Genomic DNA, 55,235 nt, shown 5'->3' with positions numbered 1-55,235 from the left:
CACCAACCTGATCACCATCGGCAGCACCAGCAGCACCGTGATCAGCCGGACCGCGTGCAGGGCCGCAACGGCGGCACCGACACCGAATTCAGCGCCTACCAGGCTCATGCCGCTGATGCCGCCAGGGGCGGCCCCCAGCAGGGTGATGATCGGATCGACACCCAGCAGCCGGCTGCTCCAGAGGCCCACCACCAGGCCTGTAGCCACCAGGGTGACGGTGATCAGGATCGCCGGCCGCCACAGGTTCCGCAGTTCCGTCAGCGCTGCGCTGGTGAGGCCGGTGCCGATCACGGTGCCGATCGCGATCTCCAGGCCCGTGCGGGTCCCAGGTGGCCAGTGGGCTGCATCCCAGCGCCCGCTCATGCTCACCAGGCCCGCGCCGAGCAGGGCGCCCGCCAGGGGCGCCGCTGGAATTCCCGTCCGCAGGGCGAGCAAGCCACCACCCAGACCGGCCAGGAGGTAGATCGCAAGAGTGGCCAGGCTGGACATGCCCGCAGGAGACGCCAGGACGACTCAGTCTGGGAGATGGCTTGAGCGTTGGGCTGTTGTGTGTTGTGATCGGCCTTATTGGCTCGATGGCCATGGCCCCTGAATCGGTGTCGTTCCGCATCACCCGCACGGCCGAAGATCTCGCCCAGACGGTGGCGGCCTTGTCGCACCGGCTGGTGCATCTGGAGCAACGGCTTGGCCTGCTGGAGATGGCGCTGGAGGACGACCAGCAGCCGCAGTCCGATCAACTCCAGGCGCTCTCCAATGTGGAGGTGCTGCTGCGGGACTGCCGCCAGCTGCTTGAGACCTCAGCCCCTATGTCGGCACCGGTGGCGCTCAAGCCTGATCTGCCGCAGGAGCTGGATATGGCCGCCTGAGCCAAATTCCTGGCAATTGGTACCACTCAAGCTGGCGGTAGCCTGGCCCTGAGTGGCAGAATGAAAAGAAAAACAACCATGGCCAGCGCCTATCCGGCCTGCCCCCTGCCCCGTAACGGGGGGGCGATGGCACCCCAGCCTTCCATCCACCGTCCTGGCTACATCGAAGGTGGCCACCAGCTTGAGAAGCTGGAATTCGCCCTTGCGATCGCCATCAGCCGTGGTGACATCACTCGGGCCGACCAGCTGCGCTTACAGATCGATGCCCTCGGTGATCTGGGTGAAGAGCCAGGCACCTGATCACCCGAGATCGCCCCAACCTGTTTGCAGTCCTCTCCCTTTTAAGTCAACTTCTCGATCAACCGTTAACGTGGTGGAAGATTGATTTGTCGTTGTGCTTGCGGTTCAAACGCGATCTTCGATCGCCATGTCACAGGGATCAGAGCAACGAAGCCAGTTTCTCAGGGATGCGGCCAATCATGAATCCCATGCGGAAGCTGCTGCCCTGCGTGGTGATCTTGTCGAAGCGGCCCAGGCTGTACTGAAGTCTCTTGATTGCGAGCGACGTGCCGGCAGCATCGGACCTCAGATTCTCCAGGTGATCAAGCCCAGATCCTGAGAGGGTGGAGCTGGCGAATTTCCTTTTTGCTCAAGCGGGTGACCGGGCTCGAACCGGCGACGTTCAGCTTGGGAAGCTTCTCGATTGATTAGCCGAACTGCTTGCGCCTCCGTGAGTCTCATAAGCCCTCAGGCTTGGATGTGAGAAGGTCTGTGAGAAGGTTTCGTTCAGGCGCCTGCCATCGATAGCTGATCTGCAAGCAGCACGTAGCCCATGGCCCGATAGCCCCGCAGCCGTCGCTCCCACATCCGTTGCGTGATCGGATGGCCGAGATCAAGCCAATCGATGATGCGCACGCTTGACTTGCCGCTCTGTTGTCTATGCAGGCGGCCGGCGTATTGCTGCAGTGTGCCTTTCCAGGACACGGGCATCGCCAGCAGTAGAGCGTTGAGTGGCGGATGGTCGAATCCTTCTCCCACCAGACTGCCTGTGGCCAGCACGATGCGGGGTTCGTTCAGAGGCAACGCCTCCAGCGCGGCAAGGGTGGTGCTGCGCTTGCGTGCGCTCAGCCGCCCATGCAAAAGGAACAGGTTTGGTACCTCCCCAGCCAGAGCGGCGGCGATCGTCGTGATGTGATCGGTGCGCTCGCTCAGGAGCAACAGATTGCGGCCGTCACCCCAGCAGGCGAGAGCCTCGTCCACGATCCGCTCGGTGCGGCGTGGGTCCTCCGCTAATCGGCGCATCAGCTCTTGGATCGGCAGATCGGTTGGCAGCCCCTTGAGCTGATGGGTGCGGCTCACCAGCTCCAGGATCTGGGGCGCTCCGGCAGGCCGCTGGGCGGTGTGGCGAATGGGGCCGCACTGCATGAACAGGATCGGCTGCAGACCGTCGCGGCGCACCAGGGTGGCCGACAGCCCCAGCACGTAGCGGGCCTTCACCTGGCGCAGGATGGCCTCAAAGGACGCCGCCGCGATGTGGTGGCATTCGTCGACAATCATCTGCCCGTAGGTCTGCACCAAGGGATTCACCTCGCCCTTGCGCGCCAGCGACTGCATCACGGCGATGTCGAGCTGGCCGGTGGGCCTGTTCTTGCCGCCACCGATGCAACCGATCGCCTCGGGTAGGACGTCCAGGAAGGTTTGGAGCCGCTCCTGCCACTGGCGCATCAGCTCGGCGCGATGCACCAGCACCAGGGTGTTCACGCCCCGCCGAGCCAGGATCGCCGCTGCGACCACTGTTTTTCCAAAGGCCGTCGGTGCCTGCAACACGCCGATGTCATGGCGCAGCATCGCCTCCACGGCGGTCTCCTGGTCAGCGCGCAGCCGGCCTGTGAACGACAGCTCCAGCGGTGAGCCGTTCTGGCGCTCATCCACAAGTTCCCAGCCGATTCCCTGCTCCTGCAGAAGGGTCAACGCCGGCTCCCGGCAGCCCCGCGGCAGGGCGAGGTGCTGGTGAAAGTTCTCGGCGCAGCCGATCACCCGCGGTTTGTCCCATACCGACAGGCGCATCGCCTGGGCTTTGTAAAAGGCCGGGTTGGCGAAGGCGGCGAGGCGAATCAGGCGATTGAGCAGTGGCTGCGGCAGGCCCGAGCGCTCCACATAGAGGCGATCAGCCAGGGTGAGCGTGATGGAAGTGGGCAGCGGTCCCCTGAGCCGCGATAGCGGCACCGCTGACTTCCATGGAGTCGCCAGGTCCTCCTCGTCGATGAACGCCAGATCGAGGGGATGGGCACCGCCGGTGGCACTCTGGATCAAGGTCTGTAGCCCGGCCACCGACAGCCGCTGCTGGGTTGCCAGATAGGCCCACTGATCGGGATAGGGGTGCAGGTCGTCATTCACGAACATGCTGCAACCCCGCTGCCGGGCATCCTTTTGCAGCGGCAGGGCGATCAGGTTGCCGAAGCCGCCTTTCGGCAGGGTGTCCTGGTTGGGGAACAGCCGGTCGTAGGAGCTCAACTGCAGCTGACGCGTGGCGTTGCAGGTGTGGCTGATCAGGGCCGCCCCCAGCTGGCGAGCCTCCCGCGCCGATACGGCCTCCTCAAAGAACACCCACACGTGAGCACCTTCCCCAGAGCGGGAGATCTCCAGCGCTGCCGGCACCGCCAGCTCCCGGCACGAGCGCAGAAAGGCCCGGGCATCGTCACGCCAGTCCTGCTCGTCAAAGTCGACGGCCAGCAGGTGGCAATGGTCGTTCTCCAGCAGGGGGTAGAGGCCGATGGTGTGGTCTCCGGCCAGATGGCCGTAGATCGCTGCATCGCTGAGGGGCAGCAGCTCGCGGTGGTTGCAGTCGCGGCAGGAGATCCGTGGCTTCTCGCAGATGCCTGGGCGCCACTCATTGGCGCAGGCCGGTGCATAGCCTGAGCGCCCGCTGCTGTTGCTCTGCCAGCGCAGGGCGTAGACGTCGTCACGGCCTCGAAAGAGATGCCGGAAGAGTGCCACCTTCTCCTGCACCGAAACAGGGCCATTGGCATGGGGCTGGACCGAAACCGGTGGAGGTTCAGTTGAGCCAGGTCCGCTGGAGCGCCAGGCGACGCCGTGGGCTTCCAGCAGCGCAATCAGTCGGGCGTTCTCCCGTCGCAGTTGATCCAGCTCAGAGGACCTGAAGTGGGCCATGGGGTGGGGCCTCAGCGCTGGTCAGCCTGGCGGTAGACAGCATTGCGTTCCCGCTTGCCCACCGCCACAACCAGCACCAATACCTCGCGATCCTGCACCTCGTAGACCAGACGGAAACCGGCGGAGCGGAGCTTGATCTTGTAGCGATCACTGGAGCCCCGCAGCTTGCTGGCGGGAATTCGCGGGACAACCAGCCGCTCAGCGAGCTTCTTTTTGAATTGCGCGCGAATCACCTCGGTCAGCTGCCGCCATTCCCGAAGGGCTTCCGGGTGAAATGCCAGTTCAAAGGGCATCGAGGCTGACCCGCACTGGCTCCTGGCCGTCTGCCAGTCGGGCATCGGCAAGGCGTCCCAGCTCCAGGTCGTCCACCAGATCCATCAGTTCTTCGTAGGCCCTGGCCGGCACGCAGTAGAAGGCCGGCTCGTTGCGGTTCAGCACCGCCACGGCCATCCCCTCTCCGGCTGCCACGGTGGCCATGGGGTTTTTCTTGTGTTCCGAGATGCTCACGGCGGTCTCGGTGAGGACGCGGTGGACCATCTGGGGGACAGGAGAGCAATGTACCTCACTCTAGGTCTCCAGCCAGGTCTCTGGACAGGTCGCTAGACAGGTCTGGATCGGCTGGGTGGCGCCCGGCTGGTCTCCAGCACTGTTGGAAACCGTCCTGGGGAATTGTTTCCCTGTTATTGCAGAGTCAGGCGATCGGTCGTTGATGCTGAAGCGGCTTGCCCTGATCACCTCCGGACATGATGTTGGGCCGAATTCAGTTGGCAACCTCCGCCCAGCCGTGATTGCGGACGATCCACTGCTGGACGACCCATGAGTTCACCCCGCGCAGATGAATGCCTGTCTAATCAATGGCGCATTCGTGAGAGAAGCTCTGTGAGAAGGTCGATGCCACTCCTTGGCACTGCCAGTCATTGCCAGGCTCCGACTGGCGCACTGCCAGCTGATGGGAGAGAGCCCCCATGCTTGATCTTCGGTGATTTTCAGTCCTGGACTAAAGCGGGTGACCGGATTCGAACCGGCGACGTTCAGCTTGGGAAGCTGACATTCTACCACTGAATTACACCCGCATTTTTTCACCCTAGCAAATGGACTGCTGGGGTTTTGCCCAGCAGTCCGTCTGTCCGTCAGATCGTCAGTTCCCGGGCTGCAGCGGCCAGACCCGCCCCCACCGGCTGACGGGTGGCGCCCAGCTCCTGCAGGGTCGCTTCGATGGCGGCCACCACGGTGAGCACGTCGCGATCGCAGACGAAGCCCAGGTGGCCGATGCGAAACACCTTGCCCTTGAGGTGATCCTGGCCGCCTGCCAGCAGGATGTCGTAACGCTCCTTGATCCTCTTGCGCAGGACCTCGGCGTCGAGACCCTCTGGGGCTACCGCCGTGATCGCCGGGCTGCCATGGCCTTCAGCGGCGTAAAGGGGCAGGCCGATGGCGCGCATGGCCGCCTGGGTGGCCCGCTGCAGCCGGGCATGGCGGGCGAAAATGGCGTCCAGTCCTTCCTGCTCCATCATTCCCAGGGCGGCTTCCAGGGCGTAATAGAGCGTCACCGGAGGGGTGAAGGGATTGCTGTCGGCGGCGGCTGATTTCCGGTACTTGCCCAGATCCAGGTAGAACTTGGGCAGATCGGATCGCTTGTGCGCCTCCCAGGCCCGCTCGCTCATCGCCACAAAGGCCAGGCCCGGCGGCATCATGTATCCCTTCTGGGAGCCGGAGCCCACCACATCCAGGCCCCAGGCCTCCACCGGCACCGGGCAGGCTCCCAGGCTGGTAACGCAGTCAGCCACCACCAGTGCCTGGCCATGGGCATGGACATGCCGGGCGATCGTCTCGAGGTCGTTGATCACCCCAGTGGAGGTTTCCGAATGGGTGAGGATCACCGCGCGAATCGTCTTCTCGCTGTCGGCTTCGAGGGCCAGGCGGAAGGCCTCGGGATCCAGGGGCTGGCCCCAGTCGGCGCGGATCACCTCCACTTCCAGGCCGTAGGCCCTGGCCACCTTCACCCAGCGCTCGCCGAACTTGCCGTTGTCCCCGCAGAGAACCTTGTCGCCCCGGCTCAACACGTTGATGATGCCGGCCTCCATCGCGGCGGTGCCGCTGCCGGTGAGGGCCAGCACATCACCGCTCGTCTGGTGCAGCCACTTGAGCTGCGCCGTGGTGTGCTTCACGATCGCCTGGAATTCACCGCTGCGATGGCCGATCGGGTGGCGGCTCATGGCCAGCAGGACGGTCTCCGGCACTGGCGTTGGGCCGGGGATCATCAGGGTGAGCTTGTCCTGCATGGGGGGCGCTGGGGGGACGGGCGCGGCGGCCCAATCCATCACCTTAAAAAACCAAGGTCCCCCCACCCCGGCACAGCTCTCTGACCAACACCGCAGCCATGCCCGTGCCGACGACCAATGTGAAGCCCTTCACCCTGCCGGTCTGGGTGGCGGCCGCCGCCCGCGCGGCTCTGGAGGCGCTGCTGGAGGCCGAGGGCCTTGCGTTCGCAGCTGCTGCGCTAAGGGGCTCCGGGGAGGCCCAGCCGCTGGAGCTGCTGGAGCCGCCCGGCGTCGAGCTGGTGCCGGTGGAGGCTGCCGCTGCCCTCGGCCATGGCCAGGCCCTGGGCATGGCCCGCTGCGATCCGGGCGATGGCCTGGATCTCACCCGGGGCTTGTTGGTGTGGGTGCAGGCGAGCTGGTGGGATCCGGCGCAGGATGAAGAGCCATCCCAGCGCTTGCTCCTGGAGGCGGGGGAGGGGTTGGGGGTGCGCGCCGGCAGCCGGGATCTGTGCCTCTCCTCCTATGCCCGTCGGCTGCTGGAGGTCAACCTTCTGCCCCTGCTGCCAGCCGGCCGCGGCCTGCGCCTCCAGCTGGTCTTCCCCAGGGGGCGGGAGCTGGCAGGTCGCACCAGTAACGAAGCCTTCGGTGTGGTGGATGGTCTGGCCCTGATCGGCACCCAGGCCGTGGTGCAGCGCAGCGCCGCCCCTGATCGGCTCGATGAGTGCCTGGAGACCTTGCGCCAGTGGCCGCACTCGCCCCATCCCGGCGATCTCGTGCTGGTGATTGGCGAGAACGGGCTTGATCTGGCGCCCCGACTCGGTCTGCCTGCTGACCTGTTGCTCAAGGCCGGCAACTGGCTGGGGCCATTGATCGTGGCGGCGGCCGAAGCCGGAGTCGAGCGGCTGTTGCTCTTCGGCTATCACGGCAAGCTGATCAAGCTGGCGGGCGGGATCTTCCACACCCACCACCACCTCGCCGATGGTCGCGCCGAAGTGCTCACGGCCCTGGCGGCCCTCGAGGGGATGGGCGGCCCTGAGCTGGAGCGGCTGTTTGCGGCGCCCACGGTGGAGGCGGCTCTGGCGCGATTGCAGGAGCTTGATGCGCCGCTGGCGGGCAGGATCGAGGCGCGGCTGGCCCTGGCGATCGAGACCCGCAGCCAGGCTTACCTGGCTCGCTACGGCCGTTTCACCACCAGGATCGGAGCGGCGCTCTTCGATCGGCAACGGCAGCTGCGGGTGACGGGCCCCTGCGGAGCGGAGCTGCTGGAGGCTTTCAGGCACGACTTAGGGTGAGCCCAAAAGGCCCGGCAGGCCGTCATTCGGTCGTTATGTCCCACCCGTCCCCCTCGACCGAGCAGCCTGAGAGCTCACGCCAGCCGGCGATCGTCATCCTCGATTTCGGCTCCCAGTACTCCGAGTTGATTGCCCGTCGGGTGCGGGAAACAGAGGTGTATTCCCTGGTGTTGGGTTATGCCACCAGCGTGGAGGAGATCAGGCGCCTTGCCCCGAAGGGAATCATCCTCAGCGGCGGTCCCAGCTCGGTCTACGAGGAGGGGGCGCCCCTGTGCGATCCCGCCATCTGGAGCCTGGGGATCCCGGTGCTGGGGGTTTGCTATGGCATGCAGCTGATGGTGCAGCAGCTCGGTGGCCAGGTGGAGGCTGCCGGCCGGGGCGAGTACGGCAAGGCGCCCCTGTACGTGGATGACCCGATCGATCTGCTCACCAACGTGGAGCAAGGCTCGACGATGTGGATGAGCCACGGGGATTCGGTGCAGGCCCTGCCGCCTGGCTTCAGTCGCCTGGCTCATACCGACAACACGCCGGAAGCGGCGGTGGCTGATCACCAGCGGCGTCTGTACGGGGTGCAGTTCCACCCTGAAGTGGTGCATTCCCGCGGCGGAATGGCGATGATTCGCAACTTCGTTTATCACATCTGTGGCTGTGAACCTGATTGGACAACAGCGGCCTTCATTGATGAAGCGCTTGCCGATGTGCGGGAGCGGGTGGGGGACAAGCGGGTGCTGTTGGCGCTTTCGGGCGGGGTCGATTCCTCCACGCTGGCCTTCCTTTTGCACCGGGCCATTGGAGATCAGCTCACCTGCATGTTCATCGATCAGGGTTTCATGCGCAAGGGGGAACCGGAGTTCCTCACCGAGTTCTTCGACACCCAGTTTCATATTCGCGTTGAATACATCAACGCCCGTGATCGCTTTATTGCCAAGCTCGACGGCATCACCGATCCGGAGCGGAAGCGCAAGATCATCGGCGCTGAATTCATTCGTGTGTTCGAGGAGGAAAGCAAGCGGCTTGGGCCTTTCGATTATCTCGCCCAGGGCACTCTCTACCCCGATGTGATCGAATCGGCCGGCACCAATCTTGACCCCAAGACCGGCGAACGGGTCGCCGTGAAGATCAAAAGCCACCACAACGTTGGCGGGCTGCCCAAGGATCTGCAGTTCAAGCTGGTGGAGCCCCTGCGGCGCCTGTTCAAGGACGAGGTTCGCAAGGTGGGCCGCAGCCTCGGCCTGCCCGAGGAGATCGTGCGCCGCCATCCTTTCCCCGGGCCAGGCCTGGCGATCCGCATCCTCGGGGAGGTCAGCGCCGAGAAGCTCAATATCCTGCGCGACGCCGATCTGGTGGTGCGGGAAGAAGTCCAGGCGGCTGGGCTGTATCACGAGATCTGGCAGGCCTTTGCGGTGCTGCTGCCGGTGCGCAGCGTCGGTGTGATGGGCGACAAGCGCACCTATGCCTATCCGATCGTGCTGCGGTGCGTCTCCAGCGAAGACGGCATGACCGCCGACTGGTCCCGCCTGCCCTACGACCTGCTTGAGCGGATCTCCAACCGGATCGTCAATGAAGTGAAGGGGGTGAACCGAGTGGTGCTCGACATCACCAGCAAGCCCCCCGGCACGATCGAGTGGGAATAGGCCTGACCTTGGGCAGCAGTTTGAGTGTTGGCCGGGCGCTGGCCTCTCCGGTCGGCGTTCGATACCATCGGCTCCCAGCCTGTTTCCCTTGACCGCCGTCACCCAGCAGGATCCCCAGGTGCAGCGCCGCCTGCAGCAGGACAGCATCCTGCTGGGTGGAAAAACCATCTACCTCAATCCCTTTCTCTACTGGCGTCGCTTCGATGCCAACACCGACCGCTGGCTGCGGGAACCCGGTCAGCTGCCGGAGGAGCAGATTCAGGCCAACCGTGGCCGTTTCTATCCGGAAGTGCACTGGGAGGAACTCAGTGACGGTGAATGCCAGATCAAGGATGGCGCTGTGGAGATGTTCATCAAGAGCCTGGAGCTGATCAACACCTTCCATCCCGATCTCAGCGCCGGACATCTGCTGGAGGTGGAGCGCAAGATGGCGGTCACCAAGAAGCGGGCTTTCGAGCGCTGGGTTGAGAAATCGCTGCAGCGTCGCCATAAGCTGGAGCAGCGGGAACGGCGTCGGTTTGATCGTGAGCGTGCCCTGCGCGGCTGGGGCGAATGGTTCAGGCTTGACATGACCCGCCAGGCCCTGCTGCCTTTCACCGCCGCCGTCGCTCTGGCCGTTGTCGGCGGGTGGTGGCTGGGATCGCGCGAGTTCTGCCGAGCCGTGATTCTCGAGCCCGGGATCCAGCGCACCCCCTGAACCCGCTGACGCTCTCCTGGGAGTCAGACTGGGCGAACGGTCCGATGGTGCTTGCCAGCGGCGTTTGCTTCAGGAGTCCTGCCATGGCTGCCGATCCGTTTGATGCCCTGCGGCTCACCCTGATGGAAGACCTGCTTCCGGTGGGCATAGCTGTGGTCGATCGGGCCCGTCGGGGTGGACCTCGCCAGGTGGTGGAGGCTTTCACCGCCACGGATGATCCGCTGGCTCAGCTGCGTCAGGAGGGGGATGCGGCCGCCAAGGCCGTGCGCGCGAGTCTCGACCAGGTGCAACCAGGGCTGGGCAACCCCGTGGTGAAGGTGGAGGTGCGCGACGTGCCCGCCGACTCCCCCACTGATCTGAGCGTTCCGCCACCACCCTCACCCGGAGGGCCTGAGGAGCGGCGGGCATTGCAGGAGACTCTCTCGCGCATCTCCGGTTGCCTGGAGGAACTCGAGCGTCGCCTCGGGGCCTGAGGCAATGGCCACTGGATTCCAGCCCGGTTCACATCGGCAGTCGGGGATGAGCCATCAGCCGGCCTGGTTGCTGGCGGTGGTGCTGCTGGCGGCCTCGGCGATGGGGGCCCGCCTGGCCTGGCTGCAGCTGGCCCAAGGTGCTGAAAACCGCCTGCGGGCTGACCAGAACCGCATCCGCCTGGTGCCCCGTCACCCCGTCCGCGGTCGCCTGCTCGATCGCCATGGGGAGGTGCTGGCCACCAGCCGCCTCACCTACAACCTCTATCTGCAGCCTCGGCTGGTGCCGAAGGAACGCTGGCCGGCCCTGCGCGAGAAGCTGGCGACGCTGCTGGCGCTGCCGGTGAATCAGCTGGAGCAGAACCACAAGGAGGGGCTCCAGGGTGATGGCTATCGGATCGAGCTGGCCAGTTCTCTGAGCAGCGTTCAGGTGTTGCGCTTCCGGGAGCAGGCGGCCAATCTCGATGGCGCCGAGGTGGACGTCGACTACCTGCGCGCGTACCCCGGTGGCCCCCTGGCCGCCCACGTGCTGGGCTACACCAGTGGCATCACCGAGGAGGAATACGCCCGCCTGGCCGACAAGGGCTATCGAGTCCAGGATCGCATCGGGCGCACCGGGCTTGAGCAGGTCTACGAATCCCACCTGCGGGGCGAGTGGGGCGGCCAGCAACTGGAGGTGAATGCCGCAGGGCAGGTTCAGCGAGTGCTGGGCGACAAGCAGGCCCGCGCTGGCAAGGACCTGCGCCTGACCCTGGACCTGGAGCTGCAGCGCACCGCCGAGAAGGCCCTTGATGGGGTGGCCAAAGGGGCGATCGTGGCCATGGATCCCCGCACCGGCGCCATCCGCGCCATGGCGAGTCGCCCCAACTTTGATCCCAACATCTTCTCCACAGGCCCCACCACGGCCCAGTGGAACCACCTCAACCGCCCGCAGGCGCCCATGCTCAACCGGGCGATGCGGGCTTTTCCCCCCGCCAGCACCTTCAAGCTGATCAGTGTGATCGCCGGCCTCGAATCAGGCCGCTATGGCCCCACCTCCACCATTCCCACCTCTGGGTCCTTCTGCTACGACGGCCAGTGCTATGCCGACCACGGCAGCTTCGGCAGCATCGGTTTTCCCTTCGCCCTGGCGGTGAGCAGCAACAGCTTCTTCTACAGGTTGGGCCTGAAGGTGGGATCCGAGGAGCTGTTCAAGGCGGCGCGCCGCCTTGGCTACGGCAGCTACACCGGCATTGAGCTGCGGGATGAGGAGAGTCCGGGGCTGCTGGGGGACAAGGCCTGGAAGAAGAAGGTGCTGGGGGAGCCCTGGACCTCGGTCGACACGATCACCTCCTCGATCGGTCAGGGGGCGGTTTCGGTGACGCCGCTGCAGATGGCCCGCCTCTATGCGGCTGTGGCCAATGGCGGTTGGCTGGTCACGCCCCACCTGGTGGAGCGGGACACCCCCCGGACCTGGATCGGCCTCAAGCCCACCACCCTCCAGGTGCTGCGCCAGGGTCTACGCGAGGTGGTCACCAACGGCACGGCCACCATGCTCAACGATCCCAGGCTGCCAGCCGTGGCCGGCAAGACCGGCACGGCCGAAGACCCGCCGCGGCCAGATCATGCCTGGTTCGGCGGCTACGCCCCGGCTGACAAGCCCGATCTGGTGATCATTGCCTTCGGCGAGAACAGCGGTGGCTACGGCGGCACCATTGCCGTGCCGATGGTGAAGGCCCTGCTGGCCACCTGGTTCAAGCCTGTTCAGGCCGCCAGCTGAAGCTTGGCACCGGCCACATCGCGATAGAAGCAGCGCAGCTGGGCGGTGGCTCCGGCCCAGCCCCAGCGCTCGGCCTCATGGCGGGCCGCCTGCCGCAGCTGCTCGCGACGCTCGGGACTGGCCAGCAGCCGCAGGGTGGCGGCGGTGAGCGAGGCGTCGTCGTCGGGGTCGTACAGGCAGCCGTTGACCCCATCGGTGACGATGTCGGGGATGCCGCCCCGATTGGCGCCTACCACCGGGCAGCCCGCCGCCATCGCCTCCAGCAGCACAAGCCCCAGGGTTTCGGTGCTGGAAGGGAAGAGGAACGCATCGGCACTGGCATAGGCGCCGGCCAGCTCCTCGCCGCCCAGATAGCCCACGAAGGTGGTGGCGGTTCCCTCGAAGACCTTCTCCAGCTGGGCCCGGTGCGGACCGTCTCCCACCAGAGCCAGCCGCGCCTGGGGCAGGGCGTCGAGCACGGGCCGGATCCGCTCGATCTGCTTCTCGGCCGATAGCCGACCCACGTAGAGCAGCAGGCTGTCGCTCTCGGGGTGGTGGCCCATCAGGCGCCGCCGCATGGCGATCGAGCGCAGCTCGGGCCGGAACATCTCGGTGTCGACGCCACGCTGCCAGAGGGCGGTGTGCTGGATGCCCCGCTGGCTCAGCTCCTCCACCATCACCGAGGAAGTGCAGAGATTGAGCACCGCCTGGTTGTGGGCGGCCTTGAGCAGTTCCCAGAGCAAGGGCTCGAACACGCCCATGCCGTAGTGCTCGAGGTACTTGGGCAGGTGGGTGTGATAGCTGGCGACCAGGGGGATCTGGCGGGTTCGCGCCATCCAGATGCCCCCCAGGCCCAGCACCGCCGGATTGACCACATGCACCACATCCGGCTGGAACGCCTCCAGGGCCTCAGCCACGGCCGGACGGGGCAGGGCGAGCTTCAGCTCCGGGTAAAGCGGCAGGGGCAGGGCCGGTACGCCGATCACCCGGGCTCCCATGAACAGAGAGGGGGCGCCCTCCGGGCAGAACAGCAGCACCTCATCTCCGGCGCGCACCAGATGTTCCACGGTCTTGGTGAGACGCGTGACGATGCCGTCGACCTTGGGGAGAAAGGTTTCGGTGAACAGTGCGATCTTCACGGGCGCTGCCGTTTGGGCATGGTCCTCAGCTCAGACGACGGCCTTGAGGGCCGCCGCCTGGGTGGTGGTCCAGGAGGACACGCAGGGGATGCGGGAGCGGTCGCAGCGGTCGGCCCAGCGCCTGGCCACGTCGACCACTTCGCTCAGCAGGCCGTCCTCGAGGGTGGTGGGCTTGAGGCCCAGCTCGATCAGGCAGCGGTTGTCGACGATCAGATCATTCTCGATCGCCTCCTTGCGCGGGTTGGGCAGGTGGCTCACCTGGGCACCGGTTACGGCCGCCACCTTCTCAGCCAGATCCTTGACCTTGTGGCTCTCGGTCATCTGGTTGTAGATCCGCACCTTTTCCCCGGAGGCGGGGGGGTGGTCGATCGCCAGCTCCACGCACTTGACCGAATCACGGATGTGGATGAAGGCGCGGGTCTGGCCGCCTGTGCCGTGCACGGTGAGGGGATAGCCGATCGCGGCCTGCATCAGGAAGCGGTTGAGAACCGTGCCGTAATCGCCGTCGTAGTCGAAGCGGTTCACCAGGCGGGGGTCCCGGTCAGTGAGATCGGTGTTGGTGCCCCAGACGATGCCCTGGTGCAGGTCGGTGACACGGATGCCGTCGTTCTTGTTGTAGTAGTAAAAGAGCAACTGATCCAGCGTCTTGGTCATGTGATAGACGCTGCCAGGATCCGTGGGGTGCAGGATCTTCTCCCGGAAGCGGCTGCCGTCGGCCTGGGGTACTTCCACCGTGAGATAGCCCTCGGGGATCGTGGCGCCCCGATGGGAGCCATAGCCATAGACACCCATGGTGCCCAGGTGCACGATGTGGATGTCGAGGCCACTTTCAACGATGGCGCAGAGCAGGTTGTGGGTGCCGTTGACGTTGTTGTCGACCGTGTAGCGCTTGGTGGTGCTCGACTTCATCGAGTAGGGCGCTGCCCGCTGCTCGGCGAAATGGACCACGGCCTCCGGGCGCTCACTGCGCAGCAGCTCCAGAAGCAGGTGGTAATCCTGAGCGATGTCGAGGTGCACGAAGCGGATGGCGCGGCCGCCCGTGTCCTTCCAGGCACGCAGACGGTCGTGAACGGTGGCGATCGGGGTCAGGGATTCCACCCCCAGATCCACGTCGATCTTGCGCCGGCTGAGGTTGTCGACCATGACCACGTCGTGGCCGGCCTGGGCCATGTTCACGCAGCAGGGCCAGCCGCAGAAGCCGTCGCCGCCGAGAACGAGAACCTTCACGTCTGAACTCCTGCTGAACGAGCCGATGCTCCTGGGGGCAAGCTACTACAGGCGTTCCGCCCCCCCCCAGCAGGCGGCCGGGATCCAGGAGCTCAGCTGATCGCCACTGCCACCGCCAGCATCAGCAGCACCAGCATCACTCCTCCCAGCAGCAGCAAAATGGTCGATCGGCTGCGCCCTGTCCCCGTCTCGATCACCTTCATGCGGGGCTCCCTGGCGAAGGCATTGAGTTTGCCGCCGTCTTCCTCGGTGACCGACATGGCTGGGGGCGCAGGGGATGCGGCAAGTTACCCAGCGCAGGCCGGCTTGGCTCAGCCCTGAGAAGGACTGTTACGGGACCTAGGCCTGAGCGGCCGTGCCGATCCGGCCCTGCTGCGGTGAGCTGGCGCTGGCCTCGGAACGCATCGGCAGCCGCCCGGCCAGGTAAGCGCTGCGGCCCGCCTCGGTGGCCATGGCCATGGCTCGGGCCATGGCCGCCGGATCGCCCGCCATCGCGATGGCGCTGTTGATCAGCAGGGCGTCCGCTCCCATCTCCATCGCCTGGGCCGCTTCGCTGGGAACACCGATGCCGGCGTCCACCACCACAGGAACCCGGGCGCTCTCAATGATCAGGGCGATGTTGGCGGCGTTGCGGATCCCCTGGCCAGAGCCGATCGGAGAGCCCAGCGGCATCACCGTGGCGCAACCGGCCTCCTCCAACCGCCGCGCCAACATCGGATCGGCATTGATGTATGGGAGCACCACGAAGCCCTCCCGCACCAGGGCTTCAGCGGCATGGAGGGTGCCGATCGGATCCGGCAGCAGGTGGCGGCTGTCCGGAATCACCTCCAGCTTCACGAAGTTGTTGTCCTCCTGGCCGGCCAGGCGCGCCAGCTCCCGTCCGAGCCGCGCCACTCGCACCGCTTCCTCGGCGGTGGCGCATCCGGCGGTGTTGGGGAGCATCCAGTGGCGGCTCCAGTCGATCGCCTCGATCAGGCCCTCATGCCCAGCGGCCAGCGACTGCACCCGGCGCACCGCCACGGTGACGATCTCGCAGGAGCTGGCCGCCAGGCTGGCTTTCATCGCCGCCAGGCTCGGATACTTGCCGGTACCGGTCATCAGACGGCTGCGGAAGGGCCGTCCCGCGATCACCAGGCTGTCGCTGTCCATCGGGATGTCGTCGAGGCCCAGGCCATGCCGCGAAACTACCGCGAACGGTGGCCCTGGCGGCTGTTTTGTCCTGCCTGATGGCGCCTCGGCCCTTAGCCTGCGCTCACGTGCCCTGAACCGTTTCGATGCCGCTGCTTCTTCCGCTGTTGCTGGCTGCCGCCGACCCCCAGCTGGCCATGACTCCCCTGCCGGTGGGAAGTGTCGTGCCATTCGGCGCTCCGCCCACTGCGGCGGTGCAGGTCTTTGAGGCCGAGCTCGGGCCCGTGGAAACCTTCGATCCCAAGGGCCGGGCCGTCGATCTGGCCCGCGACCTGCCCAGGGTGTGGTCTGGCGTCTACCGCTCCTTCGCTGGCGGTGTTCCCCTGCCGGTGCAGCTGCGCCTGGCGGAGGCCATTCCCATGGGCCAGATGGTCGACCTGCGCGGTGAGATGCAGCTGGGAGAGACCACCGTGGCGGTGCAGGGCAACCTCAACGCCAAATCCGACCAGCTCGATCTGCTGCTGCTCTGCGACTGCGAGGTCGGCGGCATGGAATCGGGTGGGGAGATCAGCGGTGTGCAGGGGCTTGAGCTGGCGGGCTGGGTCGCGCCGCGGCTGACCAATCCTGGCGGTCGCTTCGATCTGCGCCCGGTTGCTCAGACGGCAGCCCCATCTGCAGCCAGTCCTTCCAGCGGAGCTCCTGTTCGAGGATTGTGGTGATCAGAGGCTGATCGCCTGGGCAAGGGAGAGGGCCTGGTGCCGATCCCGGGTCGCAATCTTCTGCACTCAGGCGCAAGTTCTCAGACGCAGTTCTCAGACGCAGTCTCGGGGGAGCACTAAGTGCCCGAGCCGGATTTGTTGCCAGAGTTCGTGGACCCGGCCTTTGGACCCATCCCCTTGGCAGGGCCGAGAGTTTCAGCCGGATCGGCAGGAAAACGACGGTCGAGCAGCTTCAGGCGCTTGCTCGTGGTCTTGTTGCTGGGATCGAGGGCGAGGGCCTGGGTATAAGCCTGGCGGGCCTCGACGGGCAAAGACTGACGCTCAAGGGCATAGCCCAGGTTGTTCAAGGCCACGGGATAATCCGCCTTGGCCTGGAGGGCTGACTTGTAGTGACGAATGGCCGCGGCATGGTTGCCTTGGGCGGCCAAGGCGAAGCCAAGTGCGTTCTGAATGAGAGCCCTCGCTTCTCCCGGCTCGCCATCCGAGCGCTTCAAGGCGAGTTTGAGCGTGTCGACCGCCTGGTCGTAGAGCCGTTTGCGCAGCTGCACAGAGGCCAGCTCGTAGAGCGTGGCGGAGTCCTTTGAGTCTGCTTTGACCTGGATCTCCAGCTTGGCCAGGCGAACTTCATCAGCCCGCACACGCCAGACCTGCAGACCTATCACCACGGCGGCCCCACCCAGCAGAACGATCAGGCCGATCAGGTAGGCCTGTGGAAGGAGAAGGTCCATCGGGCCTGCGGGTGTGGGCTAATGCGCGGAGTTGGTTCGGGGTCTGAGATCAGGCGCGGGCGGCGCCCACCACGTCGCTGAAGCTGGCTGGATCAGCCAGGGCGAGCTGGGCGAGCATTTTGCGGTTCAGCTGCACATCGGAGCGCTTGAGACCTCCGATCAGGCGGCTGTAGCTCAGTCCGTTCAGACGGGCGGCGGCGTTGATCCGGGCAATCCAGAGACGACGGAAGTCGCGCTTGCGGCGACGACGGTCGCGGTAGGCATTGCACAGGGCCTTCATCACCCGTTGATTCGCGGTGCGGAAGAGGCTGCCGTTGCCGCCCTGGAAACCGCGGGCGAGACGGAGAACCTTGTTGCGGCGTTTACGGGCGACATTGCCCCTCTTGACGCGAGCCATGAAAATCTCTCAGTTGAACAGTTGAATTCAGACGGTGTCGGCTTTTGGCCGGCCTCAGCCTGCGTAGGGGAGCATGCGGCTCACGTTGTCTGCGTCGCGCTCATCAACGACCGCCATGGTGCCGAGATAGCGCTTGCGTTTGGGGCTCTTGTGATCGAGCAGGTGGTTGTGAAAGGCGCGCCGACGCATGAACTTGCCACTGCCGGTCACCTTGAACCGCTTGGCAGCTGCTCGGCGGGTCTTGAGCTTCGGCATGTCAGGCGCCCGTTCACAAACAACCAAAGTACGACGTTGATGTCCCTTCCGCCAACTCCTCCAGGATCATCTGCTCGGTCGTACGGTTTTTCGATGCGATTCCCCGCCCCGCTCTCAGCTTGCAACCTGCCTCGTCTGGTGCCCTTCGCCATGGGCATCGGAGGCTCCCTGCTACTGGCCCCGGGCTGTCGTGCCATGCCTGCGGCTGCCCTGCACTGGCCCACCTCCCCTCGCCCTGCTATTGAGCGCACCGCGCCGGTGCTCTGGGTTGCCGTGGGTGCCCGGCTGGGGCCGGCTCCCGGCGTGGCTGCCGCCAAGGCGCCTCCGCTGCTGCTGAAGGCCGCCGCCGGCAGCCTCGAGCTGGAGGACGCAAGTGGTCGGAAACTCCAGGGCTCCAGCCTGAGTCTGCGTTGGCGGCAGCGGCCCCTGCAGGAGCCCCTGCTGCTGGAGCGCACCGTGCTGGGCCCCTTCCCCAGTTTCGAAACGGCGGATCAGGCGGCCGTGGCCTGGCGCCAGCTTGGAGTGGAGCCAGTGATCGCCCATCCGGCGGAGTGGGAGGTTTGGGCGCCTGCCCGCACGGCTGCCCCCGAGGGGTTCCAGGCCAGGGCCTGGACGCGGGAGGAGACAACCCGTCTGGAGCTGGAGGCCACGACGGCCGACGGCAGTGTGATGGCGCTGGAGGGCCCCCTGCGCCTGAAGGCACCCCAGGGCCTGAGCTGGGGCAAGGGTGTGTTCCAGGGACCGTTCCGATTGCAGGCCAACGCCTATGGCGGCTGGAGCCTGATCGAGCAGGTGCCCCTGGAGCGCTACCTGCTGGGGGTGGTTCCCCACGAGATCGGTGCCGGCTCCCCAGCGGCGGCCCTTGCGGTCCAGGCCGTCCTCGCCCGCACCTGGGCCCTGCGCAACAGCCATCGCTACGACGTCGACGGGTACCACCTCTGCTCAGACACCCAGTGCCAGGTGTATGCCGATCCACGCCAGGCCGGTGCCGCCGTGCGCCGTGCCGTGGAGGCCACCCGCGGGCAGGTGCTGAGCTGGCATGGGCAGCCCATCCACGCCGTTTACCACGCCAGCAACGGCGGTATCTCGGCCGGATTTGAGGAGGTCTGGAGCGGCCCGCCCCTGCCTTACCTCCAGGCCCGCCCCGATGGCCCGCCCGCCTTTGCCCAGCGCTTCGGGGTGCCGCTGCCCGACGCCTCCTTGCCGCAGCTGCTGCGTCAGGGGGGCGCCGCTTATGGAGCCGACCATCCGCTGTTTCGCTGGACCCGGCAGCTGGACAACACCCGCATCCGCCAGTCGTTGGAGAAGGGCCCCGGCGGCGTCGGAGAGCCCCGGGAGATCAAGGTGCTCGAGCGAGGTCCCAGCGGCCGGGTGCTGGCCCTCTCGCTGGTGGGCAGCAGCGGCCAGCGGGTGCTGCGCCGTGACGCGATCCGCCGAACTTTCCGTCAACTGCCGAGCACCCTGTTTGTGGTCAAGTCCGACGGGCCCGGCCGCTGGAGCTTCACGGGTGGTGGCTTCGGCCATGGCGCCGGCCTATCCCAGCAGGGGGCCATCGATCTGGGCGGTCGAGGCTGGAGCCAGAACAGGATCCTGGCGCACTACTACCCGGGCACCGAGCTGGTGACCCTCGAAGCCCTCAGTGGGGGCCTTTAGAGTTCGATTCGACGCGGACCAGCCACGCCGGCGCGGTTGCCATGACGGAGTTGCCATGACACCCACCGGTTCCAGCCCCAGGGGCCGTCGCGGCAAAGCTGCCATGTTTGTCGTGCTCTGCGGTTGGGCCGGGGTGGCGCCCCACTGGCTGGAGCCGCCCCGCAACCTTCTGCCTGCCGCCAGTCTCACCCTTCTGCTGGGCGCGTATTTGGTGCGCAACGTGCTCGGACAGCTCTGGCACCGCAACCGGGCGCAGAGCTCAGCCGCCGGGCCCGGCCTCGAGGCCGCCAGCGGCGACGGTTCCTGGCCGGGGCCCTGGCCAGCGGTGGATGTGGTGGTGGCGGCCCGCGATGAGCAGGCTGTGGTCGGCCGTCTGGTGGAGCGGGTCAGCCGTCTTAGATACCGCCATGGGGTTCTGCGCCTCTGGGTGGTCGACGACGGCAGTGAGGACCGCACTCCCGAGCTGCTGAAGGAGCTTGAGGCCAGCACGCCGATGCTGCGGGTGCTGCGGCGGCCACGCCATGCCGGTGGGGGCAAGTCGGGGGCCCTCAATGCCGTGCTTGAGCAGCTCGAAGGAAGCTGGATGTTGGTGCTCGACGCCGACGCCGGCCTGCAGGAGGACCTGCTCGAGCGGCTGATCCCCTTGGCGGAGCAGGGCGGTTGGTCGGCGATGCAGCTCCGTAAAGCTGTGGTGAATGCTGGCTGCAACCTGCTCACCCGCGCCCAGGCGATGGAAATGGCCCTCGATGCGGTGGTGCAGGAGGGCCGGCTGGCCGGCGGCGGGGTGGCGGAATTGCGGGGCAACGGCCAGTTGCTGCGCCGGGAGGCGATCACCCGGGCCGGCGGGTTCAACGAGGACACCGTCACTGATGACCTCGACCTCAGTTTTCGGCTGTTGCTGGCCGGTGAGCCCGTGGGCGTGCTCTGGGATCCCCCTGTGGAGGAAGAGGCGGTACTCACCGTTCCAGCCCTCTGGCGCCAACGTCAGCGCTGGGCGGAAGGCGGGCTGCAGCGCTTCTTTGACTACTGGCCAGGGCTGCTCTCGGAGCGCCTCAACCCTGCCCAGAAGTTCGACCTCACCAACTTCTTCCTGCTGCAGTACGTACTGCCGATGGTCTCGGTCGTCGACCTGCTCACCGCCTTGGTCACCCGCACCGCCCCCACGGTCTGGCCCTTGTCGATCGTGGCCCTGGGCCTGTCTGGAGCGGCCATCGTGGCTGGCTGCCGCCGCCCCAGTGAAGGCCCTGCCCTGCCGGCGATGAATCCCCTGGCGGCCGCGCTCGGGATTGCCTATCTCATGCACTGGTTCGTGGTCATCCCCTGGGTCACCCTGCGCATGGCCCTGCTGCCCAAGCGCCTGGTCTGGGCCAAGACCCAGCACCTCGGCAGCGAAGCTGGCACCGAAAGTAGCGCCGACGATCTCTCGCTCGCTATTGACCCCCTGGCTGATCAGCTGCCTGATCCCTCCACTCAGGTCTCCTGAGGAGTCCCGCCTCAGTCCTCCAGATTCACCACCTCGCCGTTGAAGAAATCGGCCAGGCGGCGCGCCTGGTCATCGAGCGGTTGGGGTTCAGGTCGATCAGCCGATAGGCCTGGCCCTGCCTTGATGGTCCCAGGCGATGGTGTCTGGGCTGTGGCAATCGCCTGGGAAGTCGCCGCTGGCGCGGACACTGAAGGACCTGGCAGTAAAGCTGGTGCTACCGGAGCTTCCACAGCGGGCCTGGCCACCACTGGTGGGACGGCAGTCGGGCTGGCGGGCTGGTCGGAGGCTTCCAGCAGCACCTGGCGGGGGGCGCCCAGGGCCTGGTGCAGCGCCGACTCCAGCAGGGGCAGGCGACTCTGCACCATGGCGATCCACTTGCCGCTGACCCGCACCACGGCCCGCTGCTGATCGAGGCGCAGCAGGGAGGCCTGCTGGGAGAGCAGCATGCGGGTGGAGGGCAGCTCCAGGCTGGAGAGGATCTGCTGCCAGATCTCTGTGAGATACTGGTGTTCCGGGCCTGGCGCTGGGGCCGACCGGGGCTCTGCTGGCGGTGGTTCGGCAGTTGTTGGCTTTGGCGTTGGTGTTGCCTTCGGCGCCTGAGGCAACGCCGCCGATGTTGCCGCGCTGGTTGCCGCTGACGCGGAGACAGGCCGCCCCTGGCCACCGCCCCCTGTCGACGCCGGCTCCGCCAGCAGCCCCAGCAGCAGCACCTCCAGCCAGAGCCTGGGTTGGGCGCTCTGGCGCAGCTGCTGTTCGCTGCCCTTGAGCTGGGCCTGCCAGCTGAGCAGCCGCGCCTTGCCGATGCGGTGGGCCTGCTCGGGCAACAGCGGCTGCAGCTGGGCGCTGACCGCTGTGAGCTCCAGCCGGTCCGGGGCCACCCCGGCCAGCACCAGATCCCGCAGCAGGCTGGCCAGACCCTGCAGCAGGGCTCCGGGCTCCCGCCCCCGCTCTAGCAGGCGCCGGCAGGTCTCGAGAATGCCCAGGGGATCGGCCTCTCCCATGGCGTTCACCAGCTCCAGCAGCTCCTGCTCAGGCACGGCGCCGAGCAGGTCCCACACCGCCGTCGCCTCGATCGGTGCCCTCAGCAGGCTGAGCTGATCAAGCAGACTTGCGGCATCGCGCAGGCCCCCCTGGGCGCGAAGTGCCACCACGTGCAGGGCCTCGGGGGTGATGCCGATCTCCTCCTCGCTGGCGATGAAGCGCAGGTGATCCTCCAGGGCCTGCAATGGAATGCGGCGGAAGTCGAAGCGCTGGCAGCGGGAGAGGATCGTGGGCAGCACCCGCTGGGGATCAGTGGTGGCCAGCACGAACACCACCCGCGGCGGTGGTTCCTCCAGGGTCTTGAGCAGCGCGTTGAAGGCGGCGGTCGAGAGCATGTGGCACTCATCGATCACGTAGACCTTCCAGCGGGCCTGCACCGGAGCGAAGCGGGAGCGCTCGATCAGTTCCCGGATGTTGTCGACGCCCGTGTTGGAGGCGGCATCGATCTCGATCACATCGAGGGCGTTACCGGCGGTGATCGAGCGGCAGAGCTCACAGGTGCCGCAGGGTTCAGGGGTGGGTCCGGCTGCCGTCAGGCAATTGAGCGATCGCGCCAGGATCCTGGCGCTGGAGGTCTTGCCTGTGCCCCGGGGCCCGCTGAACAGATAGGCCGGAGCGATCCGGTTCTGGAGCAGGGCACTGGTGAGGGTGGAGGCGATCGCCTCCTGTCCCACCAACTGGTCGAAGCGTTGGGGCCTGTACTTCTGAGGCAGGGGCAGATAGGCACGGGCCTGGGTCATGGAGGCTGCTCCCCGGACGGCCTGGGCCATGAGGCTACTCAGCGGGTTTCGGGGCCAGCAGGCGCTCCAGACGGTCCTCCATCTCCTCCACCTCCTCAAGCTGATCGGCCAGGTTCTGAGCCGCCAGGCGCAGCTTGGCGAAAGACTCCGATGCGCCGTCCCGGCCTTCCCCCCAGCGGGCCTCTGCCCGGGCCAGCTCCGCCTCCAGCTTCTGCTGCAGCTTCAGGCGCAGTCCATCGAGCTGCTCCAGGCTCTGAAGTGCCAGTGTCCGGCCCTTCTCCAGCTGCTCCCCATCCAGATTGAGCCCCTGCCGGAGCAGCAGGCGCACGCCGGTGATCAGGGCCGCCGGCACCAGCTGGCCCAGCATCAGGGCCCCGAGGCTGCCGGTGTGCAGCCAGCTGTCCACCTGGGCACTGCGGTGACGACCGGTCTTGCACCAGATCGCGAAGTGCTCGCAGTTGTTGAAGATCAGGTTGTAGCGCTGCTCCCCCAGCCGGCCCATGGCCCGGCGCAGGGTCGTGCCCGCCGGAGAGATCTCGGTGGGGTCGTAGCCGACCACCGCCACTGCTTCACCACGGCTGAAGTCCTCGAGGGGTGAGCGCAGAATCGCCCGACCCTCCAGGTAATGGGCCACGCTGCCATCCCCCAGGTCGATGCCGTGGTGGTTGAACAGCCCGTGCTGCCGGGGTACCTGGAGATGGTCGGCGGCTGCCATGGGCCGTGATCGCGGGGCAGAACCGCTTCACCCTGCCGTCGGGCTGGCGGGTGGATCAAGGACGGTCAGGGGTGGATTGCCGTTCAGGCCGATTCCTGCTGGCTGACCACGCTGGGATAGGGGAGCACCTTGGCCTTGCTGCGTTGCTCCACCAGCTCGCGGGTGATCGTGTAGGTGCTGACCTCGGTGTTGGAGGGGAGGTCGTACATCAGATCCAGCATCAACTCTTCGACGATGCCGCGAAGGGCACGGGCACCGGTGCGTCGGCGGTGGGCCTCATGGGCGATCGCCTCGATGGCGCCGGGCTCGAACTCCAGGCGCACGCTGTCCATGCTCATCAGCGTCTGGAACTGCTTGATCAGGGCGTCGCGGGGTTCGGTGAGAATCGACTCCAGGGAACGCACATCGAGGGGCTCCAGCACGGCGCTCACGGGCAGCCGGCCGGTGAATTCGGGGATCAGCCCGTAGCGCACCAGATCGTCGGGTTCGAGGTGACGCAGCACGTGGCTGGCCTTGAGTTCGCGGTGGCCGCGGCCGCGGCCATCAGCGGGCAGGAAACCGATCGAATTGCGACCCAGGCGTCGCTGCACCACGTCTTCGAGTCCCACGAAGGCGCCGCCGCAGATGAACAGGATCTGGCTGGTGTCGATCTGGATGCAGTCCTGGTAGGGATGCTTGCGCCCCCCCTGGGGCGGCACATTGGCGACGGTGCCTTCCAGCATCTTGAGCAGCGCCTGCTGCACCCCTTCGCCGGACACATCGCGGGTGATCGAGGGGTTCTCGCTCTTGCGAGCGATCTTGTCGATCTCATCGATATAGATGATGCCGCGCTGGGCCTGCTCAACGTCGAGGTCAGCCTTCTGCAGCAGGCGCAGCAGGATGTTCTCCACGTCCTCACCCACGTAGCCCGCCTCGGTGAGGGTGGTGGCGTCGGCCACCGCGAACGGCACATCAAGAAGTTCGGCCAGGGTCTGGGCAAGCAGGGTCTTGCCACTGCCGGTGGGGCCGATCAGCAGGATGTTCGATTTGTGCAGGCGGGTGGCGCTGCGGTCGGTCTCACCCTTGCCGTCTCCTTGCCAGGCCAGGCGCTTGTAGTGGTTGTAGACCGCAACCGAGAGCACCTTCTTGGCCTCGTCCTGGCCCACCACCTGTTCATCGAGGAAGGCCTTGATCTCCTTAGGTCTGGGGATGGTCGCCAGGGTGGGGGCGGGCTTGCTGCTCTTTTTGACGGCTGGCTTGCGGCCGTGGTCGCCGTGGGGCCTGGCGCTGCCATGGCTTTCCACCAACTCCTCATCAAGGATCTCATTGCAGAGATCGATGCATTCGTCGCAGATGTAGACCCCGGGTCCGGCGATCAGTTTGCGCACCTGCTCCTGAGACTTGCCGCAGAACGAGCACTTGAGGTGGGCGTCGAACTTGGCCATCGGGCTGGGGCGTCCTGGTCAGGGGGTAGGGCATGGGCCGGCCTTCCAGGATCGGCCGGAACCCGGGGTTCGTCAGCAGACCTTAAGGATCAAACCGGAGTCGTGTCATCCACGACACGATCGATCAATCCGTAACTCACGGCTTCGGGCGGAGACAAAAAGTAGTCCCGGTCGGTGTCTTCCGCAATCTTCTCGAGGGGCTGACCGGTGTGCTCCGCCATCAGACCGTTGAGGGTGTCCTTGAGGAAGAGGATCTCCTTCGCCTGGATCTCGATGTCGACAGCCTGCCCCTGGGCGCCTCCGAGGGGCTGGTGGATCATGATCCGCGCGCTGGGCAGTGCCATGCGCTTTCCCTTGGCGCCACCCGAGAGCAGGAACGCCCCCATGCTGGCCGCCAGGCCATAACAGATGGTCACCACGTCAGGAGCCACCTGCTGCATGGTGTCGTAGATGGCCAGCCCAGCCGTGACCGAGCCGCCCGGCGAGTTGACGTAGATCTGGATGTCCTTCTCGGGATCTTCCGCTTCCAGGAACAGGAGCTGGGCCACCAGGGAGTCGGCCACCTGATCGTCGATACCGGTGCCCAGGAAGATGATCCGATCCCGCAACAGGCGCGAATAGATATCGAACGCCCGCTCGCCGCGCCCCGACTGCTCCACCACCGTGGGCAGCACGCCTGGCGAGGCCTGCCAGCTGTTGTGGATCGGATGGGAGCGAATGGCTTCGATCACGCGGCTGGGGCAGGGGAAACGGGACAGAACATCAATCTATGGCGGCCTCAGGCCTGGTCGTCGGCGCCGTCAGCCGTCTCGACCTCAGGGGCTTTCTCGGTGAGGGTGCTGTTGGCCTCGAGCCACTCCAGCAAGCTCTCGCGCAGCAGATCCTCGGCAACGGCTTCGCGCAGGCGCTGCGGATCGATCGAACTGGTGTCGCTCAGACCCTGACTGACCTCCTTGACCTTGGCTTCGATCGCCGCGGCCTCCGGGCGGATGCCTTCGGCTTCCGCCAGGGCCTTGAGGGCGAAGCTGCGCCGCAGACGTTGCTCGGCCTCCGGGCGGGAGCTGTCCATCAGGCTGCGCACCAGATCGGGGCTGAACAGCTTCTTCACATCCATCCCCTGCTGGGCGATCTGGGAGGCGGTCTGCTCGATCAGTGAGCGGATCTCCTGCTGGATCAGGGTCTCGGGCAGATCGACCTCCAGCTGCTCCACCAGTGCCGAGAGCAGGGCGTCGTGGCGGCTGCTGCGGGCCCGCCGTTCAGCCTCCTCACGCAGGCGGGTCTCAAGATCGGTTCTGAGCTCCTCGAGGGTGTCCTTGTCACTGGCCTCCTTGGCGAAGGCGTCATCGAGGGCGGGGAGTTCGCGCGCCTTGAGTTCCTTGAGGGTGATGCTGAAGCTGGCCTCGCGGCCCTGAGCCTCCTCCTGGGGGTAGTCGTCTGGGAAGCGGCAGTTCACCTCGCGCTCCTCGCCCACGACCATGCCGAGGATGCCCGCCACGAAGCCGGGAATCATTCGCTTCTCTTCGAGCTCCACCTCCATGGCATCGGAGCTGCCGCCCTCGATCGCCGCTCCGGTGTCGACGAAGCTGCCGCTGAAGGCCACCACCGCCACGTCACCAGTGGCGGCGGGTCGATCCTCCACCGGCACCAGGGTGGCCAGCTGGCGGCGCGATTGCTCGAGCATCTCATCGACCCGTGCGGGGTCATAGCTGATCAGCTCAGCTTCGGCCGTGAGTCCTTTGGTGGCCTTGAGACTGGGGGTGGGTTGCACATCCAGCTCGAGGGTGAGGGTGAGGTCTTCACCGGGGCTGAAGCGCTCCAGCAGGGCCTCGAAGCCACCGCTCAGCTCGGGGCTGCTGAGAGCCTCGATCTTCTCCTGCTCCAGGGCATCACGCCAGACGCTGTCCACCAGGTCTTCGAGGGCGGTGGCGCGAATTCGCAGCGGGCCGATCTGCTGGAGCAGCACCGGCCGGGGCACCTTGCCCTGGCGGAATCCAGGCAGGCGCACACTGCGGCTCAGCTTCACCACGGCGGCATCGTAGCTGGCCTGGGAGCGGCCGCCTGGGATGTCCACCTCCAGCGCCAGCCGGCTGCCGGGGCGGGGGCTGGTCTTGACCTTCAGGGCGGAGCTCATGGCGAAACGGCCGGGCCGCGGCGATGCAGCCCCTGATCCTATGAACTCGTGCTCCAGCCCCTCCAGCGGACCCGCCTGAGGCCCGGGCCGCGTATTGTTTGCTCAACGACATGTGGTCGTTGATATCCACCACCAGGACCAACTGGTTCCATTCCGAGCCTCAGGTCCTCCGTGCTCAGCTCCCTCCGCCCCATGGAGCGAGACGCTGGCTCAGGCTCTCAAAGTTTTTCTGTTCCCCTGCAACCCTTCCCACTTCTCTCCAGTTCTGGCCTGATGGCTCAATCCTGCCCATCGGGTTCACATTTTTTAAGGCCGTAGCTTCCGCCGCAAGCTGGGCCCGGGTCGTACCCCTTGGCGAGCTCCGGACCCAGCCTTCACGACCAGTGCTTTCTCCCCTTTCATTCGTTGTCAAGCACCTCCTCCTTTCACCCTCTCCCCAGCCGTCCCCTGACGGTGGCTGTGCTCGGTGCCACCGGCGCCGTTGGACAGGAGCTGCTGGCTCTGCTGACGGAGCGCCGCTTTCCGGTCGGTGAACTGCGGCTGCTGGCCTCCCCCCGTTCAGCTGGGCGCCGGCTGGTGTGGCAAGGGCGCGAGCTCACCATCGAGGCTGTCTCCGCCGCCGCCTTTGAGGGCGTGGACGTGGTTCTGGCATCTGCCGGCGGCTCGATCTCACGGCGCTGGGCGCCGGTGGCGGCGGCAGCTGGCGCGGTTGTCATCGACAATTCCAGCGCCTTCCGCCTCGATCCCGAGGTGCCGTTGGTGGTGCCGGAGGTGAACCCGGAGTCGGCCCTGGGCCACCGGGGGATCATCGCCAACCCCAACTGCACCACGATCCTGCTCACCCTGGCCCTGGCTCCCCTCCAGGCTCGCCGTCCGATCCGCCGCGTGGTGGTGAGCACTTATCAGTCGGCCAGCGGTGCCGGGGCCCGGGCGATGGAGGAATTACGGAAGCTCAGCCGCACCGTGCTGGATGGGGGCGAGCCGGTGAGCGAGGTGCTGCCCCACTCCCTGGCCTTCAATCTCTTCCTGCACAACTCTCCCCTGCAGCCCAGCGGCTACTGCGAGGAGGAGCTCAAGATGCTGTACGAAACCCGCAAGATCATGGCTCTGCCGGAGCTGCGCCTCTCGGCGACCTGTGTGCGGGTGCCGGTGCTGCGGGCCCACTCCGAGGCGGTGAACATCGAGTTTGAGCAACCCTTCCCCGTCGAGGAGGCCAGGACCCTGCTAGCGGAGGCACCAGGGGTGGAGCTGCTGGAGGATTTCGCCGCCAACCGCTTTCCGATGCCCACCGATGTCACCGGCCGCGATCCGGTGGCGGTGGGGCGCATTCGCCAGGACCTCAGCGACCCCAACGCCCTCGAGCTCTGGCTCTGTGGTGACCAGATCCGCAAGGGGGCGGCCCTCAACGCCGTGCAGATCGCCGAGTTGCTTCTGGATCCGGCCTGGCGCGAGGCCGCCGCCCAGCCGGTGGGTGCCCCATCCGCTTCCACCGTCGGAGGTGCCGTTTGAGTACCACTACTCAACTGAGTGTCGCGAGTCAACAGCAACCGCCCTTCGGCCGGTTGCTCACCGCGATGGTCACTCCGTTCAGCCCTGATGGGTCGGTTGACCTCGATCTGGCTGCTCGCCTGGCTGCTCACCTGGTGGACCACGGCTCCGACGGACTGGTGCTTTGCGGCACCACCGGTGAATCTCCCACCCTGAGCTGGCAGGAACAGCACGAGCTCTTCGAGGCGGTGAAGCGGGCCGTGGAGGGCAAAGCCCTGGTGCTCGCCGGCACGGGCAGCAATTGCACGGCCGAGGCGATCGAAGCGATCGGGCGGGCGGCCGAGGAAGGCGCCGACGGGGCCCTGGTGGTGGTCCCGTACTACAACAAGCCGCCCCAGGATGGGCTGGAAGCTCACTTCCGCGCGATTGCCAAGGCGGCCCCAGGGCTGCCGGTGATGCTCTACAACATCCCCGGCCGCACAGGCTGCAGCCTTGAGCCCCGCACCACGGCCCGGCTGCTCGACCTCCCCAACGTGGTGAGCTACAAGGCCGCCAGTGGCAGCACCGATGAAGTCAGCCAGCTGCGGCTGCTCTGCGGCGACCGACTGGCGATCTACAGCGGCGACGATGCCCTGACCCTGCCGATGCTGGCGGTGGGTGCTGTCGGCGTGGTGAGCGTGGCCAGCCATCTGGTCGGGCGCGAAATCCAGCGCATGATTGCGTCCTTCTTCGCCGGTGAGCTGGCTGCGGCTCTGGCCCTGCACGAACGCCTGCTGCCCCTTTGCCGGGCCCTGTTCGCCACCACCAATCCCATTCCTGTCAAAGCTGCTCTTGAACTGGAGGGCTGGCCCGTGGGGTCCCCCCGTCTTCCGCTGGTCTCCGCCGACAGCGACGTCCGTGCCCGATTGACCTCCGCCCTGGCTGCCCTGCGTCCCACCTGACGCCATGGCTTAGCTCCAGCGCAGTGCGGCCTGGAGTTCTCGCAACAGCAACACCCTGATTCCGTCTATCTGTTCTTCAACCCGTCGATTCACTCCCCATGAGCTCAAGCAACAACAAGACATCCCCCGCCAACAAACAGCCGGCCCTGCGGGTGATTCCCCTCGGCGGCCTTCATGAGATCGGCAAGAACACCTGTGTTTTTGAATATGGCGATGAGCTGATGCTGGTGGATGCCGGCCTGGCCTTCCCCAGCGATGGCATGCACGGCGTCAATGTGGTGCTGCCCGACACCAGCTATCTGCGTGAAAACCAGAAGCGCATCCGCGGAATGATCGTGACCCATGGTCACGAAGATCACATCGGCGGCATTCCCCACCACCTCAAGAACTTCAGCATCCCTGTGATCTATGGCCCGCGGTTGGCCATGTCGATGCTTCAGGGGAAGATGGAGGAGGCTGCTGTCACCGATCGCACCGTTATCCAGACGGTGAGCCCCCGGGATGTGGTCAAGGTTGGCCAGCACTTCCAGGTGGAGTTCATCCGTAACACCCACTCGATCGCCGACAGCTTCAGCCTGGCGATCACCACCCCAGTGGGCGTGGTGATCTTCACCGGTGATTTCAAATTTGATCACACCCCTGTTGATGGTGAATACTTCGACATCCAGCGGATGGCCCACTACGGCGAGCAGGGCGTGCTCTGCCTGTTCAGTGATTCCACCAATGCCGAGGTGCCCGGATTCACCCCGCCCGAGCGGTCGGTGTTTCCGAATCTCGATCGTCACTTCGCCAATTCTGAAGGCCGGGTGATCGTCACCACGTTTGCCAGTTCCGTCCACCGGGTTTCGATGATCCTGGAGCTGGCGATGAAGCATGGCCGCAAGGTTGGTCTGCTGGGCCGCTCCATGCTCAACGTGATCGCCAAGGCGCGTGAGCTTGGTTACATCCGCTGCCCTGACGAGCTGTTTGTACCGATCAAGCAGATCCGCGATCTTCCCGATCGTGAAACGCTTCTGCTGATGACCGGCAGCCAGGGTGAACCGCTCGCCGCCCTCAGCCGCATTTCTCGTGGAGAGCACCCTCAGGTGCAGGTGAAATCCACTGACACGATCATCTTCTCCGCCAGCCCGATCCCCGGCAATACCATTTCGGTGGTGAACACCATCGACCGGCTGATGATGATGGGGGCCAAGGTGGTTTATGGCAAGGGCGAAGGCATCCACGTGTCAGGCCATGGCTGCCAGGAAGACCACAAGTTGATGCTTGCGCTCACCCGGCCCAAGTTCTTCGTGCCTGTCCACGGGGAGCACCGCATGCTGGTGTGCCACTCGCGCACGGCCCAGTCGATGGGGATTCCCGCCGACAACATGCTGATCATCGACAACGGCGATGTGGTGGAGCTCACCCCCACGAGCATTCACAAGGGGGATCCGGTCAAGGCCGGCATCGAACTGCTGGATGCCTCCCGCAACGGCATCGTCGACAACCGCGTGCTCAAGGAACGTCAGCAGTTGGCCGAAGACGGCGTGATCACCCTGTTGACCGTGATCAGCACCGATGGAGTGATGGGTGCTCCGCCACGGGTCAACCTGCGCGGTGTTGTCACCACCGCTGATGCCCGCCGGCTCTCGGTCTGGGCCGAGCGGGAGATCGGCTGGGTTCTGGAGAACCGCTGGAATCAGCTGGCCCGCAACACCGGTGGCACGGCTCCCGAGGTCGATTGGGTGGGCGTTCAGAGGGAGATCGAGGTGGGCCTTCAGCGCCGCTTGCGGCGCGAACTGCAGGTGGAGCCCTTGATCATCTGCCTGGTGCAGCCAGCTCCGGCGGGCACCCCGGCCTACAAGGGCCGTGCTGATGCCGAGCCCGACAGCCGTCCAGCCCCCCGCGGCGGTCGCCGGGAAAGCTCAGGACGCGAACCTGTGATCCGCAACCACGCACCTGCTCCCCAGCGGGTTCAGGCTTCTGGTGTTGTCGCGGCGACGGCCACCACGCCTGTCGCCGTCATGACCCCCGTAAGCGCACCCGCCGTGGAGGCCGCAGAGGCCAAGCGGGAGGAACCGGAGATGCCCGCCAACCGGGTGCGTCGTCGTCGCTCCACCGCTGCCAGCTGAACGGCAGCGAGCTGGGCGGCCCCGCTGCCGCTCAGCTCAGCACCACCCGCAGCAGACCCTTGGCCAGCTCAGCCTCCTCCTCTGGGCTGAAGCGTCTTTGGTCGGGGACATCGCGGTCGGAGCTGGAGGGTTCGGCCAGCACTTCCACCCGCACAGCTTCCACTGCCGGGGGAGTCCCGTCCACGCTGCTCACGTCTTCGAGGTCGCTGTCCGGAGGAGCCGGCGCCAGGCTCAGGGGGGCTGACCCCATCGATGCCAGATCCGTGGCCCAGGGCATGGCGGCCGCCTCGCCGGGTGTGGGTCGGCTCTGCTCGCAGAGTGCCAGTCCCTCGGAGGCCAGATCGTTGTAAGTGCTCCCCTTGGCGGCGGTGCCTTCCACTTGGCGATACAGCTCGCCGGCGTCTGCGGGCTGGCGCAGCCCATAGAAGTGAATGTGCCCCAGCAGCAGCTTTAGCCTCAGGCTGTGGGGATCACTGTCCTCAAGTGGTGTGGTCTCCAGCAGGTCCTGCCCCTCCTGCAGGGCCTCGGCGAAGCGGCCCTGGCTGTAGGCCAGCTCCACACCCTTGTAAGCCTGATCGAAGCCGCTGGTGGTCATCGGTTGGAGGGGGCTGAGGCCGCACCGGGTTCGGCAGGGCCGGATGGATCCCCGTGCTCGCTCTGAACCGGTTGTAGCCGCAGGCTCTGCCGGTCCCAGAGGAGACTCCTGCCTCCGGGCAATGCCAGGCTGCCAGGCCCCTGACTCAGCGGCAACCGGCGCCGCAAGGATTCAAGGCTCCGGGCCCCCAGCCGCACCCCGATGCTGCGCTCCAGCCAGAGATCGAGCAGCTGCTCCTGACAGCTGGCGGAGAGCTCACTGAGCCGTTGGCGGTGCAGTCCTGGTCCCAGCTCAGGCTGGCCTGCAGCCGAGGTGGCAGCTGGCGCCTGCATGGCTGTGAGGGCCAGCAGGGCCAGCTCCTCGGTGAGGCCCTCGCTGGCTTCCAAGCGTTCGGCCGTGGCGCTCAGACGACGCCATGCTCCGGGATGGAGCTGCTCGAGCACCGGCAGCACCTCCTGGCGCAGCCGGTTGCGGCTGAAGCGGGGATCGTTGTTACTGGGATCCAGCCACAGGGGCAGGTGCCGCTGCTCGCAGAAGGCTGCGGTTTCGGCTCGGGAGAAGCCGAGCAGGGGACGCACCAAATCAATGCTGCCGCTGAGGGGACGGCGTGCGCGCAGGCTGCTCAGCCCCCGCAGTCCGCAACCTCTGGCCAGGTTGAACAGCAGGGTCTCTGCCCGATCACTGCCGGTATGGCCAGTCACGACGCGGGGGCAGTCCAGGCTCAGGGCCTGCTGGTTCAACCGCTCGTAGCGCCAGCGGCGCCCAGCCTCCTCATGGCCGGCGGCGGGGGCGGCTTGCCCAGCGGGGGCGTTGTCCACCAGTATCGGCAGGCCCAGGGCGCCAGCCCAGGCCGCCAGCTCGGCGGCCTGATCGACGGCTTCCTCTCGCCAGCCGTGGTTGCCGTGCCAGAGGTGCAGCTCCCAGTCGTGCAGGCGTTGCAGCTCCAGCAGCAGGACCGTCAGGGCCATCGAGTCCTGGCCACCGGAGATGGCCAGCAGCAGGCGGCTCCCCCGGGGCAGAAGCTGGGGGTCCACCAGCAGTCGCCGGTGCAGCCGGTGCTGCAGGGGACCCCATGGGAGAATCGCTGTCACCTGCCCCGCTCGCCGATGTCGCGCCTCACCAGCCTGCCCGCCCCCCTGCAAGCGGCGCTGCAATCCCGGCGGCTGTTGAAGGTGATCGCCGGCTTGCGCAACTTCGAGGCGGCCAGCGTCGAGCGGATCAGCCGGGCCGCCGGAGCCGGTGGTGCTGATCTGCTCGATGTGGCCTGCGATCCCGATCTCGTGCGCCTGGCAGCTGCGGCTTCCGGCCTGCCGGTCTGCGTCTCGGCAGTCGATCCGGAGCTGTTCCCCGTAGCCGTGGCTGCTGGCGCAGCGATGGTGGAGATCGGCAATTTCGATTCGTTCTACCCCGAAGGTCGGATTTTCGGCGCCGAGGAGGTGCTCGCTCTGACCCGGCGCACCAGGGAGCTGCTGCCGGAGGTGGTGCTCTCGGTCACGGTGCCCCACGGGCTCCCCCTTGATCAACAGCAGCAGCTGGCCATCGATCTTGCCGCCGCCGGCGCCGATCTGATCCAGACCGAAGGCGGCACCAGTGCCCGTCCCTCTAGTCCCGGGATCCTTGGCCTGATTGAGAAGGCAGCGCCCACCCTGGCGGCGGCCCACGCCATCAGCCGGGCGGTCGAGTTGCCGGTGCTCTGCGCCTCCGGACTGTCTGCCGTCACCCTGCCCCTGGCCATCGCTGCCGGTGCCCATGGTGTGGGTGTGGGCTCGGCCGTGAACCGGCTCGATGATGAGCTCGCCATGGTGGCGGTGGTGCGCGGTCTGCGTGAGTCCCTGGCCCCGGCGCGGGTGTCGGTCGGCTGAGGACCCCGAAGGCCACGCCTGCTTGTGACGGTTCAGCACCCCTGACTTGGACAAGTCAGGGGGCTTTGATTAGCGTGATCCCGACTCCGGAATTTTTGCTATGGGCCCGTTCCTCTGGATTCTGCAATGGCCTATCCGGGCTCTTGTGCTGCTGTTTGTGGGGGTCTTGCCCCTCGGAGTCGAATTCAACAGTTTTGGCACCGCCCTGCTCTCAGCAGCGGTGATCGGCCTGCTGGGAACGCTGCTGATCTGGCCGTTGAGGCTGGTTCTGGCGCTGCCCTGGGCCCTGACCAGTCTGGGCGGGATGGTGACACCGATCACCGCTGTCTACAACTGGGTGATCACGATCGTGCTGTTTGCCCTGGCGGCCTGGTTGATCCAGGGCTTCCGGCTCAAGAACGGTCTGATCAGCGCGGCCCTCGGCGCCATCGTTTACAGCGTGCTCAGCACCCTGATCCTGGGCTGGCTTGGCCTTGATGTGAGCTTCACCCGGGCGTCGGCCGCTCTCTCCGCGGCAGTCGGCGTCGGCTGAGTGATCTGAGGGCCTGCGGAAGCTGGGCAGTTGCCGCGGTTCATGCGGTTGATGCGGTTTGCCGACCGTGTTGCAGGCGGTCACAAGCAGGGGCTGATTCCTAGGATCAGTTTTGTCTTTATCCAGGGGCCACCTGGAACCAGCGGCCATGGCGCGCTTTGAGCTCCAGGCTCCCTACGAGCCCAAGGGCGATCAACCAACGGCCATCGAGGCCCTGGTGGAAGGTGTCGATGGGGGTGAGCGCTACCAGACCCTGCTGGGGGCCACGGGCACCGGCAAGACCTTCACCATCGCCAATGTGATCGCCCGCACCGGCCGTCCGGCCCTGGTGCTGGCCCACAACAAGACTCTCGCGGCCCAGCTCTGCAATGAGTTGCGGGAGTTCTTCCCTAACAATGCTGTCGAATATTTCATCTCCTACTACGACTACTACCAGCCGGAGGCCTATGTTCCGGTTTCAGATACCTACATCGCCAAAACGGCTTCGATCAACGAAGAGATCGACATGCTGCGGCACTCCGCCACTCGTTCGCTGTTCGAGCGCCAGGATGTGATCGTGGTGGCTTCGATCAGTTGCATCTACGGCCTCGGTATTCCCTCGGAATACCTGAAAGCGGCGGTGCGCTTTCAGGTGGGCGAGCCTCTCAACCTGCGAGGTTCCCTGCGCGAGCTGGTGAACAATCAGTATTCCCGAAACGACATCGAAGTCGGGCGTGGCCGCTTCCGGGTGAAGGGAGATGTGCTCGAGATCGGCCCAGCCTACGAAGACCGGCTGGTGCGTATTGAACTCTTCGGTGATGAAGTCGAGGCGATTCGATATGTCGATTCCACCACCGGCGAAATCCTGCAGAGCTTAGAAAATATCAATATCTATCCCGCCAAGCACTTCGTCACCCCAAAGGACAGGCTCGACTCGGCGATCGCGGCCATCCGCGAGGAACTGAACCAGCGCCTTGAGCATCTCCAGGGCCAGGGTCGCCTGCTGGAGGCCCAGCGGCTGGAGCAGCGCACCACCTACGACCTGGAAATGTTGCAGCAGGTGGGCTACTGCAATGGCGTCGAGAACTACGCCCGCCACCTGGCAGGCCGCCAGGCCGGTACACCGCCCGAGTGCCTGATTGACTACTTCCCCGACGACTGGCTGCTGGTGGTGGATGAGAGCCACGTCACGTGTTCCCAGCTCCATGCCATGTACAACGGCGACCAGGCCCGCAAGCAGGTGCTGGTGGAGCATGGATTCCGGCTACCCAGTGCCGCCGATAACCGTCCGCTCAAGGCCGAGGAGTTCTGGTCAAAGGCCCGCCAGACCATCTTCGTCTCAGCCACTCCAGGAGCCTGGGAGATGGACCAGAGCCAGGGTCATGTGGCTCAGCAGGTGATCCGCCCTACTGGCGTGCTTGATCCGGTGGTGGTGGTGCGCCCCACCGAGGGCCAGGTGGATGACCTGCTCGGCGAAATCCGGCTGCGGGCTGAGCGTGATGAGCGCACGCTGATCACCACCCTCACCAAACGGATGGCCGAAGACCTCACCGATTACCTAGCGGAAAATGGTGTAAGAGTGCGCTATCTGCACTCGGAGATCCATTCGATCGAGCGGATCGAAATCATCCAGGATCTGCGCAACGGCGACTTTGATGCCTTGGTGGGGGTGAATCTGCTGCGGGAAGGTCTGGATCTGCCGGAGGTGTCCCTGGTGGCGATTCTTGATGCCGACAAGGAGGGATTCCTGCGGGCGGAGCGCTCCTTGATCCAGACCATTGGCCGGGCGGCTCGTCATGTGGACGGGATGGCCCTGCTCTATGCCGACAACTTCACCGACTCGATGGCCCGTGCCATCTCCGAAACCGAAAGGAGGCGGGCGATCCAGCAGACCTACAACGAGACCCACGGCATCACCCCCAGCCCGGCCGGCAAGCGCGCCGGCAATGCCATCCTCAGCTTCCTGGAAGTGTCCAGACGGGCTCAGGATGATGGGCCGCAACCCGAGGCCGAGCAGGCCTCGTTCGCGATGGTGCCCCTCGATGCCCTGCCGGAGCTGATCCTGGAGCTGGAGGACAAGATGAAATCAGCCGCCAAGAACCTGGAGTTCGAAGAGGCCGCCAACCTGCGCGATCGCATCAAGAAGCTGCGTCAGAAGCTGGTGGGGAGGGCATGAGGCGAGGGTGTCTGGCTGCAACCTCTTTGAGCATCTTGAAACTCAGCGTCCGGAGGCCTTGAGTACAATCTTTATCGTCTTTAACAGGATCAGCAGATCCAGCCAGGCGTCACTGTTGCGTAGGTAGTAGAGGTCGTAGCTCAGCTTCAGTTCGGCGTCTTCCACGGTGGAGCTGTAAGGCATATTCACCTGGGCCCAGCCGCTCAGGCCCGGGCGGATCCGGTGCCGCAACCTGTAGTTGGGAATCCGCCGCTCCAGGTCCGTCTCCAGTTCGGGGCGCTCTGGCCGCGGGCCGATCAGGCTCATCTCCCCCTGAAGCACATTGATCAGCTGAGGCAGCTCATCGAGGCGGGTGCGCCGCAGCCACTGGCCCACCGGCGTGATGCGTCCGTCGTTCGGCCCGGACCAGATCGCTTCCCCCTCGTCCTCTGCATCGGGGACCATCGTGCGCAGTTTGATCACTTCGAAAGGCTTCCCCTGCAGGCCAGTGCGCAACTGGTGGTAAAGCACCGGCCCTCCGTCGCTCAGGCGGATCAGCACCGCCGCAACGGCCAGCACCGGGGCGCAAAATATCAGCAGCAGGAGGCTCACCACTACATCGGCATAGCGCTTGAGCTGGCGCTCGAAGCCGCCACTGCCCTGATCGCCGAGATCGGAGAACAGCAGCCATCGATCCACTACCCAGCGGGGCGGGATCCGCTGCAGCTCCTGCTCGGCTGCCAGGGCCAGGGAGGTGACCGGTCGGCCCTCCCCCAGGGCCAAGACGCAGGCGTCGAGCCCATCGGGCTGGTTCAGCACCCCCTGGCTGAGAGCAAGGCCACTGCTCTCGTTGCCCGGCGGCCCAGCCACCAGCTGGGCCATGTCCTGGCTGAACGAATGGATGGGGGGAGCCTTGATCGCACCGATCCGCTCCCATTCGCTGCGGATCGCCTCTTGCTCCTCGGGGAGGCTGACGATCTCCCACTGGTCCTGTCGGGTGGCGTGGGCCAGCTGGCGCAACAGCAACCGCACCCCACCACTCCAGAGCGCCGCCAGGGCGAACAGTGGCAGCAGGCTGCCGCGGTGCAGCAGGGTCACTTCGGGGGGCGTGCGCAACAGCCAGCCCAGCACTGCAGCACTTGCCGTAGTGGCCGCACTGGTGATAGTCAGGCGCAGCACAAGCTGGCTCCAGCGCAGACGCCGCAGCTTGACCAGGGTGAACGATCCGAACAACCAGCCGAGGCTGAGATACATCGCCACCAGCATCACCAGCAGGGGCAATTGATTTTCGAGGAAGCCATCCCGCTCCCGGTCGATCCAGGCGGCCAGCAGGGCGACGCCGAGGGCATCGAGTCCTGCGGCCAGGGCCAGCCAGCGGCGGTGACGGAGCCAGTGCACTAGGCCATGGCCTCCACCGCAGCGGCTGTGTGGCCGCCCAGCTGGAAACAGGCATGAACCGCCTGCAGAGCCCTGACCCCATCGGCTTCCGCCACCACACAGCTGGTGCGGATTTCGCTGGTAGCGATCATCTCGATGTTCACCCCGGCCTCAGACAAGGCCCGGAACATGCGGGCGGCGGTGCCCGGGGTGCAGGGCATGCCGGCACCCACGGCGCTGACCCGGGCGATGGCCAGGCCTTCCTCGAAGCGTGCCTCCGGCCAGGGGGCAAGCACCGGTTGCAGGGCCCGGCGGGCTCGGTTGAGGTCGTCGCGGCGCAGGGTGAAGCTCATGTCACGTCTGAGCTGGGGGGCTGAGCCATGGGTACGCTCCGACTGGACGATGGTGTCGAGGCTGATGCCGGCATCGGCCAGGGCGCGGCAGACGGCGGCGGCGGTGCCGGGGCGATCGGGCACCTCTCGGACCACCACCTGGGCCTGGTCGCGGTCGAGGGCCACCCCGCGCACGGCCGGATCATTCACGTTGCAGGGGAGCGGGTTCTGGTGCAGTTGGTACTCCTGCAGTTCGAACACCTCGGCGGCGGCGCGCAGGGCCCGAGCTCCCTGGTTTCCCTCCACCAGGCAGCTCACCTTCACTTCGCTGGTGGCGATCATGCGCAGGTTGATGCCGTAGCGGGCCAGGGTGTCGAACAGGCGCGCGGCGATGCCGGGCCGCCCCATGATCCCGGCCCCGGAAATGCTGAGTTTGGCCAGCCCCGCCTGGGCGCTCAGGGCGCTGTCCTCCACCCCCAGCGCTTGCAGCAGGCCCCGGCAGACCTCCTGGGCGGCGTCCAGCTGGCTCTCCGAGAGGGTGAAGGCGATGTCGTTGCTGGCGCCGACGTGGGTGGCCTGCACGATCAGATCCACATTCAGCTGGGCTTCGGAGAGGGCTTCGAACAGCAGGGCGGCCACCCCGGGGTGATCAGGCACCCGGGTGAGGGCCAGCACCGCCTGCTGGCTTTCCAGATCCGCCCCGTCCACCGGGCGGCCCAGTTCCAGTCCCTCGTTGCCGATCGGCCGGGGCATGCCGCTGGTGAGCCGGGTGCCGGGCGCATCGCTCCAACTGGAGCGCACCACCAGGGGCACGCCGTAGTTGCGGGCGATCTCGACTGCCCGGGGATGCAGCACCGCCGCACCCAGGCTGGCCAGCTCCAGCATTTCGTTGCAGCTCACCTCCTCCATCAGCTGGGCATCGCTCACCTGGCGCGGGTCGGTGGTGAGCACTCCGGGCACATCTGTGAAGATTTCGCAGACGTCGGCCCCCAGGGCGGCGGCGAGGGCCACGGCGGAGGTGTCGGAGCCGCCTCGGCCCAGGGTGGTGATCTCGGGCGTGCCGGCACTGCCGCTGCTGGTGCCCTGGAAGCCGGCCACCACCACCACCTGGCCGTCCTCGAGCCGTTTGCGCAGCCGGTCGGTGCGCACTTCAAGGATGCGGGCGCGGCCGTGGGCTGATTCGGTCACGATGCCCACCTGGGCCCCCGTCATCGAGACGGCCGGCACACCGAGGCTGTGCAGGGCCATGGCCAGCAGGGCGATCGACACCTGCTCGCCCGTGGCCAGCAGCATGTCCATCTCCCGCTGGGGAGGATCAGGGCAGAGCGCCCGCGCCAGGGAGGTGAGCTCATCGGTGGTGTGGCCCATCGCCGAGACCACGATCACCAGGTCGTGGCCCCGCTCCCGGCTGGCGGCGATCCGCCGCGCCACCGCCTGGATCCGCTCCACGCTGCCGACGGAGGTTCCCCCGAATTTCTGAACCAGCAGGGCCATTCCGCTCGGCAGACGTGATGTGATGCGGCGATTATCGGGCGGTGGCCAGCAGCAGCCCATCTCTGAAGGCTTCACCGGCCTCTGCGCCCCGTTTGAGAGCGGCCTCCACCTCCAGCACCTGGGCCAGCAGGGTGAGCAGTCGGGACGGGGTCCGTCCGCGGATCTGCCGGCGCATCACGTAGATCCGCTTGGGGTTACCGATGCCGGCCGCCTTGGCGATCACGGCCACGTCCTGCTCGCCCCGGCTCTCCAGCAGGCAGACCCACAGCCACCCCCTGACCTGGCTGGTGAGCGAGGCCACCAGCCGCAGGGCCGGCTCCCCCGCCTGCAGCAGGTCGTCGACCAGGGCGATGGCCTCACCGGCGTTCCCCTCCAGCAGGGCATCCCCCACCGCCAGGGCGGTGGTGCTGTGGCCACCCACCAGGGCCGTCACCGCCGCCACCTGAACAGGTGCCTCGCCGCTGTAGAGCGCCAGCTTCTCCAGCTCGCTGCTCAGCCGGGCACTGTCGCTGCCGATCGCCTCCGCCAGGGCTTCGGCGGCCCCCGCCGCCAGGGTCACCCCCAGCTCCCGCGCCGTGCGCGCCACCAGGTCCACAAGCCCAGCCCCATCCCAGGCCGATGGCAGCTGAAAACTCGTTTCCAGGGCCCGCTGTCTCAGGGCCTTGGTGGTGCGCAGGCGGGCATCTGGTTTGCCGCTGCTGGCGAGCACCAGGTGGCAGCTTTCGGGAATCAGGTCGAGGCAGGCATCAAGCTGGCTGGCCAGCTCGGCCGAGCAAGCGCTGGTGAAGGGACTGCGCTGCAGCAGCACCAGCCGGGCACCGCCGCCGAAGGGCGGCGTGCGGGCCTCACTCAGGGCCTGCGAAGCCTGGGCGGCGTCGGAGCCGTCGAGGCGGGTGAGGTTGATGCTGTGCCAGGCCGGATCCACTTCCCTGTTGATCAGGTCTTCGATCGCCCGGGTCCTGGCGGCCTCGTCGTCACCCCAGTAGAGATGGATGGGCATGGGGCGGCCTGGCTTGGATCTGGATCATCCGATCTTCAGTGAAAGTGTGAGGCGCATCCGCCAGTGGCTGGGCCCCAACGATCTGGATCCGGTGCAGCAGGAGGTGCTTGAGCGCCTTGTGCACAGCAGCGGTGATCTGGCCATCGCGGCCGACCTGCGCTTCAGCGCCGAGGCCTGCGCCCGGGGATTGCAGGCCCTGGCGGCCGGATCGGTGATCCTCACCGACACGGCCATGGCCGCTGCGGCCGTCACACCGATGAGCCGGCGCACTTTCGCCAACCCGGTGCGCAGCATCCTCGAGTGGGCGCCGGCCGTTGCGCCGCCGGGAGGCACGCGCACGGCCGAGGGCATGGCGGCGGCCCTGGCGGCCTGCCCTGGGGCGGTGGTGCTGATCGGCAGTGCCCCCACCGCTCTGGAGCGCCTGCTCGATCAGCCCGGCGGCGCCAGTCAGCCGGCCCTGGTGATCGGCATGCCGGTGGGCTTCGTGGGGGTGGCGGAGAGCAAGCGACGGCTGGCCGCCAGTGATCTGCCCCAGATCCGGCTCGAGGGCAGCAAGGGCGGCGCCGGCCTGGTGGGAGCCGCCTGCAATGCCCTGCTCCGCCGGGCCTGGCTGGATCGCTTCTGACAACCGAGGCCCTAGGCCGCGGCCTGAAGTCCCACGGCCACATGGCTGTTGGCCTCGATCCGTCCGAGCACCTGGCGGGCCCGCTGCACCACCTGGGGCGGCACGCCTGCCAGCCGGGCCGCCTCGATGCCGTAGCTGCGGCTGGCGCCGCCCGGACGCACCTGATGCAGAAAAAGCAGGTGATCGCCCGTTTCCTCCACCAGCACCTGGTAGTTGGCGACGCCCGGCAGCAGTGAGGCCAGTTCGTTGAGCTCGTGGTAGTGGGTGGCGAACACCGCCCGGGCCCGCAGCCCCGCCGCCAGGTGCTCCGCCACAGCCCAGGCGATCGAGAGACCATCGAAGGTGGCGGTGCCGCGGCCGATCTCATCGAGCAGCACCAGGGAGCGGTCGGTGGCGTGGTGAAGGATGTTGGCGGTCTCGGCCATCTCCACCATGAAGGTGGATTGGCCCGTTGCCAGGTCATCGACGGCCCCCACCCTGGTGAAGATGCGATCGGCCAGGCCCAGGCGGGCCGATCGGGCCGGGATCCAGCTGCCGATCTGTGCCATCAGCTGCAGCAGCCCGTTCTGGCGCAGATAACAGCTTTTGCCGCTGGCATTGGGTCCCGTGAGCACCACCAGGTCGGGGCGCCCCTCCTCCCCCAGGTGCAGATCGTTGGCGCTGAACGTCTCTTCCACCAGCAGTTGCTCCACCACCGGGTGCCGTCCCGCCTCCACCTGCAGGCAGCGGCTGTGCTCGAGCTGCGGTCGGCAGTAAGCGTGGGTGGCGGCTACCTCCGCCAGCGAGGCCAGGGCATCGAGGCCGGCCACGCGCCTGGCGGCCTGGCGGATCGGTCCAGCCAGCTCCCCCACCTGCTGGCGCAGCTGGCTGAACAGCTCGTATTCCCGCTGGGCGGCCCGGGCCCGCAGCTGCAGGATGCGCCCTTCGCGGGCCTTGAGCTCGGGGGTGACGAAGCGCTCCTCGTTGGCCAGGGTCTGGCGCCGGATCCAGTGCTCGGGCACCCGCTCGGCCCGGGCCCGGCTGACTGAAAGGAAATAGCCGAAGCTGCGGTGAAACTGCAGCCTCAGGGCAGGGATGCCGCTGCGATGGCGCTCCTCCTGCTCCTGGGCCGCCAGCCACTGGTCCTGATCGTCGAGCCGGTTACGCAGCCCATCGAGGCGGCTGTCGACTCCGTCGTGGATCAGGCCCCCCTCGCTGAGGCTGAGCGGTGGTGCCACCACCAATGTGTGCCGCACCAGGGCCGCCAGCTGCGCCAGCTGCGGATCGCTCTGTTGCAGGGGGCCGAACACGGCCGCGTCCACCGACTCCAGCAGGGCGGCAAGGCGTGGCAGGCGCTCCAGTCCATCGGCAAGGGCCACCAGATCGCGGGCAGAGGCGCTGCCGGCCCCGGCCCGGCCCGCCAGACGCTCCAGGTCGCCCATGGGCCGCAGCAGCCGGCGCAGGGCCAGCCGCAGGGGCCGTTGTTGCACCAACACACCTATGCCTTCCTGACGAACCTCGATCGCCCTGAGGTCCATCAGGGGGGCTTCCAGCCAGCGGCGCAGAGCCCGGGCCCCCATGGCTGTCATGGTGCGATCCAGGGCCCAGAGCAGGGACCCCTGAAACTGGCCGTCCCGCTGGGTCTGGGTGATCTCCAGGTTGCGGCGGGTCTGGGCGTCGAGCACCAGCTGATCGTTGCGCTGCACAAGGGTGGGCCGATCCAGGGGGATTTGACCCAGGGTGTTGCGGCTGGTGCTGGCAATGGCGGTGGCTGCAGCTGGCTCGTCGGTGGCCGGCTGGGTGTCATCGAGATAGCGCACCAGGCCGCCGGCGGCCCTCAGGGCCAGGGGCGCCTCGCCCAGGCCGAGGCCCTCGAGGCTGGCCAGCTCGAAGCGCTCCAGCAGGGTGCGGCGCGCCTCCGGCAGGGTGAAGGGGGTGAGCGGCAGCGGCGTGCGGTGGATCGACTCCGGCGCCCAGGCCGGCGCACTCGGCTCGGCACTGGGCCAGAGCAGCTCGGCCGGCTGCAGCTGCAGCAGGTCCTGATGCAGCTGATCACTGCCCTGGCGCTGCATCAGCTGGAACTCGCCGGTGCTCACATCGGCCACCGCCAGCCCCCACTGGCCCTGCTCCAGCACCACGGCCGCCAGCCAGTTGTTGCGGCGTGCCGCCAGCATCCCCTCCTCCAGCACGGTGCCGGGAGTGAGAACGCGGGTGATCCCGCGCCTGAGCAGGGCGCCCGGTGCCGGTGTGCTCTCCAGCTGGTCGCAGAGAGCCACGGAGAAGCCGCGGCGCACCAGTTCGCCGCAGTAGCGCTCGGCGGCGTGATGAGGGATGCCGGCCATCGGTACCCGTCCGATCCGTTTTCCCCCCTCCTTGCCGGTGAGGGTGAGCTCCAGCAGCCGCGACACCCGGATGGCGTCCTCGAAGAAGCACTCGAAGAAGTCGCCTAGGCGGTAGAGCAGCACCCGCTCGGGATGGGCGGCCTTCAGCTCCACGTAGTGACGCAGCACCGGCGGCAGCGCCTCAGGATCCACCAGGCTGTGGTGGTGCCAGGGGGGCAGCGCGTCGGCGGGATCCCTATCGACCGGCTCTGTGCTTTCGGCTTTGGGATCGGCTTCCCTGGAGTGGCGCTGCCGGGGGCGGGCGGCGGCCTCGGCGATCAGGGCCTCGTCGTCGAGCTCGGTTTCGGCCGGGGCAGTGCTCACTGAGTTGAGCGTGGATGCTCCAGAGCCAGGGGCCGCTGAAGGCTCGCTGGGGCCGAACAGGCTCCCCTGCACCGTCGCAGAGGCGATCAGAGACAACTGTGTCTGGGCTTCCTCCGCCACGCTTCGCCCGCACCAGAGCGCGATCGTAGGTGGGTCAGCTTTTTTCTTTCGGCAGCCAGTTCACCCCGGCGAGCCCTTTGAAATCCGCATCCTGAGTGATCAACAGGGCATCGAAGGCCCTTGCGGTAGCAAGCATCACGCTGTCGGCCATGGGCAGCTTGAGCTCAAGACTCAGCTGGGCTGCATGGAGGGCGATCTCGGTGCTGAGGGCGACTACCTCTGCCCGCTGCATCAAGGCGATGGCCTGCAGGGCGGCTCCTTCACCGTGCTCCCGCATGACCCACTTGAACACCTCGAACAAGCTGAGGGTAGGGACCACAAGCCTCTCGGGCTGGTCGATGGCTTCGGCGAACGGCTCAGCGTTCGGGCCACCGGTGAAGAACTCGATCCAGCCTGAGGAGTCGACCACCAGCCGCTGGTTCACTGCTGGTCTTGCTCCCGCTCGAAGTTGTTGGGGCCCTTGAGAAACCCGCGCAGGGCAGAGGCGGGTTGGAGGGGAAGCAGCTCGATGCGATCGGGCAGGCAGATGAGCTGAAGCACTTGGCCGGGTTGCAGGTCGTAGTGCTCTCGTACGGCCTTGGGCAAAACCATCTGGAATTTGGAGGACAGCGTCGTCGTGGACATTCCGCTGGGAGGAGCATCGATCCTTCAATCGTAAAATGGTTCTGCCCGACAAGTTGTGAAGGATCGAGAGCCGCCTTCTGGATCGGCCGTAACGGCGTGAAACAATCGTTTTCCAGCACGCACAGGCCCCGCCGGACCCATGCAGATCCTCAACACACTCACCGTTCTGGCCCTGGTGGTGATGTCGTTTGCCCTCGTGGTCGCGGTTCCAGTGCTCTACGCCAGCACCGACGACAGCGGTCGCTCCAACCGGCTGATCCTGCTGGGCGGTGCCGCCTGGGTGGCCCTGGTGCTGCTCAACTGGGGCATGAGCTATTTCGTAGTCTGAGCAGGCCCGCCGCACCAGGCCCTTGGCCGTTTTCGAAGGACGCTTCACCGACGTCAGCGGCTTGCGCATCGCCATCGTGGTAGGTCGTTTCAACGATCTGGTCACAGGCAAGCTGCTCAGCGCCTGCCTGGATGCTCTCTCCCGCCACGGCATCGACACCAGTCCCAGCAGCGAGCAGCTGGATCTGGCCTGGGTACCAGGCAGTTTTGAGATTCCTCTGGTCGCCCAGCGTCTGGCCGCCACGGGCCGCTACCAGGTGCTGATCACCCTCGGCGCCGTGATCAAAGGGGATACACCCCATTTCGACTATGTCTGCGCCGAGGTCAGTAAGGGCGTGGCTGCCGTGTCGCGCAGCACCGGTGTGCCGGTGATCTTCGGCGTGCTCACCACCGACACCATGCAGCAGGCCCTGGAGCGGGCGGGCATCAAAAGCAACCTGGGCTGGAGCTATGCCCTGCAGGCGCTTGAGATGGGCAGCCTGATGGCGGTATTGCCAGTCGCGCAGCCGGGTTGAGTCACGAGCAAGAGGTGCGCCTGCTACTGATCATTGTGGCCTTTCACCCTGGAGAGGAAGAAGTGGAGGCGCTGGCCACTTGTTTGGCTCAGCTATCGCCATGGATCAGCTATGTCGTTGTGGCAAATGATCACCGGGAGGGAGAGCCGGTGGATCGGCTGGTTGAGGGCGCGGGCCTGTTCCTGTCCTGCGAGCGCAATCTCGGGTATGGACGAGCTGTGAACCGAGCTGTGCGCGAGGTGGAGCGACGCTCTTGCCTGCCAGAGTGGATAGGCGCTCTCAACACCGATCTCAGCTGGACTCCTGGCAGTTTTGAAGCCTTGCTGGCTTGGTTGGAGGGGCAGGCGGACGTAAGCCTGGCAGTGCCGAGGATCACTGATCCTGCGGGGCAGTCCCAATTGCTCTGTAAACAGGACCCCACCCTGCTTGGTTTGCTCAGCCGGCGCTTTCTGCCGGAGTTTCTGAAGCCCGCCGGGTTACGTCTCTACGATCGCCGCTATGTAATGGCGGATCAGGATCTTCACGCGGTCTTCGAAGTGCCTTACCTGAGCGGTTGCTGCATGCTGATACGCACGAGTTCGTTCCTTGCAGTGGGCGGCTTTGATGAGCGCTACTTCCTTTACTTGGAGGATGCGGACCTGACCCGCCGACTTCGCGAGCACGGGAGAACTGTGCATCTGCCCGTGGCCTCGGTGGTGCATGCCTGGGGGCGGGGCAACTACCGAAGCTTGCGACTGACCCTGGTTAATCTGCACAGTGCCTCAATATACTTTCGCACCTGGGGATTTAGGTGGCGTTGATTTTGGTTGTTGGAGGGACGAGACCGGCTGCGCCAATGCCTTGGCGTAGACCCGTCTGTAGGCAGCCAGCATTGCCTGGGCGCTGAACTTTCCTGCCGCCAGCGGCACGAGCTGGCGGTGGTGCCAGAGCAACTGTGGATTCTCCACGTAGGCGAGGATTGCCTTCGCGAAAGCCTCTATTGGAACACGGCCCTGAATCAGGGGAATCGTGCAGCCGGCACTGCCTTGTGGCGTTGCCAGCATGCTGGCAATCTCACCGATGTCGGAGGCGAGATAGGGCGTGCCGGCCGCCAGGCATTCGATCAGGGTCAGGGGTTGGCTTTCCCCTGCGAAGAAGCTGGGAAGGATGCCGAGATCTGCCGTGGCGAAGAAATCCCGGCTGTTGGGCTGCAGGCCCAGAAAGTGAAGCCAGGGGGTATCGGCGTGGGCTCGCAGGCGATGACGCTCGGGTCCCTCGCCGATGATCAGCAACTGCACGTCGCGGCTGGTGCCCGCCCGGGCGAGACTTACGGCCTCAATTGCTTCTTCCCAGCCCTTTTCACGGATGGCACGGCTCACTAGGCAGATCACGAAGGCGTCATCGGCCAGGCCAAGACGCCCCCGCGGCACGGGGGTGATCGGCATGTCGTCCACTGCATTGGGGATCTTGGTGAGACGCTCTGGAGCGATGCCCAGTTCCAGCAGTGCCGGCTTGTTTCTTTCGGCAACATAAGTAGCCTGGTCCAGCCAGGGGCCCAGCAGGCCCCTCAGTTCCCGCAAGCGCCCAGAGCCCAGGGTGTCGTACATTCCGTGGGAAGTTACCACGTGCCGCACCTCACAGAGCCCTTGCAGCAGCTCGCAAAAGGTGACATCCACCCAGGCATGGTGGGTGTGGAGAATTTCGATGCCCAGGTTCTGAATCAGAATCGACATGCTCTCCAGGGATTCCAGTTCCATTAATGGAATGCCAGGCAGCAGCATTGAACGAATGCCCCAATTGGTGGGATATTGCCGACAATTAAGCAGAGTCACCGCATAGCCGGCTTGGTGGAGCATGTTGGCCAGACGGATCGGTAGGATTTCTCCCCCGCCGGGGATCAGTGCATAGGTTGCGATCATCACGTTGGGCAATCGAGCACTTTCCATCTCGCCTGCTTCTGGCGCCGCCGGGTGGATGCTCAAGGCTTCGATGCCGGCTTGAAGTGAACCTGGGATGGGCTCCCTGCGATGGTGCTCCCAACGGTGGATCAGGGAGCGTTGAAGGTGCGCGCGGTGCTTCGGGCTCAGTGCATAGAGACTTATGGCAGTTTCAGCAAGAAGGACGTGTTCCTGCAAATCGCGTTCGCTCCCATGAAGGGATACAGAAGTGTTGCTGGGATGTTGACGGTAGTAGTTGATGGCCTCAGGGCAGTAGGCCGCGAGGCCGGCTCGCACAAGGTGAAGATAGAAATACCAGTCGCCGCACATCCTCAGGCCCAGCCAGGCTGGATCCTCCAGCAGGGGCAATCCCTCCACCCGTCGAAAGACCGCGCCACTGGCATTCACCACTAGATTCTTGTAGTTCCAGACCCGTCGCACCAGCTGATGTGCGGATTCGACGAACGGCTTTTCCCAGATCCTCGAACCCAGTTCAGGCAGGTATTCCGCGAGGCTCCATACCTTTTGCTGGCCGTCTTCGCTCACAAACTCGGTATTGCCAAAGGCCAGCATCACGCCTTCGTTGCGGAACGATGGCACGATCTTCTCAAGAAAGTCCGGGGCGCAGAAATCGTCACTCTCGGCGATCCAGATCAACGTTCCGCTGGCGGCCTGGATGCCTTTGCGCCACTGGCTGAACGGGGATCCGGAGTTGGTGTCGTTGACCAGCAGCCGGGTGATCTCCGGATGCTGACGCTGGAATTCTTGCAGCAGGATCAGGCTGCTGTCGCTGGAGGCATCATCGAGAAGAATCACCTCCAGATTGTTGTAGGTCTGCAGGGCGATGCTCTCCAGTCGCCGGCCAAGGTAAGCGGCGTGGTTGTAGCAGGGCACTACCACGCTAACCCTGGGGTCGCCCGGCGTCTCAGCCGGTGTATCCGTGCGGCGGAAGATGCTCTGGAGGCTCTGGAAGGGCTGAGAGCGAAGACGTTGCAGCACAACAACCGCCCGCCGGCGCAGATGCAGGAAGAGCAGATCGTGAAGGCCTGGTGCCACCGGCCGCACGTGCACGAAGGAGAAGCGCCTGGTCTTTCTGGCTAGACGTCGTGCCTGATGGAGAGGGCGGAAGTTGCCGATGCTGCTCCAGTCCCTATGAGAGCTGATGGGGTGATCAAGCCGCTTTCCATTGCTGGAGGACCTCCGGGGGAGTACGACCCTGGAGAGCCGAATGCGGTCTGTAGACGTTATACTTGATTCGGTGCTGCTTTGCCAATACCTTTGCCCCTGAATCGGTACGAAAACCTTGCTCGGACTCTGTAGTATCAGACTGTAGATGGAGTGGTTACACGATCAGAGAAGCGGCAGAAGGCGAACAAGTCTTTCTCGTCGTTCGATCACGAAGTCAAGCAAAGCCACCCAGGTTTCTGCAATCTGTTGTTCAGTGAGATTGAAACGACGCTGTGTTGCTTCGGTCTCTTTCTTAGAGAGCCAGTGCGCTAGCCACACAGGCACTAACGCTTCGAACCGCAGAACCGTTTGCAGAAGGTAGCCAGCTTCCACCTTCTTGGGGTCACCTTGCCATTGAGTTGAATACAGCCCATCCAGGTAGCGCGTCATCACTTGTAGTTCGAGGAATTCTGCCTGCTGCATGTCGAAGCAGAAATTGAGCAGGCTGCCCGATACAAGATCCGCTGCGTCTGCGCCAACTGGCCCTGGGCCGGCAAGTGCCCAATCTACCGCTACGATCCGGGCAAATGGTTTTGTTTTTTTTTGGATGATTAAGTTCAGTCGATGGGTATCGTGGTGGCAAAAGGTCTGTGGCATGAGGTGATACTGCTCAATCAGCGATCCAGCCTCCTCCAGTAGCTGCAAGACATTTTGTAGTTGACGCGCCGACACATAGCTCTGTGCTGAAGTAATTCTTCTAACGGAGTCGACGCTCGAAAGGCCATACCAGCGAAACCAGTACTTGCACCAGCTCGAAGCAAAGGAGTAAGTTAACGGTGTATCGCGAATTTTGAAAAGTTGTGGCTGGAGCAACGCGGCTGCTTCCCCAAGCCCGAACGCAGCATTTGCATAGCAATTGATTGTCCAGAGCGGCGGCTCATCGGCGATGACATTCTCAAGCCACAACCATATCTTAGAATTCTGACATAGCGTAATGCCGTAGCACTTGGGTGCGGACAGAACGCCGGTCATTGTATCAAGTATCAAGCTTTTATATGCAAGCGCCTCGCGTTGCGCATAGAACCACGTCGACGCTATAGCGGGATCACTCTCTGCAGCAATCAGCTTGACGACCATTGTCCACGAACGGCTTTCACCAGCAATAAGGACCTCACCTTTTATGTGGAACAGACCCTCAGTGCCTCCCACGATCTGAGCGTAGAACAACGCCTGCACTTCCCAATGTTGCAGACTGAGGCTATCGGCCTGAAAATATCTGCGTAACACGGACGCCAGGGTAGCTGGATCGGGTGCTGGGAGCTGTTTGTTGGTGTCTATGACAATGATCCTGAGAGGTATGTGCGTTTGTTGGAAAGTTTCACCGTGCGAGGCAGGTCCCTTGTTTTATCACGATTGTAGCTGGGCTTTCGACTGACTTTGTCGGACACCTGCTTGAAAAGCTCATCAATGACCATTTCAGTGGTTTCATGAGCCCCCCACTGTCAGTTCACCTCTATGGCCTTCGTGGGCAGGCTCAAGGAAAAAGAGATTGAGATCAGCTGGTCGGGTCGTAGACGCTGCTACGACAACATCTTGGTGGAGAGGCTGTGGCGCACCGTCAAGTATGCGGAGGTGTACCTGCGTGCCTACAGCGATGGCTGGGAGGCAGAACTCCCCATGAGGTCTACGCTGAGACCGAACCCTGTTCCTCCCGCCCTGGGCTAACGATGTAAGGGGGCCAATCTGTCCAAGAAAAGGCACCCACCTCACTCTGAACGGGTACAAATGGCTCATGTCAGCTGCAGAACAGGATTTATACTTATCTTAGGAAGCTCTTAGCGGCTGCGGCCGCCCCAATGAAAGATCGCAGATACCAAACGAAAAGCGCTTGCCGTGATCATAGATTCGGATTGCTTTGTAGTCAATTATACGATGCAAGTATCGAAGTCCTTCATCTGGACCTTCTTGCCATATCGAACCTCCTACGAAGTATGTGCCAGGCCGGAGGCTGCCACTAAATCGATAGGTAATCGAAAGTTCGCTAGTCGCTTCAAAAGTGCCAGAACATTCGCCAACTGCCGGATACCGCTGACCTGTTATCTTCATGCCCGTATGTCCACTGATGTGACAGGCGAAGTTCACATCTGTCACGGCCTCATCAAAGAAATACACAACTTGGATCGAGAAGTCTGTGCCGCAGGGAAGCGTATTAACAATACAGCCTCGGTTGTCAGTGACTGTGACCTGTTCGATACGCGCTCCTTCGTCAGGATAGACTACAGATGACTTGGAAATCAGGCTGGCATCGAGATAGGCCTCAGACTCTGAGGTGCCTACGTCGGGTAGCGACTGGACGTTCCCTGGTTCAGTCTGGAGGTCATTGTATTTAGAGCTGTCATCCGCTCGATGCAAGCGTCGAAGCGTTCCTGCAATCACTTCATCCCATTGAGCGTCTGGAACGCGACTTACTCGTTGGTACACAATAGTTACGTCACGCGGCGTTCCAATCAGCCGCTGGCTACCTCTATGCAGCAACAATGTCGAATCACAGTGTTGAACAATCTGAGGGCAGCTATGCGTTACGAGCAGGATTGAAGTTCCTTGCTCCTTCATCCTTTCAATATGAGCATAGCATTTCTTCTGGAACATCTCATCGCCAACGGCGAGTGCTTCATCAATGATCAAAACATCAGGCTTTAGATTTGTTTGTACCGCAAAAGCCAGTCGCATAGCCATACCACTAGAGTACAACTTAACCGGCTGCCGGACGAAGTCACCAATATCTGCAAATGCAAGAATCTTATCGAGACTCGCTTGAACCTCCTGCTTTCTGATGCCAAGAAGAGCTGCATTCAGGAAAATGTTCTCTAATCCTGTAAACTCCGGATTAAAGCCGCTGCCCAGCTCAAGCAAGGCTCCAATACGTCCTTGAGTGATAACATGTCCCGTGGTAGGCCTGATTGTCTGACAGAGAATCTGAAGTAATGTGCTTTTCCCCGATCCATTCTTCCCAATAATCCCTAGAGTCTTTCCCTTTTCAAGTTCAAAATTAATATCTCGCAGTGCCCAGAATTCGCGGTAGCGACTTTTGTTAGGCCTCAATGCCTGGAGTATTCGATCGCTCGGCTTATTGTAGATATGGTAACACTTTGATACTTGCTCGACTCTGATTGCGATCTTGTGATTTCTTTCTGACATGCTAAATGGAGGAGGATGACTTTTGGCCGAAATCAGTTAATCACTAAGGCTAACCACAAGGGAGTGACTTTTTATCTTGGACATCTTACGATTTAGAGTACGTCAGCAAAACTGTAACTAGCCCTCTTGAAGCCTCTGAACGAGAGCTCCATAAAAAGTATAGATGCTGTCGTAGCAACGAGGAGTGTAACTAAGTCAGGGAGTTTTCCGATTATAATAACAGCTCGAGCCTGGTTTATTATTGTAACTAATGGATTAAGCGCGAATAGACCTTGCCACTGATCAGGCAATGTATCAATTGGATAAAAGACACCACTCATAAACACTAGTGCTGTCGTCAAGAGGCTAATGACTTGTTGAGAGTCTCGAATGTAAACCCCTGCTGCCGCTAGGAGCCAAGAAGTGCCCAAAGTGAAGCAAATCAAAGGTAGCCAGACCAACGGAAGAAAAAGACTAGTCATCTTTATTCCATGACCTGTTACTATCAGGAAAAGGAACAATACACCGAGACTGATCAGGGCTTTGTAGAGAGATGTCAGCACCTTGGCGGCTCCAAGGGCCTCAAGAGGAAACCTAAGTTTCGTAACATAGTTAGGGTTGCTCACGATAAGGCCTGGCGACTCATTGGCACACTCGGAGAAGAGCTCGAAGCATATGAGCCCAACGAATAGATTCACGGCAAAACTCGTCTTGTCATTACCCCCCAAAGAGCCCCACCGCGACTGGAAAACAACACTGAAAACAAAAGTATAGATTGCAAGCATGATGACAGGCTGGGCAATGCTCCAGCCAAGGCCAAGCAGGGAGCCTTTGTAGGTCGTTTCAAAATCTCTATTGGCCAAGATGCTGATGAGCTCAAAGGCCTTTCCTAAAGACAGAATTGATCGGAGCTTAATCATGCCTCAGCATAGCAAAGGAACTGATGACCAGTCTTGGTTAGGAGTTTGCGGAATAGCCGCCTGAGCGGGCGCGTTTTCCCTTTCACTGAGCCTATCGATTGCTGAACGGGCAAAGGGTCGCCGGGTGTGACTTCCCGGAGATTTGCGCACATCCCAGACGCCAGTCGTTGCAAGGGGGGGTAGGAACGTTTCCCTGGTTCGAGTACCACCTCAGACCAGACGAACCATGCCATGCCGAATTCTGGCCCTCAGTCCTGGCGTCGCTACTGGATGGCAGCAGCGCTGGGGAGCTGATCCCTGAGCTGGTGCGCCACGGCCTACAGCAGCTGATTGAGCTCGAGGTGGCCGCCGTGCTCGGCGCCGATCGCCATGGGCGTCAATGCCGACGGCCGCCGTGAGCTGCTCGGACTACAAGTGGGTGACAGCGAAAGCGAGGGCTTCTGGAAGGCCATGATTGGTTCCCTCAAGGAGCGCGGCCTTGCTGGGGGCAAGCTCGTGGTCAGCGACGCACACGTGGGCCTGACCAAGGCCATCCGCTGCATGTTCCAGGGCTGCTGCTGGCAGCGCTGCCGCCGTTCATCACCGCTTCGCGGAAGGCTTCCGCCTACGCCAGGAACCCGCTGCAGCGGGTACCCAAGGCCCACCAGGGCATGGTCACGGCTGCCCTGCGCTCGGTGATCAGCCAGGAGGGCGCCGTTGGCCTGGTGGAGCGCTGGGATGACCTGGCCGCCTCACTGGCTGAACGCTTCCCCAAGGCATCTGAGCTGATGGCAGGGGCTAGGGAGGACGTGCTGGCGTTCCGCCACTTCCCGCAGCAGCCCTGGAAAAAAGTCTGGAGCACCAACCTGATCGAGCGCGTCAATGAGGAGGTCAAACGCAGCACCCGCGTCGTCGGTATCTTTCCGAATGACGCGGCCATCACGCGTCTGGTGGGTGCGGTGCTGCTGGAGCAGGACGAGCACTGGCAGCTGGAGGGCCGGCGCATGTTCTCAGCCGACAGCATGGCTGCCATTCCAACCCTGGAGGCACTACCAGCTCGGCAGGACGGCCTGGAAAAGAGCCCACACTCAGGCCTCGATCACCGCTCGGGGGCCGCTACAGCCACAACAGCGACACACAAAGCGGCGAACGCCAACAACAAAGCTATTCTCCACGCGAAAGACTTGACAAGTAAATCGCCTGGATTAATGGTGGAGAAACGAGGCGCAACTGCACCTCAGGAATGACAACACGTGATTCCACCCTGTGGAGAGCACAAGCGCTGAGCTATCGCAACAGGCTCTTAGACAATCACAAAAGGGGATGTCGCCGGAGTAAGGGTTGCCGTAGTAAAAGCTGCAAAATCCACGTCAAGGAGGGTAAAAGTGCCTCCTATGAAGTTTCCGGTCGGATCCATCGTAACTACGACATTCGCTCCGTTGTCGGCAAAGGCGAAATTGATGTCGCTCCTGATCTCAATGAAATCCCTTTTGAAAGCCCCTTCTTCGGTTAGCCTGAAGTCTTTTACTGTGTCATCATTCCCAGACCACACGAAAGTATCAGAACCTTCTCCACCTTCAAGGATGTCATCTCCTTTGCCACCCTTGAGCCAATCATCGGCTCCTCCTCCTTGCAATGTGTCATTGCCAGTCCCGGCCCGAATGAAATCCTTGCCGCCACCACCGGTTAACTCATCGTTCCCTTGGCCGCCATAGATACTATCATCGCCCTCATAGCCCAGCAGCTGATCTTTATCAACTGAGCCTATGATTATGTCTGCACCACTAAGTGTGTCTACGACCAAGCCATAGGGATTCGCGGATTCTAAGGCTGCTTTGAAGACATCTCCTCGAATGTTGATCCCTGAAATCTCATATTCTACTGCTGTGACGTTTGTTGATCCTGCGAACTGCTTGGCGCCAGTAATGGTTGAAGTAGAAAAATTGCCAAGGAAGATGCTGGGAATATTGAATGTTCCATAGACCTCCTGGAGGTTCAAGCCAATGGGAGTGATGCCTGAAAGGACAGATGCAATGGGTACGATGTTTGGAGTAAGTGTGGCAAGGTCTGGCGCCTCAAAATCACCCTGGTTTTGGCCTGGAGGCCGCATATCAAGAGCCTTATTAGCTGTAATTTGGGCCATAACTGTTCCTCAAATCATCTTATTTTCTTTAGAGCATAGCAGTTGGATTTTAAGCTGGCAGAACTTTGAAGTATTTCTTCGCAATGCTTGGTAAATTTAGTTGTGGCGCTGGGGCTATGCGCCGACGCCCAGTGTCAATTTGGTTGTCCAGGTTCTCCCATGGACACAGGGCTGACTGAAAGTACATTCATCCCGTCTCCGCCAGGCTGATGCCGACCCAGCCAAGCATTCGGCTGATGTCATGCGCCACGGCCATCAGGCCA

54 protein-coding genes and 1 tRNA gene (1 of these 55 running past the window's edge) are annotated in these 55,235 nt (G+C 64.5%); 24 read left to right on the top strand and 31 right to left on the bottom strand.

Annotated elements, in window-relative coordinates:
• Positions 1-489, bottom strand: partial view of an AbrB family transcriptional regulator gene (locus CJZ82_RS05910; RefSeq protein ID WP_094554883.1) — the 5' portion only. 33 nt of this gene lie to the left of the window's left edge; 489 of the gene's 522 nt are visible here — the first part of the coding sequence; it begins with the start codon at positions 487-489; its stop codon lies beyond the left edge, outside the window.
• A gap of 86 nt (positions 490-575) precedes the next feature.
• On the opposite strand from CJZ82_RS05910, the gene CJZ82_RS05905 reads away from it, so the two are divergent.
• Positions 576-866 (top strand): hypothetical protein, encoded by a 291-nt coding sequence (locus CJZ82_RS05905; protein ID WP_233130077.1) that lies wholly within the window; start codon positions 576-578, stop codon positions 864-866.
• Positions 867-944: 78 nt separating this feature from the next.
• Positions 945-1,166 (top strand): hypothetical protein, encoded by a 222-nt coding sequence (locus tag CJZ82_RS05900; protein WP_094554882.1) that lies wholly within the window; start codon positions 945-947, stop codon positions 1,164-1,166.
• Between the two features lie 486 nt (positions 1,167-1,652).
• On the opposite strand, the gene CJZ82_RS05890 is transcribed toward CJZ82_RS05900, so the two are convergent.
• From CJZ82_RS05890 to CJZ82_RS05870, 5 genes are all read right to left on the bottom strand, one after another.
• Complete coding sequence (locus CJZ82_RS05890; RefSeq protein WP_094554880.1) at positions 1,653-4,037, bottom strand: DEAD/DEAH box helicase family protein; 2,385 nt, start codon at positions 4,035-4,037, stop codon at positions 1,653-1,655.
• 11 nt (positions 4,038-4,048) lie between these two features.
• Entirely contained in the window at positions 4,049-4,330 is a 282-nt protein-coding gene (locus tag CJZ82_RS05885) for a type II toxin-antitoxin system RelE/ParE family toxin (RefSeq protein ID WP_094554879.1), read from the bottom strand.
• On the bottom strand, positions 4,320-4,574 hold the full coding sequence (locus tag CJZ82_RS05880) for a type II toxin-antitoxin system Phd/YefM family antitoxin (RefSeq protein ID WP_094554878.1): 255 nt from the start codon (positions 4,572-4,574) through the stop codon (positions 4,320-4,322). Before CJZ82_RS05880 ends, CJZ82_RS05885 begins: the two co-directional genes overlap by 11 nt.
• A 464-nt stretch (positions 4,575-5,038) precedes the next feature.
• Positions 5,039-5,110 (bottom strand) — tRNA-Gly (locus tag CJZ82_RS05875).
• A gap of 57 nt (positions 5,111-5,167) precedes the next feature.
• Positions 5,168-6,319, bottom strand: coding sequence for an alanine--glyoxylate aminotransferase family protein (locus CJZ82_RS05870; RefSeq protein ID WP_094554877.1), 1,152 nt, complete (start codon positions 6,317-6,319; stop codon positions 5,168-5,170).
• 98 nt (positions 6,320-6,417) lie between these two features.
• Here CJZ82_RS05870 and cbiD point away from each other — a divergent pair, with 98 nt between their 5' ends.
• From cbiD to mrdA, 5 genes are all read left to right on the top strand, one after another.
• Complete coding sequence (gene cbiD / locus CJZ82_RS05865; protein ID WP_094554876.1) at positions 6,418-7,590, top strand: cobalt-precorrin-5B (C(1))-methyltransferase CbiD; 1,173 nt, start codon at positions 6,418-6,420, stop codon at positions 7,588-7,590.
• A gap of 35 nt (positions 7,591-7,625) precedes the next feature.
• Entirely contained in the window at positions 7,626-9,224 is a 1,599-nt protein-coding gene (gene guaA / locus CJZ82_RS05860; protein WP_094554875.1) for a glutamine-hydrolyzing GMP synthase, read from the top strand.
• An 88-nt stretch (positions 9,225-9,312) separates the two neighbouring features.
• Positions 9,313-9,921 carry a hypothetical protein gene (locus tag CJZ82_RS05855; protein WP_094554874.1) on the top strand — a complete coding sequence of 203 codons (609 nt, stop codon included), beginning with the start codon at positions 9,313-9,315 and terminating at the stop codon, positions 9,919-9,921.
• Positions 9,922-10,004: 83 nt separating this feature from the next.
• Positions 10,005-10,394, top strand: coding sequence for a hypothetical protein (locus tag CJZ82_RS05850; protein WP_094554873.1), 390 nt, complete (start codon positions 10,005-10,007; stop codon positions 10,392-10,394).
• 4 nt (positions 10,395-10,398) lie between these two features.
• Positions 10,399-12,150, top strand: a complete 1,752-nt coding sequence (gene mrdA / locus CJZ82_RS05845; protein ID WP_094554872.1) for a penicillin-binding protein 2 — start codon at positions 10,399-10,401, stop codon at positions 12,148-12,150.
• On the opposite strand, the gene CJZ82_RS05840 is transcribed toward mrdA, so the two are convergent.
• The 4 genes from CJZ82_RS05840 to CJZ82_RS05825 all read right to left on the bottom strand — a co-directional run bounded on the left by CJZ82_RS05840 (position 12,135) and on the right by CJZ82_RS05825 (position 15,644).
• Positions 12,135-13,268 carry a glycosyltransferase family 1 protein gene (locus tag CJZ82_RS05840; RefSeq protein WP_094554871.1) on the bottom strand — a complete coding sequence of 378 codons (1,134 nt, stop codon included), beginning with the start codon at positions 13,266-13,268 and terminating at the stop codon, positions 12,135-12,137. The genes mrdA and CJZ82_RS05840 overlap by 16 nt on opposite strands.
• A gap of 30 nt (positions 13,269-13,298) precedes the next feature.
• The gene (locus tag CJZ82_RS05835) at positions 13,299-14,495 is read right to left on the bottom strand and encodes an NAD-dependent epimerase/dehydratase family protein (RefSeq protein WP_094554870.1); all 1,197 of its coding nucleotides are present in this window, start codon (positions 14,493-14,495) and stop codon (positions 13,299-13,301) included.
• Positions 14,496-14,587: 92 nt separating this feature from the next.
• Complete coding sequence (gene psb34 / locus CJZ82_RS05830; protein WP_094554869.1) at positions 14,588-14,755, bottom strand: photosystem II assembly protein Psb34; 168 nt, start codon at positions 14,753-14,755, stop codon at positions 14,588-14,590.
• A 79-nt stretch (positions 14,756-14,834) separates the two neighbouring features.
• On the bottom strand, positions 14,835-15,644 hold the full coding sequence (locus tag CJZ82_RS05825) for a thiazole synthase (RefSeq protein WP_094554868.1): 810 nt from the start codon (positions 15,642-15,644) through the stop codon (positions 14,835-14,837).
• A 125-nt stretch (positions 15,645-15,769) separates the two neighbouring features.
• On the opposite strand from CJZ82_RS05825, the gene CJZ82_RS05820 reads away from it, so the two are divergent.
• Positions 15,770-16,342 carry a hypothetical protein gene (locus CJZ82_RS05820; protein ID WP_094554867.1) on the top strand — a complete coding sequence of 191 codons (573 nt, stop codon included), beginning with the start codon at positions 15,770-15,772 and terminating at the stop codon, positions 16,340-16,342.
• Positions 16,343-16,458: 116 nt separating this feature from the next.
• Here the strand turns inward: CJZ82_RS05820 and CJZ82_RS05815 are convergent, their stop codons facing one another.
• Genes CJZ82_RS05815 through rpmI form a run of 3 tightly spaced genes read right to left on the bottom strand, consistent with a single transcriptional unit; the run spans position 16,459 to position 17,722 of the window.
• Positions 16,459-17,070: a tetratricopeptide repeat protein gene (locus tag CJZ82_RS05815; protein WP_094554866.1), complete on the bottom strand. Its 612-nt coding sequence runs from the start codon at positions 17,068-17,070 to the stop codon at positions 16,459-16,461.
• A gap of 49 nt (positions 17,071-17,119) precedes the next feature.
• Complete coding sequence (gene rplT, locus CJZ82_RS05810; RefSeq protein ID WP_094554865.1) at positions 17,120-17,467, bottom strand: 50S ribosomal protein L20; 348 nt, start codon at positions 17,465-17,467, stop codon at positions 17,120-17,122.
• A gap of 54 nt (positions 17,468-17,521) precedes the next feature.
• Entirely contained in the window at positions 17,522-17,722 is a 201-nt protein-coding gene (gene rpmI / locus CJZ82_RS05805) for a 50S ribosomal protein L35 (RefSeq protein WP_094554864.1), read from the bottom strand.
• A gap of 93 nt (positions 17,723-17,815) precedes the next feature.
• On the opposite strand from rpmI, the gene CJZ82_RS05800 reads away from it, so the two are divergent.
• The gene (locus CJZ82_RS05800) at positions 17,816-19,375 is read left to right on the top strand and encodes a SpoIID/LytB domain-containing protein (RefSeq protein WP_233130076.1); all 1,560 of its coding nucleotides are present in this window, start codon (positions 17,816-17,818) and stop codon (positions 19,373-19,375) included.
• A 55-nt stretch (positions 19,376-19,430) separates the two neighbouring features.
• Complete coding sequence (locus CJZ82_RS05795; protein ID WP_094554863.1) at positions 19,431-20,858, top strand: glycosyltransferase family 2 protein; 1,428 nt, start codon at positions 19,431-19,433, stop codon at positions 20,856-20,858.
• An 11-nt stretch (positions 20,859-20,869) separates the two neighbouring features.
• On the opposite strand, the gene CJZ82_RS05790 is transcribed toward CJZ82_RS05795, so the two are convergent.
• From CJZ82_RS05790 to tig, 5 genes are all read right to left on the bottom strand, one after another.
• Complete coding sequence (locus CJZ82_RS05790; protein ID WP_094555004.1) at positions 20,870-22,639, bottom strand: DNA polymerase III subunit gamma/tau; 1,770 nt, start codon at positions 22,637-22,639, stop codon at positions 20,870-20,872.
• 34 nt (positions 22,640-22,673) lie between these two features.
• On the bottom strand, positions 22,674-23,354 hold the full coding sequence (locus CJZ82_RS05785; RefSeq protein WP_094554862.1) for a lecithin retinol acyltransferase family protein: 681 nt from the start codon (positions 23,352-23,354) through the stop codon (positions 22,674-22,676).
• An 83-nt stretch (positions 23,355-23,437) separates the two neighbouring features.
• Complete coding sequence (gene clpX / locus CJZ82_RS05780) at positions 23,438-24,778, bottom strand: ATP-dependent protease ATP-binding subunit ClpX (RefSeq protein WP_094554861.1); 1,341 nt, start codon at positions 24,776-24,778, stop codon at positions 23,438-23,440.
• A gap of 89 nt (positions 24,779-24,867) precedes the next feature.
• Positions 24,868-25,509: an ATP-dependent Clp endopeptidase proteolytic subunit ClpP gene (gene clpP / locus CJZ82_RS05775; protein ID WP_094554860.1), complete on the bottom strand. Its 642-nt coding sequence runs from the start codon at positions 25,507-25,509 to the stop codon at positions 24,868-24,870.
• Positions 25,510-25,556: 47 nt separating this feature from the next.
• Positions 25,557-26,909: a trigger factor gene (gene tig, locus CJZ82_RS05770; protein WP_094554859.1), complete on the bottom strand. Its 1,353-nt coding sequence runs from the start codon at positions 26,907-26,909 to the stop codon at positions 25,557-25,559.
• Positions 26,910-27,314: 405 nt separating this feature from the next.
• On the opposite strand from tig, the gene CJZ82_RS05765 reads away from it, so the two are divergent.
• The 3 genes from CJZ82_RS05765 (at position 27,315) to CJZ82_RS05755 (ending at position 31,449) form a co-directional block, all read left to right on the top strand.
• Positions 27,315-28,418: an aspartate-semialdehyde dehydrogenase gene (locus CJZ82_RS05765; RefSeq protein WP_094554858.1), complete on the top strand. Its 1,104-nt coding sequence runs from the start codon at positions 27,315-27,317 to the stop codon at positions 28,416-28,418.
• A gap of 14 nt (positions 28,419-28,432) precedes the next feature.
• Entirely contained in the window at positions 28,433-29,338 is a 906-nt protein-coding gene (dapA, locus tag CJZ82_RS05760; RefSeq protein ID WP_094555003.1) for a 4-hydroxy-tetrahydrodipicolinate synthase, read from the top strand.
• Positions 29,339-29,436: 98 nt separating this feature from the next.
• Positions 29,437-31,449: a ribonuclease J gene (locus CJZ82_RS05755; protein WP_094554857.1), complete on the top strand. Its 2,013-nt coding sequence runs from the start codon at positions 29,437-29,439 to the stop codon at positions 31,447-31,449.
• 31 nt (positions 31,450-31,480) lie between these two features.
• Here the strand turns inward: CJZ82_RS05755 and CJZ82_RS05750 are convergent, their stop codons facing one another.
• Positions 31,481-32,044 carry a hypothetical protein gene (locus tag CJZ82_RS05750; RefSeq protein WP_094554856.1) on the bottom strand — a complete coding sequence of 188 codons (564 nt, stop codon included), beginning with the start codon at positions 32,042-32,044 and terminating at the stop codon, positions 31,481-31,483.
• The gene (gene tilS, locus CJZ82_RS05745) at positions 32,041-33,135 is read right to left on the bottom strand and encodes a tRNA lysidine(34) synthetase TilS (RefSeq protein ID WP_094554855.1); all 1,095 of its coding nucleotides are present in this window, start codon (positions 33,133-33,135) and stop codon (positions 32,041-32,043) included. Before tilS ends, CJZ82_RS05750 begins: the two co-directional genes overlap by 4 nt.
• 15 nt (positions 33,136-33,150) lie before the next feature.
• On the opposite strand from tilS, the gene CJZ82_RS05740 reads away from it, so the two are divergent.
• The 3 genes from CJZ82_RS05740 to uvrB all read left to right on the top strand — a co-directional run bounded on the left by CJZ82_RS05740 (position 33,151) and on the right by uvrB (position 36,593).
• Entirely contained in the window at positions 33,151-33,906 is a 756-nt protein-coding gene (locus tag CJZ82_RS05740; protein ID WP_094554854.1) for a DUF561 domain-containing protein, read from the top strand.
• A 100-nt stretch (positions 33,907-34,006) separates the two neighbouring features.
• Positions 34,007-34,438 carry a phage holin family protein gene (locus tag CJZ82_RS05735; protein ID WP_094554853.1) on the top strand — a complete coding sequence of 144 codons (432 nt, stop codon included), beginning with the start codon at positions 34,007-34,009 and terminating at the stop codon, positions 34,436-34,438.
• A gap of 148 nt (positions 34,439-34,586) precedes the next feature.
• A complete protein-coding gene (uvrB, locus tag CJZ82_RS05730) occupies positions 34,587-36,593 on the top strand; it encodes an excinuclease ABC subunit UvrB (protein ID WP_094554852.1) in 2,007 nt (668 codons plus the stop codon).
• A gap of 42 nt (positions 36,594-36,635) precedes the next feature.
• On the opposite strand, the gene CJZ82_RS05725 is transcribed toward uvrB, so the two are convergent.
• Genes CJZ82_RS05725 through holA form a run of 3 tightly spaced genes read right to left on the bottom strand, consistent with a single transcriptional unit; the run spans position 36,636 to position 40,775 of the window.
• Positions 36,636-37,970 (bottom strand): sugar transferase, encoded by a 1,335-nt coding sequence (locus tag CJZ82_RS05725; protein ID WP_233130075.1) that lies wholly within the window; start codon positions 37,968-37,970, stop codon positions 36,636-36,638.
• Entirely contained in the window at positions 37,970-39,775 is a 1,806-nt protein-coding gene (locus CJZ82_RS05720; protein ID WP_094555001.1) for an aspartate kinase, read from the bottom strand. Before CJZ82_RS05720 ends, CJZ82_RS05725 begins: the two co-directional genes overlap by 1 nt.
• Before the next feature lie 31 nt (positions 39,776-39,806).
• Positions 39,807-40,775: a DNA polymerase III subunit delta gene (gene holA, locus CJZ82_RS05715; protein WP_094554851.1), complete on the bottom strand. Its 969-nt coding sequence runs from the start codon at positions 40,773-40,775 to the stop codon at positions 39,807-39,809.
• Between holA and CJZ82_RS05710 the strand changes: the two genes are divergently transcribed.
• On the top strand, positions 40,768-41,400 hold the full coding sequence (locus CJZ82_RS05710; RefSeq protein WP_094555000.1) for a precorrin-8X methylmutase: 633 nt from the start codon (positions 40,768-40,770) through the stop codon (positions 41,398-41,400). The genes holA and CJZ82_RS05710 overlap by 8 nt on opposite strands.
• An 11-nt stretch (positions 41,401-41,411) precedes the next feature.
• Here the strand turns inward: CJZ82_RS05710 and mutS are convergent, their stop codons facing one another.
• The 3 genes from mutS to CJZ82_RS05695 are packed head-to-tail and all read right to left on the bottom strand — an operon-like array spanning position 41,412 to position 44,828.
• Positions 41,412-44,204 carry a DNA mismatch repair protein MutS gene (gene mutS, locus CJZ82_RS05705; RefSeq protein ID WP_233130074.1) on the bottom strand — a complete coding sequence of 931 codons (2,793 nt, stop codon included), beginning with the start codon at positions 44,202-44,204 and terminating at the stop codon, positions 41,412-41,414.
• Between the two features lie 34 nt (positions 44,205-44,238).
• The gene (locus tag CJZ82_RS05700) at positions 44,239-44,613 is read right to left on the bottom strand and encodes a type II toxin-antitoxin system VapC family toxin (RefSeq protein ID WP_233130073.1); all 375 of its coding nucleotides are present in this window, start codon (positions 44,611-44,613) and stop codon (positions 44,239-44,241) included.
• 11 nt (positions 44,614-44,624) lie between these two features.
• Positions 44,625-44,828: an AbrB/MazE/SpoVT family DNA-binding domain-containing protein gene (locus CJZ82_RS05695; RefSeq protein WP_094554849.1), complete on the bottom strand. Its 204-nt coding sequence runs from the start codon at positions 44,826-44,828 to the stop codon at positions 44,625-44,627.
• Between the two features lie 139 nt (positions 44,829-44,967).
• On the opposite strand from CJZ82_RS05695, the gene psbZ reads away from it, so the two are divergent.
• From psbZ to CJZ82_RS05680, 3 genes are read left to right on the top strand one after another with little or no spacing between them, the layout of a single operon-like run.
• Positions 44,968-45,156: a photosystem II reaction center protein PsbZ gene (gene psbZ / locus CJZ82_RS05690; protein WP_094554848.1), complete on the top strand. Its 189-nt coding sequence runs from the start codon at positions 44,968-44,970 to the stop codon at positions 45,154-45,156.
• Positions 45,157-45,178: 22 nt separating this feature from the next.
• Positions 45,179-45,670 carry a 6,7-dimethyl-8-ribityllumazine synthase gene (ribH, locus tag CJZ82_RS05685; RefSeq protein ID WP_094554847.1) on the top strand — a complete coding sequence of 164 codons (492 nt, stop codon included), beginning with the start codon at positions 45,179-45,181 and terminating at the stop codon, positions 45,668-45,670.
• On the top strand, positions 45,667-46,470 hold the full coding sequence (locus CJZ82_RS05680; RefSeq protein WP_233130071.1) for a glycosyltransferase family 2 protein: 804 nt from the start codon (positions 45,667-45,669) through the stop codon (positions 46,468-46,470). The genes ribH and CJZ82_RS05680 overlap by 4 nt, the downstream gene beginning before the upstream one ends.
• On the opposite strand, the gene CJZ82_RS05675 is transcribed toward CJZ82_RS05680, so the two are convergent.
• On the bottom strand, positions 46,432-48,642 hold the full coding sequence (locus CJZ82_RS05675) for a glycosyltransferase (protein WP_143593544.1): 2,211 nt from the start codon (positions 48,640-48,642) through the stop codon (positions 46,432-46,434). The genes CJZ82_RS05680 and CJZ82_RS05675 overlap by 39 nt on opposite strands.
• 294 nt (positions 48,643-48,936) lie before the next feature.
• On the bottom strand, positions 48,937-50,040 hold the full coding sequence (locus tag CJZ82_RS05670) for a phosphotransferase (RefSeq protein ID WP_143593543.1): 1,104 nt from the start codon (positions 50,038-50,040) through the stop codon (positions 48,937-48,939).
• A 228-nt stretch (positions 50,041-50,268) separates the two neighbouring features.
• Here CJZ82_RS05670 and CJZ82_RS17685 point away from each other — a divergent pair, with 228 nt between their 5' ends.
• Positions 50,269-50,478 carry an integrase core domain-containing protein gene (locus CJZ82_RS17685; RefSeq protein ID WP_143593542.1) on the top strand — a complete coding sequence of 70 codons (210 nt, stop codon included), beginning with the start codon at positions 50,269-50,271 and terminating at the stop codon, positions 50,476-50,478.
• A 99-nt stretch (positions 50,479-50,577) separates the two neighbouring features.
• Here the strand turns inward: CJZ82_RS17685 and CJZ82_RS05660 are convergent, their stop codons facing one another.
• On the bottom strand, positions 50,578-51,951 hold the full coding sequence (locus tag CJZ82_RS05660) for an ABC transporter ATP-binding protein (protein ID WP_094554843.1): 1,374 nt from the start codon (positions 51,949-51,951) through the stop codon (positions 50,578-50,580).
• A gap of 92 nt (positions 51,952-52,043) precedes the next feature.
• Positions 52,044-52,850, bottom strand: coding sequence for an ABC transporter permease (locus tag CJZ82_RS05655; RefSeq protein ID WP_094554842.1), 807 nt, complete (start codon positions 52,848-52,850; stop codon positions 52,044-52,046).
• 167 nt (positions 52,851-53,017) lie between these two features.
• Here CJZ82_RS05655 and CJZ82_RS18845 point away from each other — a divergent pair, with 167 nt between their 5' ends.
• The 3 genes from CJZ82_RS18845 to CJZ82_RS05640 are packed head-to-tail and all read left to right on the top strand — an operon-like array spanning position 53,018 to position 54,076.
• Entirely contained in the window at positions 53,018-53,248 is a 231-nt protein-coding gene (locus CJZ82_RS18845) for a hypothetical protein (RefSeq protein ID WP_094554841.1), read from the top strand.
• Complete coding sequence (locus CJZ82_RS19310) at positions 53,220-53,528, top strand: transposase (protein WP_094554840.1); 309 nt, start codon at positions 53,220-53,222, stop codon at positions 53,526-53,528. Before CJZ82_RS18845 ends, CJZ82_RS19310 begins: the two co-directional genes overlap by 29 nt.
• Positions 53,501-54,076, top strand: coding sequence for a transposase (locus CJZ82_RS05640; protein ID WP_094554839.1), 576 nt, complete (start codon positions 53,501-53,503; stop codon positions 54,074-54,076). The genes CJZ82_RS19310 and CJZ82_RS05640 overlap by 28 nt, the downstream gene beginning before the upstream one ends.
• A gap of 56 nt (positions 54,077-54,132) precedes the next feature.
• Here CJZ82_RS05640 and CJZ82_RS05635 read toward each other — a convergent pair whose 3' ends face one another.
• A complete protein-coding gene (locus CJZ82_RS05635) occupies positions 54,133-54,972 on the bottom strand; it encodes a calcium-binding protein (RefSeq protein WP_094554838.1) in 840 nt (279 codons plus the stop codon).
• Positions 54,973-55,235 lie beyond the last annotated feature (263 nt).

The organism is Synechococcus sp. 1G10 (genome assembly GCF_002252625.1).
Classification (GTDB): Bacteria; Cyanobacteriota; Cyanobacteriia; order PCC-6307; family Cyanobiaceae; genus Regnicoccus_A.
The sequence above is the reverse complement of the archived record's forward strand: the minus strand, read 5'-3'. Positions and strand labels throughout refer to the sequence as shown.

Coding starts and splice junctions, on each gene's coding strand:
- CJZ82_RS05735 (WP_094554853.1), top strand. CDS start 34,007: ATGGGCCCGTTCCTCTGGATTCTGCAATGGCCTATCCGGGCTCTTGTG.
- CJZ82_RS05710 (WP_094555000.1), top strand. CDS start 40,768: ATGGGCATGGGGCGGCCTGGCTTGGATCTGGATCATCCGATCTTCAGT.
- psbZ (WP_094554848.1), top strand. CDS start 44,968: ATGCAGATCCTCAACACACTCACCGTTCTGGCCCTGGTGGTGATGTCG.
- CJZ82_RS05740 (WP_094554854.1), top strand. CDS start 33,151: ATGTCGCGCCTCACCAGCCTGCCCGCCCCCCTGCAAGCGGCGCTGCAA.
- guaA (WP_094554875.1), top strand. CDS start 7,626: ATGTCCCACCCGTCCCCCTCGACCGAGCAGCCTGAGAGCTCACGCCAG.
- rplT (WP_094554865.1), bottom strand. CDS start 17,467: ATGGCTCGCGTCAAGAGGGGCAATGTCGCCCGTAAACGCCGCAACAAG.
- CJZ82_RS05905 (WP_233130077.1), top strand. CDS start 576: ATGGCCATGGCCCCTGAATCGGTGTCGTTCCGCATCACCCGCACGGCC.
- tig (WP_094554859.1), bottom strand. CDS start 26,909: ATGAGCTCCGCCCTGAAGGTCAAGACCAGCCCCCGCCCCGGCAGCCGG.
- CJZ82_RS05820 (WP_094554867.1), top strand. CDS start 15,770: ATGCCGCTGCTTCTTCCGCTGTTGCTGGCTGCCGCCGACCCCCAGCTG.
- clpX (WP_094554861.1), bottom strand. CDS start 24,778: ATGGCCAAGTTCGACGCCCACCTCAAGTGCTCGTTCTGCGGCAAGTCT.
- CJZ82_RS05790 (WP_094555004.1), bottom strand. CDS start 22,639: ATGACCCAGGCCCGTGCCTATCTGCCCCTGCCTCAGAAGTACAGGCCC.
- CJZ82_RS05695 (WP_094554849.1), bottom strand. CDS start 44,828: ATGTCCACGACGACGCTGTCCTCCAAATTCCAGATGGTTTTGCCCAAG.
- CJZ82_RS19310 (WP_094554840.1), top strand. CDS start 53,220: ATGGGCGTCAATGCCGACGGCCGCCGTGAGCTGCTCGGACTACAAGTG.
- CJZ82_RS05785 (WP_094554862.1), bottom strand. CDS start 23,354: ATGGCAGCCGCCGACCATCTCCAGGTACCCCGGCAGCACGGGCTGTTC.
- CJZ82_RS05655 (WP_094554842.1), bottom strand. CDS start 52,850: ATGATTAAGCTCCGATCAATTCTGTCTTTAGGAAAGGCCTTTGAGCTC.
- CJZ82_RS05900 (WP_094554882.1), top strand. CDS start 945: ATGGCCAGCGCCTATCCGGCCTGCCCCCTGCCCCGTAACGGGGGGGCG.
- CJZ82_RS05890 (WP_094554880.1), bottom strand. CDS start 4,037: ATGGCCCACTTCAGGTCCTCTGAGCTGGATCAACTGCGACGGGAGAAC.
- CJZ82_RS05720 (WP_094555001.1), bottom strand. CDS start 39,775: ATGGCCCTGCTGGTTCAGAAATTCGGGGGAACCTCCGTCGGCAGCGTG.
- CJZ82_RS05660 (WP_094554843.1), bottom strand. CDS start 51,951: ATGTCAGAAAGAAATCACAAGATCGCAATCAGAGTCGAGCAAGTATCA.
- CJZ82_RS05825 (WP_094554868.1), bottom strand. CDS start 15,644: ATGGACAGCGACAGCCTGGTGATCGCGGGACGGCCCTTCCGCAGCCGT.
- CJZ82_RS05755 (WP_094554857.1), top strand. CDS start 29,437: ATGAGCTCAAGCAACAACAAGACATCCCCCGCCAACAAACAGCCGGCC.
- CJZ82_RS05635 (WP_094554838.1), bottom strand. CDS start 54,972: ATGGCCCAAATTACAGCTAATAAGGCTCTTGATATGCGGCCTCCAGGC.
- CJZ82_RS05870 (WP_094554877.1), bottom strand. CDS start 6,319: ATGCAGGACAAGCTCACCCTGATGATCCCCGGCCCAACGCCAGTGCCG.
- rpmI (WP_094554864.1), bottom strand. CDS start 17,722: ATGCCGAAGCTCAAGACCCGCCGAGCAGCTGCCAAGCGGTTCAAGGTG.
- psb34 (WP_094554869.1), bottom strand. CDS start 14,755: ATGTCGGTCACCGAGGAAGACGGCGGCAAACTCAATGCCTTCGCCAGG.
- CJZ82_RS05815 (WP_094554866.1), bottom strand. CDS start 17,070: ATGGACCTTCTCCTTCCACAGGCCTACCTGATCGGCCTGATCGTTCTG.
- CJZ82_RS05850 (WP_094554873.1), top strand. CDS start 10,005: ATGGCTGCCGATCCGTTTGATGCCCTGCGGCTCACCCTGATGGAAGAC.
- cbiD (WP_094554876.1), top strand. CDS start 6,418: ATGCCCGTGCCGACGACCAATGTGAAGCCCTTCACCCTGCCGGTCTGG.
- CJZ82_RS05880 (WP_094554878.1), bottom strand. CDS start 4,574: ATGGTCCACCGCGTCCTCACCGAGACCGCCGTGAGCATCTCGGAACAC.
- CJZ82_RS05885 (WP_094554879.1), bottom strand. CDS start 4,330: ATGCCCTTTGAACTGGCATTTCACCCGGAAGCCCTTCGGGAATGGCGG.
- mrdA (WP_094554872.1), top strand. CDS start 10,399: ATGGCCACTGGATTCCAGCCCGGTTCACATCGGCAGTCGGGGATGAGC.
- CJZ82_RS05800 (WP_233130076.1), top strand. CDS start 17,816: ATGCGATTCCCCGCCCCGCTCTCAGCTTGCAACCTGCCTCGTCTGGTG.
- CJZ82_RS05750 (WP_094554856.1), bottom strand. CDS start 32,044: ATGACCACCAGCGGCTTCGATCAGGCTTACAAGGGTGTGGAGCTGGCC.
- CJZ82_RS17685 (WP_143593542.1), top strand. CDS start 50,269: ATGGCCTTCGTGGGCAGGCTCAAGGAAAAAGAGATTGAGATCAGCTGG.
- CJZ82_RS05795 (WP_094554863.1), top strand. CDS start 19,431: ATGACACCCACCGGTTCCAGCCCCAGGGGCCGTCGCGGCAAAGCTGCC.
- holA (WP_094554851.1), bottom strand. CDS start 40,775: ATGCCCATCCATCTCTACTGGGGTGACGACGAGGCCGCCAGGACCCGG.
- uvrB (WP_094554852.1), top strand. CDS start 34,587: ATGGCGCGCTTTGAGCTCCAGGCTCCCTACGAGCCCAAGGGCGATCAA.
- CJZ82_RS05640 (WP_094554839.1), top strand. CDS start 53,501: ATGGTCACGGCTGCCCTGCGCTCGGTGATCAGCCAGGAGGGCGCCGTT.